At 56.6% G+C, this 57671-nt stretch carries 46 protein-coding genes and 1 CRISPR repeat array (2 of these 47 only partly in view); of the genes, 17 read left to right on the plus strand and 29 right to left on the minus strand.

Annotation, left to right across the window (positions count from 1 at the left end; genetic code table 11):
* The 5 genes in view from cas8c to cas2 are tightly spaced (at most 24 nt apart) and all read left to right on the plus strand, a layout consistent with a single transcriptional unit that may run on beyond the window.
* Positions 1-169 carry the final stretch of a type I-C CRISPR-associated protein Cas8c/Csd1 gene (gene cas8c / locus ACX3M4_RS26680; protein ID WP_459355953.1) on the plus strand. 1601 nt of this gene lie to the left of the window's left edge, so the window shows 169 of its 1770 coding nt (coding positions 1602-1770); its start codon lies off the left edge, out of view; it ends in the stop codon at positions 167-169.
* Complete coding sequence (gene cas7c, locus ACX3M4_RS26685) at positions 166-1119, plus strand: type I-C CRISPR-associated protein Cas7/Csd2 (RefSeq protein WP_459355954.1); 954 nt, start codon at positions 166-168, stop codon at positions 1117-1119. Before cas8c ends, cas7c begins: the two co-directional genes overlap by 4 nt.
* 24 nt (positions 1120-1143) lie before the next feature.
* Positions 1144-1800 carry a CRISPR-associated protein Cas4 gene (gene cas4, locus ACX3M4_RS26690; protein WP_459355955.1) on the plus strand — a complete coding sequence of 219 codons (657 nt, stop codon included), beginning with the start codon at positions 1144-1146 and terminating at the stop codon, positions 1798-1800.
* Positions 1797-2831 (plus strand): type I-C CRISPR-associated endonuclease Cas1c, encoded by a 1035-nt coding sequence (gene cas1c / locus ACX3M4_RS26695; RefSeq protein WP_459355956.1) that lies wholly within the window; start codon positions 1797-1799, stop codon positions 2829-2831. The genes cas4 and cas1c overlap by 4 nt, the downstream gene beginning before the upstream one ends.
* 10 nt (positions 2832-2841) lie before the next feature.
* On the plus strand, positions 2842-3132 hold the full coding sequence (gene cas2 / locus ACX3M4_RS26700) for a CRISPR-associated endonuclease Cas2 (protein WP_459355957.1): 291 nt from the start codon (positions 2842-2844) through the stop codon (positions 3130-3132).
* Between the two features lie 193 nt (positions 3133-3325).
* Positions 3326-4660: direct repeats of the CRISPR family, unit length 31 nt; unit sequence GTCGCCCCCTCGCGGGGGCGTGGATTGAAAC.
* Between the two features lie 1438 nt (positions 4661-6098).
* Here cas2 and ACX3M4_RS26705 read toward each other — a convergent pair.
* The 3 genes from ACX3M4_RS26705 to ACX3M4_RS26715 all read right to left on the minus strand — a co-directional run bounded on the left by ACX3M4_RS26705 (position 6099) and on the right by ACX3M4_RS26715 (position 9807).
* Entirely contained in the window at positions 6099-6896 is a 798-nt protein-coding gene (locus tag ACX3M4_RS26705; protein ID WP_459355958.1) for a hypothetical protein, read from the minus strand.
* A gap of 15 nt (positions 6897-6911) precedes the next feature.
* The gene (locus ACX3M4_RS26710) at positions 6912-7436 is read right to left on the minus strand and encodes a DUF3560 domain-containing protein (RefSeq protein WP_459355959.1); all 525 of its coding nucleotides are present in this window, start codon (positions 7434-7436) and stop codon (positions 6912-6914) included.
* A 481-nt stretch (positions 7437-7917) separates the two neighbouring features.
* Positions 7918-9807: a ParB/RepB/Spo0J family partition protein gene (locus tag ACX3M4_RS26715; protein WP_459355960.1), complete on the minus strand. Its 1890-nt coding sequence runs from the start codon at positions 9805-9807 to the stop codon at positions 7918-7920.
* A 1849-nt stretch (positions 9808-11656) separates the two neighbouring features.
* Here ACX3M4_RS26715 and ACX3M4_RS26720 point away from each other — a divergent pair.
* Positions 11657-12367, plus strand: a complete 711-nt coding sequence (locus ACX3M4_RS26720) for a hypothetical protein (RefSeq protein WP_459355961.1) — start codon at positions 11657-11659, stop codon at positions 12365-12367.
* Positions 12367-19380 carry a putative Ig domain-containing protein gene (locus tag ACX3M4_RS26725; RefSeq protein ID WP_459355962.1) on the plus strand — a complete coding sequence of 2338 codons (7014 nt, stop codon included), beginning with the start codon at positions 12367-12369 and terminating at the stop codon, positions 19378-19380. The genes ACX3M4_RS26720 and ACX3M4_RS26725 overlap by 1 nt, the downstream gene beginning before the upstream one ends.
* A gap of 79 nt (positions 19381-19459) precedes the next feature.
* Here the strand turns inward: ACX3M4_RS26725 and traI are convergent, their stop codons facing one another.
* From traI to ACX3M4_RS26825, 20 genes are all read right to left on the minus strand, one after another.
* On the minus strand, positions 19460-20524 hold the full coding sequence (gene traI, locus ACX3M4_RS26730; RefSeq protein ID WP_459355963.1) for a TraI/MobA(P) family conjugative relaxase: 1065 nt from the start codon (positions 20522-20524) through the stop codon (positions 19460-19462).
* The gene (locus ACX3M4_RS26735) at positions 20521-20766 is read right to left on the minus strand and encodes a hypothetical protein (protein WP_459355964.1); all 246 of its coding nucleotides are present in this window, start codon (positions 20764-20766) and stop codon (positions 20521-20523) included. Before ACX3M4_RS26735 ends, traI begins: the two co-directional genes overlap by 4 nt.
* 83 nt (positions 20767-20849) lie before the next feature.
* Positions 20850-22061: a DUF5710 domain-containing protein gene (locus ACX3M4_RS26740; RefSeq protein WP_459355965.1), complete on the minus strand. Its 1212-nt coding sequence runs from the start codon at positions 22059-22061 to the stop codon at positions 20850-20852.
* Between the two features lie 55 nt (positions 22062-22116).
* On the minus strand, positions 22117-22317 hold the full coding sequence (locus ACX3M4_RS26745) for a hypothetical protein (RefSeq protein ID WP_459355966.1): 201 nt from the start codon (positions 22315-22317) through the stop codon (positions 22117-22119).
* Complete coding sequence (locus tag ACX3M4_RS26750) at positions 22314-24158, minus strand: type IV secretory system conjugative DNA transfer family protein (RefSeq protein WP_459355967.1); 1845 nt, start codon at positions 24156-24158, stop codon at positions 22314-22316. Before ACX3M4_RS26750 ends, ACX3M4_RS26745 begins: the two co-directional genes overlap by 4 nt.
* Before the next feature lie 7 nt (positions 24159-24165).
* Entirely contained in the window at positions 24166-25122 is a 957-nt protein-coding gene (locus ACX3M4_RS26755; RefSeq protein WP_459355968.1) for an ATPase, T2SS/T4P/T4SS family, read from the minus strand.
* A gap of 138 nt (positions 25123-25260) precedes the next feature.
* Positions 25261-28311: a hypothetical protein gene (locus ACX3M4_RS26760; RefSeq protein ID WP_459355969.1), complete on the minus strand. Its 3051-nt coding sequence runs from the start codon at positions 28309-28311 to the stop codon at positions 25261-25263.
* A 55-nt stretch (positions 28312-28366) separates the two neighbouring features.
* Complete coding sequence (locus ACX3M4_RS26765; protein WP_459359506.1) at positions 28367-29467, minus strand: TrbI/VirB10 family protein; 1101 nt, start codon at positions 29465-29467, stop codon at positions 28367-28369.
* A 2-nt stretch (positions 29468-29469) separates the two neighbouring features.
* Positions 29470-30453 carry a TrbG/VirB9 family P-type conjugative transfer protein gene (locus ACX3M4_RS26770; protein ID WP_459355970.1) on the minus strand — a complete coding sequence of 328 codons (984 nt, stop codon included), beginning with the start codon at positions 30451-30453 and terminating at the stop codon, positions 29470-29472.
* A complete protein-coding gene (locus ACX3M4_RS26775; protein WP_459355971.1) occupies positions 30450-31169 on the minus strand; it encodes a VirB8/TrbF family protein in 720 nt (239 codons plus the stop codon). The genes ACX3M4_RS26770 and ACX3M4_RS26775 overlap by 4 nt, the downstream gene beginning before the upstream one ends.
* Complete coding sequence (locus ACX3M4_RS26780; RefSeq protein ID WP_459355972.1) at positions 31169-31336, minus strand: hypothetical protein; 168 nt, start codon at positions 31334-31336, stop codon at positions 31169-31171. Before ACX3M4_RS26780 ends, ACX3M4_RS26775 begins: the two co-directional genes overlap by 1 nt.
* 46 nt (positions 31337-31382) lie before the next feature.
* Positions 31383-32399, minus strand: coding sequence for a type IV secretion system protein (locus tag ACX3M4_RS26785; RefSeq protein WP_459355973.1), 1017 nt, complete (start codon positions 32397-32399; stop codon positions 31383-31385).
* 3 nt (positions 32400-32402) lie between these two features.
* Positions 32403-33224, minus strand: coding sequence for a hypothetical protein (locus ACX3M4_RS26790; protein ID WP_459355974.1), 822 nt, complete (start codon positions 33222-33224; stop codon positions 32403-32405).
* A complete protein-coding gene (locus tag ACX3M4_RS26795; protein ID WP_459355975.1) occupies positions 33179-35557 on the minus strand; it encodes a VirB4 family type IV secretion system protein in 2379 nt (792 codons plus the stop codon). Before ACX3M4_RS26795 ends, ACX3M4_RS26790 begins: the two co-directional genes overlap by 46 nt.
* A complete protein-coding gene (locus tag ACX3M4_RS26800) occupies positions 35557-35838 on the minus strand; it encodes a hypothetical protein (RefSeq protein WP_459355976.1) in 282 nt (93 codons plus the stop codon). Before ACX3M4_RS26800 ends, ACX3M4_RS26795 begins: the two co-directional genes overlap by 1 nt.
* 55 nt (positions 35839-35893) lie before the next feature.
* Complete coding sequence (locus tag ACX3M4_RS26805; protein ID WP_459355977.1) at positions 35894-36232, minus strand: TrbC/VirB2 family protein; 339 nt, start codon at positions 36230-36232, stop codon at positions 35894-35896.
* Between the two features lie 14 nt (positions 36233-36246).
* Complete coding sequence (locus ACX3M4_RS26810) at positions 36247-36708, minus strand: hypothetical protein (RefSeq protein ID WP_459355978.1); 462 nt, start codon at positions 36706-36708, stop codon at positions 36247-36249.
* Entirely contained in the window at positions 36705-37463 is a 759-nt protein-coding gene (locus tag ACX3M4_RS26815) for a nucleotide-binding protein (RefSeq protein ID WP_459355979.1), read from the minus strand. The genes ACX3M4_RS26810 and ACX3M4_RS26815 overlap by 4 nt, the downstream gene beginning before the upstream one ends.
* Positions 37457-37759 carry a hypothetical protein gene (locus ACX3M4_RS26820; protein WP_459355980.1) on the minus strand — a complete coding sequence of 101 codons (303 nt, stop codon included), beginning with the start codon at positions 37757-37759 and terminating at the stop codon, positions 37457-37459. The genes ACX3M4_RS26815 and ACX3M4_RS26820 overlap by 7 nt, the downstream gene beginning before the upstream one ends.
* 1428 nt (positions 37760-39187) lie before the next feature.
* Complete coding sequence (locus tag ACX3M4_RS26825) at positions 39188-40210, minus strand: AraC family transcriptional regulator (RefSeq protein WP_459355981.1); 1023 nt, start codon at positions 40208-40210, stop codon at positions 39188-39190.
* A gap of 88 nt (positions 40211-40298) precedes the next feature.
* On the opposite strand from ACX3M4_RS26825, the gene ACX3M4_RS26830 reads away from it, so the two are divergent.
* The 9 genes from ACX3M4_RS26830 to ACX3M4_RS26870 all read left to right on the plus strand — a co-directional run bounded on the left by ACX3M4_RS26830 (position 40299) and on the right by ACX3M4_RS26870 (position 49094).
* A complete protein-coding gene (locus ACX3M4_RS26830; protein ID WP_459355982.1) occupies positions 40299-40655 on the plus strand; it encodes a helix-turn-helix domain-containing protein in 357 nt (118 codons plus the stop codon).
* Between the two features lie 103 nt (positions 40656-40758).
* Positions 40759-42372, plus strand: a complete 1614-nt coding sequence (locus ACX3M4_RS26835; RefSeq protein WP_459355983.1) for a DUF1254 domain-containing protein — start codon at positions 40759-40761, stop codon at positions 42370-42372.
* Positions 42373-42594: 222 nt separating this feature from the next.
* Positions 42595-44028: a DUF1254 domain-containing protein gene (locus tag ACX3M4_RS26840; protein WP_459355984.1), complete on the plus strand. Its 1434-nt coding sequence runs from the start codon at positions 42595-42597 to the stop codon at positions 44026-44028.
* A gap of 90 nt (positions 44029-44118) precedes the next feature.
* Positions 44119-45636, plus strand: a complete 1518-nt coding sequence (locus tag ACX3M4_RS26845) for a DUF1254 domain-containing protein (protein WP_459355985.1) — start codon at positions 44119-44121, stop codon at positions 45634-45636.
* A 49-nt stretch (positions 45637-45685) separates the two neighbouring features.
* Positions 45686-46477 carry a transporter gene (locus tag ACX3M4_RS26850; RefSeq protein ID WP_459355986.1) on the plus strand — a complete coding sequence of 264 codons (792 nt, stop codon included), beginning with the start codon at positions 45686-45688 and terminating at the stop codon, positions 46475-46477.
* A gap of 441 nt (positions 46478-46918) precedes the next feature.
* On the plus strand, positions 46919-47452 hold the full coding sequence (locus tag ACX3M4_RS26855) for a hypothetical protein (RefSeq protein WP_459355987.1): 534 nt from the start codon (positions 46919-46921) through the stop codon (positions 47450-47452).
* Between the two features lie 195 nt (positions 47453-47647).
* Positions 47648-47917: a hypothetical protein gene (locus ACX3M4_RS26860; protein ID WP_459355988.1), complete on the plus strand. Its 270-nt coding sequence runs from the start codon at positions 47648-47650 to the stop codon at positions 47915-47917.
* Between the two features lie 155 nt (positions 47918-48072).
* Entirely contained in the window at positions 48073-48492 is a 420-nt protein-coding gene (locus ACX3M4_RS26865) for a hypothetical protein (RefSeq protein WP_459355989.1), read from the plus strand.
* A 23-nt stretch (positions 48493-48515) separates the two neighbouring features.
* Positions 48516-49094: an OmpA family protein gene (locus tag ACX3M4_RS26870; protein WP_459355990.1), complete on the plus strand. Its 579-nt coding sequence runs from the start codon at positions 48516-48518 to the stop codon at positions 49092-49094.
* 673 nt (positions 49095-49767) lie between these two features.
* Here ACX3M4_RS26870 and ACX3M4_RS26875 read toward each other — a convergent pair.
* The 5 genes from ACX3M4_RS26875 to ACX3M4_RS26895 all read right to left on the minus strand — a co-directional run bounded on the left by ACX3M4_RS26875 (position 49768) and on the right by ACX3M4_RS26895 (position 55974).
* Complete coding sequence (locus ACX3M4_RS26875) at positions 49768-50781, minus strand: HupE/UreJ family protein (protein WP_459355991.1); 1014 nt, start codon at positions 50779-50781, stop codon at positions 49768-49770.
* Entirely contained in the window at positions 50781-51746 is a 966-nt protein-coding gene (locus tag ACX3M4_RS26880) for a peptidyl-prolyl cis-trans isomerase (protein ID WP_459355992.1), read from the minus strand. The genes ACX3M4_RS26875 and ACX3M4_RS26880 overlap by 1 nt, the downstream gene beginning before the upstream one ends.
* The gene (locus tag ACX3M4_RS26885; protein WP_459355993.1) at positions 51743-52819 is read right to left on the minus strand and encodes a hypothetical protein; all 1077 of its coding nucleotides are present in this window, start codon (positions 52817-52819) and stop codon (positions 51743-51745) included. The genes ACX3M4_RS26880 and ACX3M4_RS26885 overlap by 4 nt, the downstream gene beginning before the upstream one ends.
* Positions 52816-55131 carry a DUF3604 domain-containing protein gene (locus ACX3M4_RS26890; protein WP_459355994.1) on the minus strand — a complete coding sequence of 772 codons (2316 nt, stop codon included), beginning with the start codon at positions 55129-55131 and terminating at the stop codon, positions 52816-52818. The genes ACX3M4_RS26885 and ACX3M4_RS26890 overlap by 4 nt, the downstream gene beginning before the upstream one ends.
* A 102-nt stretch (positions 55132-55233) precedes the next feature.
* Complete coding sequence (locus ACX3M4_RS26895) at positions 55234-55974, minus strand: hypothetical protein (protein WP_459355995.1); 741 nt, start codon at positions 55972-55974, stop codon at positions 55234-55236.
* Between the two features lie 196 nt (positions 55975-56170).
* Here ACX3M4_RS26895 and ACX3M4_RS26900 point away from each other — a divergent pair, with 196 nt between their 5' ends.
* Positions 56171-57247: an AraC family transcriptional regulator gene (locus tag ACX3M4_RS26900; RefSeq protein ID WP_459355996.1), complete on the plus strand. Its 1077-nt coding sequence runs from the start codon at positions 56171-56173 to the stop codon at positions 57245-57247.
* Between the two features lie 63 nt (positions 57248-57310).
* On the opposite strand, the gene ACX3M4_RS26905 is transcribed toward ACX3M4_RS26900, so the two are convergent.
* On the minus strand, positions 57311-57671 hold the 3' portion of the coding sequence (locus tag ACX3M4_RS26905; protein ID WP_459355997.1) for a hypothetical protein. Its footprint extends 284 nt past the window's final position; 361 of the gene's 645 nt are visible here — the last part of the coding sequence; its start codon lies beyond the right edge, outside the window — the gene reads right to left on this strand; its stop codon occupies positions 57311-57313.

Raw genomic sequence — 57671 nt, forward strand, 5'->3', positions numbered from 1 at the left:
AAAGCTAATTGCCTCCATTCTGGACAAGATGCGACCGGACAGCGATCCGTTTCCAGCTTCACTTTCTGCTGAGGAACAGGCCCTTTTTGGGCTTGGCTACTTTCATCAACGCAGCGAATTCTTCAAGAAATCCAATGACAGGACGGATACCGGGGAGGCCAGCCAATGACCGCAATTTCCAACCGTTATGATTTTGCCCTTATCTTCGAGGTGACCAACGGAAACCCCAACGGGGACCCGGACGCGGGAAATCTGCCGCGTCTCGATCCGGAAACCAACAAGGGGCTGGTCACCGATGTGAGCCTGAAACGCAAGATCCGCAACTTCGTAGAACTCGCCAATGAAGGTAAGGACGGCTTTCACATCTATGTGGAGGAAGGTGCGATCCTAAATGAAAAGCATCGCCTGGCCTACAAGGCGCTGCACCCGGAGGACAGCAAGCTGGACAAGGCGGCCAAGCTGAACCCGAAGGACGACGAGGAAGCCGTTAAGCTGCGCGACTTCATGTGCATGAATTTTTTCGACGTGCGCACTTTCGGTGCCGTTATGTCGACCGGCATTAATTGCGGTCAGGTCAAAGGGCCGGTGCAGATGACCTTTGCCAGCTCCGTCGAACCGATCCTGCCGCTGGAAATCTCCATTACCCGTATGGCCGCGACAAACGAAGCGGAAAAGAAGCAAAAGGCGGAAGGCGACGACAGCAACGAGCGAACGGACAACCGGACCATGGGACGCAAGCATATCGTTCCCTATGGTCTCTACGTCGCTCATGGTTTCATCTCTGCCAAATTTGCCGAGCGCACAGGATTCTCCGAAGCGGATCTGGAGCTTTTCTGGCAGGCGCTTGTAAATATGTTCGAGCACGACCGGGCAGCGGCACGCGGGGAAATGGCCACCAGAAAGCTTGTCGTCTTCAAGCACACCAATGCCCTGGGCAACGCGCCTGCTCACAAGCTGTTCGACCTGGTGCGGATCGGGCGCAATATTGAGGGGGAATTCCGTTCCATTGACGACAAGCGGATCGGCAACGAGCCGCCGGCGCGCAAGTTCTCCGACTATATCGTTGAAATCGACCGGGCCAACTGTCCCGAAGGGGTCGAGATCATCGAGAAACTCTGAGCCGTGGCCCCCGGTAGCCAGGAGGTGAGCGATCTGCAGGAGGAAAGAGGGGAGCCCATTCCCCTCTCCGCGCTTCAGCATGCCGTCTACTGCCTGCGCCAAGCGGCGCTGATCCACCTGGAACGACTTTGGGCGGACAACCGTTTCACCGCCGAGGGCGATGTGCTCCATGCCGTGGCCGACAAGGGAGGCGGCCGAAAGGCACGGTGTGTGCGCCGGGTCATGGCCCTGCCGCTCGCCTCGAAACGGCTCAACCTTGCAGGGGTCGCGGACATGGTCGAGTTTCCGGGCGAGCCGGATGACAAAACGCCCTACCCGGTAGAATACAAGCGCGGCAAGCCGAAGCTGCACCGGGCGGACGAGGTGCAGCTTTGCGCACAAGGCCTGTGTCTCGAGGAAATGACCGGTACGCAAGTGCCCGAAGGTGCTCTGTTTTATGCTGAAACCCGTCGTCGGATGAGGGTGCCCTTCGACGCCGATCTCAGGAGACTGACAGAGGAAACGGCGGCGGCGCTCGCCGTTGTCTTCCGGTCCCGTCAGACGCCAGGGCCGACGTTGCACACCTCCCGTTGCCGTGCCTGTTCGCTCAAGGAGCTCTGTCGGCCGGAAACGGTTGCCCGGCCCGTGAGAGCCTGGCGACGACGCGTGCTGAATGGCCTCCTGAAGGAGGATGCGACATGAAGAAGCTGCTAAACACCGTCTACATAACGACGGAGGGTGCGGCCCTGCGCAAGGACGGCGAAAACCTGGTTGCGGAAGTGGACGGGGCGGAGCGGGCACGGGTGCCCTTTCACATGCTGGCCTCCGTTGTCGTTTTTGGAGCTGTTTATGTCTCGCCAGCCTTAATTGGAGCCTGTGCCGGTGGCGGAATCACGCTTGTCTTACTGGAACGCAACGGCCGGTTTCTTGCCAGGGTAGAAGGGCCGGTATCCGGGAATGTGCTTTTGCGTCGGGCACAATACAAGGCATCGGACCGGCCGGAGGAAATTGTCCGTTCGATCGTCACCGGCAAGATCGCCAACCAGAGATCCGTTCTAATGCGTGCGATCCGCGACTACAGGGCGGAATTCGCTGACCCGGTTTTGGCAGATGTGGAGCATGCGGCGAAGCGCATGGCCGTCATTGTCCAGCGAGTTGAAGCCCGGGATGAAACACTCGACCAGATGAGAGGGGCGGAAGGTGAGGCGGCCAATCTCTATTTCTCCGTTTTCGATCATCTGATCCGTTCGCCGGATGTGGAGATTTGCTGGCGGGGGCGCAGCCGCCGACCGCCGCTGGACCCGATGAATGCGTTACTGTCCTTTCTTTATACTTTGTTGACTCACGATTGCCGCTCCGCCTGTGAGGGCGTGGGGCTTGATCCCGCGGTCGGCTTTTTGCACCGGGACCGGCCGGGACGCCCCAGCCTCGCTCTTGATCTGATGGAGGAACTCAGGCCTGTGCTGGCAGATCGGTTGGCTCTGGCCCTGGTGAACAGGCGTCAAATCAGGGCGTCAGACTTCGAGACGCGGGATGGAGGGGCGGTGTTCCTGTCGGACGCGGCGCGCCAGACGGTTCTGACAGCTTGGCAGGAGCGAAAAAGGGAAGAAAGACAACACGCGTTTTTGGGCGAAAAGGCACCGCTTGGGCTCGTACCCTTCCTGCAGGCGCAGATGCTGGCCGGGTATCTGCGCGGTGACATGGACGCTTATCCGCCCTGGTTCTGGAAATAGGAGTAGAGGCATGTTGGTGCTCGTGACGTACGATGTATGCACCTCCGAGGGTGACGGAGCACGACGTTTGCGAGCAGTTGCCAAGGCTTGCCGCGACTATGGACAGCGCGTGCAATATTCCGTCTTCGAGATTGAGGTAGAGCCGGCACAATGGGTGAAACTGAAGGCGCGGCTGGAGCGCGTGATTGATCCGGATCACGATAGTCTACGCTATTATCATCTCGGCTCGAACTGGGCGCGCAAGGTGGAGCATGTGGGGGCCAAGCCCGCGACGGACCTTGGCGGTACCTTGATTATCTGAGCTGCCGCGATTCCAGCGCGAACGCCAATCGTGCCGGAAAACCCAGGCATGTTCGCGCTACGGCATGATCATTGAAATTTAACATCTCTTTCTCGACTTTGACTCGGTGAGGTCAGGAACGCGATATCCTTGCATCAGGTTCGCGCTGCCGCCGGTCTTTTCTCAACTCCTGCAACTGGATAGTGTCTACCCTGTCGCCCCCTCGCGGGGGCGTGGATTGAAACCCCGAACATGACACGTTGAGCCCATACCCGGCGGTCGCCCCCTCGCGGGGGCGTGGATTGAAACCGATTTGCAGCGCTACGGAGCTGCTGACGCCGAGTCGCCCCCTCGCGGGGGCGTGGATTGAAACGGTGTGGTTTCACCGGACGCACGTTTGCAGCGCGTCGCCCCCTCGCGGGGGCGTGGATTGAAACATGAACGACGTCGTCGGTCTCGCCTATAACGCTGGTCGCCCCCTCGCGGGGGCGTGGATTGAAACATGATCTAGAAGCCGCAATGCTCGACGCCGACGCGTCGCCCCCTCGCGGGGGCGTGGATTGAAACCATTGTGCGGCTGCCAGCCTGCCGGCGGGAGCTGGTCGCCCCCTCGCGGGGGCGTGGATTGAAACCATTGTGCGGCTGCCAGCCTGCCGGCGGGAGCTGGTCGCCCCCTCGCGGGGGCGTGGATTGAAACCATTGTGCGGCTGCCAGCCTGCCGGCGGGAGCTGGTCGCCCCCTCGCGGGGGCGTGGATTGAAACATTTCCACCGCCGGTACCTCCCCTGCTTGGGGAAGGTCGCCCCCTCGCGGGGGCGTGGATTGAAACGAACTGGCGCAGGCAGAGGCCGACGCCGCGCAACGTCGCCCCCTCGCGGGGGCGTGGATTGAAACCGTGACCGATTGGAGCACTGAAGAAACGGGCAGGTCGCCCCCTCGCGGGGGCGTGGATTGAAACAATCCACTCACCCTCTTGAGGGGAGGCGGGTCGGCGTCGCCCCCTCGCGGGGGCGTGGATTGAAACCTGGGCCTGCATACGCCAGTCGGCGCGCCGTACAAGTCGCCCCCTCGCGGGGGCGTGGATTGAAACGGTAAGTGTCGGGTTCTGGGTCTCGACCGCCCAGGTCGCCCCCTCGCGGGGGCGTGGATTGAAACAAGAGAACAAGTCTCAGCAACAATCCGCCCCGCTCGTCGCCCCCTCGCGGGGGCGTGGATTGAAACTTGACATCAGGGATATCGGCTCTGGACACTCCGGTCGCCCCCTCGCGAGGGCGTGGATTGAAACACCAAGCAGGAACTGGCGGTCGTCTCAACCACCGATGGTCGCCCCCTCGCGGGGGCGTGGATTGAAACGGGCCGAACCGGGTTGGCGGCGGCATCACCTTCGGGTCGCCCCCTCGCGGGGGCGTGGATTGAAACAAGGACGCAGGATTGCCCCCCCAAGGCGGCGCAGGGTCGCCCCCCGCGGGGGCGTGGATTGAAACGACTGGATGCACGTCCAGGCCGCTCGCCTCTAAAGGTCGCCCCCTCGCGGGGGCGTGGAATGAAACCATTGTGCCGCTGCCAGCCTGCCGGCCGGTGCGGGTCACCCCCTCGCGGGGCGTGGATTGAAACAGCATGTCGAGGAAAAGGGGTGCTGACCAGCGCTTGTCGCTCCCTCTCAGGGGCGCGGATTGAAACTCTTGGTGGTGTCGTGGATAACCTAGTAAGGAGATAGTCGCCCCTCCCGGAGGCGTGGATTGAAACAGTGGTCTATGGCCGCGTGTCGCGGTCGGCGGTGGTCGCCCCCTCGCGGGGACGTGTATTGAAACGACTTCAACACCGGCCGCATCCATGATGCCACCTGTCATCCTCTCGCAGGGGCGTGGATTGAAACGTGACGTAGACCATGAACTTCAGATTGTAGGCGGCGTCGCCCCCTCGCGAGGGCGTGGATTGAAACCTCGGCACGATCCTCTCCACCTGGGCGGCCGTCGGTCGCCCCCTCGCGGGGGCGTGGATTGAAACCGGCGTCCCGGCACAGCGGAACAGGCGGCGCAAAGGTCGCCCCTTCGCGGGGGCGTGGATTGAAACTTGCAGGACTGCGTGGCCCTGGCCAAGCAACTGGGTCGCCCCCTCGCGAGGCGTGGATTGAAACATCGACATGGTACCGATAGCCGCCAGATTCCCTTGTCGCCGCCTCGCGGGGGTGTGGATTGAAACATTGTCAATTGCTGCACGCCTATCAAGATAGACAGCGTCGCCCCCTCGCGAGGACGTGGATCGAAACTTTCAGGCGGGGGGACTGGGATACGGCGGTGCACGGTGGCCCCCTCGGGAGGGCGCGGATTGAAACATCATTAGAGGTAGGCCGTTGACGACGATATCTCGTCGCCCCTTCGCAGGGGTGTCGATTGAAACCGACTATTGCCACACGGGCGCCGAACAGCTCGCGGGTCGCTTCTTCGCGGGGGCGTGGATTGAAACCAGTTTGTTGGGATAACTCTTGGGTGCGCCGATGGTCGCGCGCCCTCGTAGAGGCGTGGATTGAAACACGGACACCGTCGGTGTCATCGCCAACCAGATGACGTCGCCCCCTCGCGGGGACGTGGATTGAAACGACTTCAACACCGGCCGCATCCATGATGCCACCTGTCACCCTCTCGCAGGGGAGTGGATTGAAACACGCATTGCGCGCTTACCTCGAATTCCGCGCCGGGTCCAGGGTACTGAAATCTCCCGGCGGTCCAAGGTATTCAACCATACGGTGGGCAACGATACTGGGTGTTACATGGCACTCGCTTGCTTTGTCGTTGACAAGGGGTTCCCTGATATCCAGAGCCTTGGGAATATCGCGGCTAGGCCGGCGCTGTACGGAGGTTAGGAAGGGTTTGTTCGGACGCGAATAGACGGATCTTTTCATTGCAATCCTGTTGGAATACCTGAGTTTGGTCAAAGCCGAGGGGGAAGGCCTCCTCGGCAATCTTTATGTCAAACGCTATCGGACAGTTACTTGAAGCCATCCGGTGCCGGATGTTCTTTTGAGTCTTTAAGGAACACTGCCACCCATGGGCGCATGTAATAGGCTTCTGTGCTGGTCGGATCCTTACAGATTTTGAACCGGAACAAACCGCACGCGCTGGTACGGGTGCCTCGCAGGTCCTGCCAGACCTTGGAATATTGGTCTTTGGTGAGTTCGATCTGGCGGAAGGCGTCCTTCCGGCCGTAGATATTCCCCGACGTTGCGATGATTTCCCGGTCCCCGGCCTTGAAATTCAGGATAGGCGGAAGTGCCGGTTTCTTGTTCGGAACGAAATAACCGACTGCTTGCATCAGGTTGCGCCAATCGTCCGCGTTAAGGTCGAGCGATTCCGCATTGGCAATATGCAGCGGCAAGGGTGCCGAGCTCGTTAGCCTGAAGCCGGTTTCACTGACCTCGGCATTCGGTTTGTGCGCGCCGTGCTCGCGGGCAAAACCCTGCAGAATGACGAGCGTTATTTCTCCTTCGTATCGCTCAACCGGTCCCAGCAAATCACGTTCGTATGCCAGCCGGTTCAAAATATGATCTATCCAGCGGCGACGAGTCTCGCTGTCCAGAATCTTTTGAGCATTGCGCAACGAGGTTTCCCGCAGTTCCTGAGCAGTTATGGAGCCATCACGGAAGGCGCGTTGATGGTCCCAATAACAGAGGTCACCAGTTTTGAGACGCATGCCGGAGAGCTTGGCGATTGTTTCGTCGCTTGTGGCTTTCTCCCAAACCTTCACGCAAAGGGCGGCGTGATTAAGCGCGCGCTGGTGGTCGCGCAATTCGGCCAGAAGGGTTTAGATGCGGTTGGCACGGACACGAGGATTGTTTTTCATGTTGGCGAAACGTTCAACGCCCGCAGCCTTCCATTGCCAGTACTGAACCGATTTTGCAGCCTTGACCGACTTGTCCATGGCATTGTGCATGCGTTCCTGGGTTTTCCGTGCCTTGCGTTCGGAGTGATGCCCGACAAGAATTGGTTGCCCCATGTAGAATGCCTGGGAAAGATCGTCGGCGGCCCGCATGAAGGCGTTTGATTCACGGTCACGTTTGTCAGCAAGGGCATCGAGGCGTTCGGCCTTTGCCTCGGCCCGCTCCGCAAGCGTGGTCATCTCCGGTTCGATGTCACCAGCCAGTTCTATAAGGAAGTCTTCGCGTGCCGGGGTCCATTTGGGAGCAACAAACAATTCCTGTTTCGGTGCCCACTTGAAGCCCATCTCTTTGACGTGTGCGTATGTCTCGGCATCCAATCTGCGATCTGCGTAAAGACGCAGCTTGTTGTCTTCCGGGCTATAGGTTGCGGTGTAGTTGTCTTGGCTCATGAGGTTGCTCCGTTTCCTTGAACTTGGCCGTTTGGCTCGTTTCATTTTCCGCGTCGCCGGAAACGGGGGCGGAAGGTCAAGCACCGGAAGCGAGGAGGGGCATCACCCGCGCGCACAAGGCGAAGCCGCGGAGCGTGGGGAAACCCAGCGATAGGCCGCGCAGCGGTTCATCCTTGATCTGCCGGGGGCGGAGCCCCTTTTCCAAAGGGTGTGACCGGCGGATCGCCGGACATTATTCGTCAGCGGAGCGGGTCAGGTCCGGGAAAGGAACGCGATTGGGACGGTTTACCGGCTCGATCCTGTTTTTTGGAGGAACTGGACCGCTCTGCGCCGGGGCAACGCCCCTGCATCGAAAGTCAGCCCGACCGTCAGGTCCGGTCTATTCTCCAAAAAAACTACGAACAAAATTCACGGGACTAATTCTTGATAGAAACGACCAGCCCTGTGAGCACAATCAAAGGGCTGGACGCATTGGACAGCGTTACGCCGCCTCGTCGATGACTTCCTCTGACACAGGAGCGCCGTCAGAGAATGTCATCAGGCTCGGCACCCAGCCCGTCCCCGCCACCTTGTCGGAGGCGTAGGCCGCCGCTTCCTTCTTCTTCATCTTGCGAACGGGGGCCGCGGCTTCTTCTCCGCAAGCCTCAGCAAGGCTCTCGTGAATTAGGTCGAGCTTCACGCGGGAGAAGTAGTTTTTGGCCGTCGGTTGAAAATGCTCGGCAATATCCGTGCCAAGGGCCAATCCGATCCGGTCACCGTGGTCAACCCCGGTTTTGTTGTAGCCCTCGCCATATTTGATGGCATTGATCGTCTGTGCGACACAGAAGGCCTGCAACTCCAACAGGGTCTTTTGCGACACTTCCAAGCACCAGTTCCAGAGCTCGGCCGGATCAAGCGGCAGCACAGATTTCCAGCTTTCACGCTGGCGCTCAATCGCGTTCAGGACATCGCACTGTCCGGCGTCCTTGATCTGGCTTTCCAGGCACGCGCTGTCGAGGCTGATTTCAACCGCACCGTTGTCACGCGCCGCGCTGTGGTTATAGAGCATCTTGATCGCCATGGAATGAACTGCAACGGCGAGTGCAACATCAGGGTTCTTTGCCAGATCCATGCGCAGCACGGCGGTCTTGCGGGCAGTCAACTCGGCAATCAATGCCTTGGAATGGGACGCGGCTTCCGAGGCTTTCTCTTCATCGGTGTTACCAGCCGCGTCATCGACCTTTGCATCTGCCGGGTCGATAAGTCCGCGCTCGATGCGCAGGTCACCGTGATAACCAATTGAAATGATGGTGCCGCAAGTCGCTTTCTGGTCACCGGAAAACTCAGCCACGTATTTTGCCTGCAGGTTCTCAATCGCCTCGTCAGCAGCCTCGAAGGCCACCCGGTCTTCCTCGTTGCCTGTTTCGTTGTAGCAAGCGGCCGCATCGTCGCTTTCTGGCTGCAGTCGCTCAAGCTCTGTCTGATCTTCAGCGGAAAACTGCGGCTGTTTCGGATACTCCCGGCCAAATGCCTGTATAGCCGTGTAATCAAGTTCAGCCTGATACCTGACCCATTTCCAGCCCTCTGCGGCGATTTCCTGAATTGCCGTTTCGATTTTTTCAGATACCAGCTTTTCGACCAGGGCAACGTCTTCGACATAGCCGCCGTCACGATCCGAAAAGAGATCGCAGATTACGGTGCCGCCTGCGTTGCGGACGGTGTCCAGACCACCGATGAATTGGATCCTCTTGTCTGATGCCGGGATCTTGCCATCGGTCAAGGCCCGGCGAATGTCATAACCGTTGCGGTAATGCCGCGGCAGGGAGTTCCAGACCCGTTCCTGTGCCTCGTGATCGTCGCTGACGGTGAACGCCTGAAGCTGGGACAGCTCCATTTCACCTTTTTCGAAGAGCTCAAAGAGGACTGGAGAGACACGGGCGAGTTTCAGGCGCTTGGTGACAATCAGTTCGGTGGTACCAAAGCGTTTTGCGATGTCTTCTACCGTCGTGTCCTCATCGGCAAGAGCCTTGAAGGCCCGGAATTGGTCTGCCGGGTCCATGGCTTCGCGCATGACATTCTCTGCAAGGCTAAGTTCGGTTGCCTCTTCCTCGGTTCTGACCTGACAGGAAAGTTCATAGTCAGTCGTCAACAGGCCTTCCTTGATCAGGTGTTCGACGGCGCGGTACCGACGGCCTCCACTGGTCACCAGATAGTGGCCCCGTTTCACATCCGGGCGGACAATCAGGTTCTGCAACACGCCATTGACCGCGATGCTGGCGGCCAGGGATTGGATGCCGTTCTGATCGGTTTTCTTGCGCACGTTCTTTGGGTCGAGCGACAGCTTTTTGAAAGCGACTTTGATTTCGTTGGTGGTGGCTTTGGTCTTGGTCATTGGGTGTGCTCCTGTTTCCCGAAACTTCACCGATGTGGCTCGTTTCATTTTCCGCGTCGCCGGAAACGGGGGAGGACGGTCAGGGACCGGAATAGGGGAGGGGTATCCCCGTGCGCACAAGGCGACGCCGCGGAGCATGGGGAAGCCGCTTTTCCGGCCGCGCAGCGGTTCATCCTTGACCGGACGGGGGCGGAGCCCCGCAAAACAAAATTACAGGACCTCTTGGTCGCTGCTACGAGAAAATTTCGCCCGAGCAAAAGTCATCGAAGGTCGTGTCTGACAGGTGTAACTCAGTTCGCCAGAAGAATCAGTGTAAAATATCTGTAAATATAAAAACAATACATGATTGTCTGAATTTTAAGCCAATTTAATCACAAAAAAATAAACTTTGAAAATCTACAGAATTGGAAACGTGAAACGAAGAAGATGTTTAAATCTCTACGTTGTTTTTCTTTCCACCTCACGGCGAGAACTAATTGGTAGGAACCGCCGAGCGTTTTCAGCTCTAAATTGTTTAATTGGCGTTTGCAAATCGCGTCTATTTGATATCAAGAGTTGCACTAAACAAAAAAATAGCGTCATCTTGCCGCTGATCAGTTGTGATGCAACGCAGTTGCGAATTAACGAAAAAAGCTGCGATTGTTTTTTGGGGGGCAAATGAGAAGTAAACAGTCTGATAATTTTAAAATCTAAACGCTATCGAGCGCTCTACGAAAAGGGAAATACTTGGTGGATAGTGTGTCTATCATGAACCTGTTAAAAAGAATCAGAAATTACCGCATAACTCTCACAGCTACATTTCTTTTATCGTTTGCAGGCGGTGCACTCTCTCAAGAAGACACAAAAAATCATATACGAATAGATAGCTCAATTATCTCGAGAATTTTAAGTAATCCCCAACATCTCAGTGAGGTAATATTCGATGAATATAATAAGAACAAAGCACAATTCTTAAGTTACAAAATAAATAACAGTTTTCTAAATCTGACGAGAGTTTCGTACGATCTCGAGAAAAAATATCCGGGTTTCTGCGGATTCATGGACGGCAATAAGCGCCAAAAATTTCTAGAAGGTCCAAACTATATTCACTTCAGGAGAGGTGGTTTTTTAGACTACGTAGAACGAAATTGTAATGCGCGAATTTTTTACAATTTAAATATCAACAAATTGATTATATTAATAAAATTTCACAACGACACAAGTAATTCCCGCGCCTATCGCAAAGATGAGTTGGTCTTGATAACCGTGAACTCTTTTTCGGACATATACCTTCATCTCGAGAAGCTCATGAATGACACATCAAAATAACACAGGCTAACAAAGTGAACAGAGCTAACTTATAAACGCGGACAATCGGGGGAGCAGGTCAACCGGAACATCTGTTGCCCAAGCTGCCAAAAACCTTAGAATCGGTAGATCAACAGCGTTCTGAATTTTTCGGATGACTTACCTAGATTGATATCTAAGATCTATAATCAAGGTTGTGGGCATACCAATATGCTCTTGTAAAAATTCGTTAGACATGTAATTTGAGGCACTTACAACTCAGTAGCGGCAAGTGCGAATTTCTCGTTGCGTATGGGCTCCATCAGATGCATGCAAAGAATGTGTTCAAGAAGCTGATTTCAAATACTTTTATGCTCTTAGTACTATTTGCTTTTTGCCCAGTGATCTCATAAACCCTTCGAACTCGACTGTACTCTCGCTAACAAACAACCGCTCCAAAAATGTTGCAACCAGGCTCGCTTACCCAGTTCGTTTGGCTTGCTAACCACGTGAGCTAGTAGTGAAAAAATATGGCGAGAAAACTCTCCCGATTACTCCTTGGAGATGTCAGAGGAATCGTCCGGTGAAAATCCCTGTAAAATTTTCTATAACCCTTGTTGTTAGCTTCATTGGGTTATTTGTGGCTTGGAAGCACTATTTCCCACATTCCGTTATTCACTATCGACTAGATGTCACATTCGAAGTTGACGGTGTTCCAATAACTGGTGGCGCCGTACAAAAACTGGTCGTGGAACGCGTTTACGGTTTAGGTCAAGTAAGGGCTGAATGGTGGACGTTCGGTGAGGCCGTCCGGGTAAATCTGCCAGGCTATGGGGCGGTGTATGTCTTGATGACAAGTCCGACTCCAGACGGCACGTATACCTTTGCTACTAAGGGTAGATTCGACTTTCTCGTTTCGTCTGCATGTAAACTGAAAGAACAGCGGGGCGATAGGAACTGGAATGAATATGTTCGAATGATTGGGCAAGTTTCAGGGCAATGTGATGTACCCGAACATTCTTTACCACTAATGGTCCGTTTCAGAGATGAGAATGATCCAACTTCTGTAGAAAGAATCTTCCCAAACCAATTACCGACGCATTACAAGGAACACGTTCGATTTGTTGATGCAAAGATCAATATTACGTCTGAACCAGTAACTTATAATATAAAAGCCCACCTACCTTGGCTATCAACAGACAGAGAAAAGAGATTGTCGCCAAATTTTTTGGGATCAGCGAACCCAAATCTGTCTGAAACACTAAAGTATGGCTATTTTTCAAGGAAAGAATGATGACGAACACAGTTCTTGATTACGCCATTATGGCAATGGATAGTTACTCTCGCGGCGACCGCCCAGACATTAAAGGTTTGCCGATAGTTTATAACAAAGTTGAAGTTCCCGTTCCAACGGAATCCATTGACGTTGGTTTCGACGCGTCTGTTTACGATGTAGGCGGTGAGATAGTTATTTCATTTAGAGGGACGGATTTCGCTGGTGGCGGCCAATTGCTTGACGATATGGTGCATGGCTGGCTATTTGGCGCTGGAGTTTTCAGTGCCTCACAAATCAAATCAGCTATTGATTTCTATAACAGTGTAGTTGATCTTTATCCGCACGCCAATATTACGTTAACAGGTCATTCACTTGGTGGTGGACTTGCTGGCTTTATCGGGGCAATATTTGGTGAAAAGGCAGTAATATTTGACAACGAACCTTTCGAGGCTGCTGCTCAAAGTCTCTACCTACATGCCGACAGCACTCCACCTCTAGGTTCTGAAAATTATGAACAGGTTCAGCAGCTACGAAATTTGGTTTATGGTGGCGAGTCTCCTTTACCAATCGATACCAGTAAGATTTCGGGTGTCGCAATAGAAGGCGAGTTACTCGAAACGATCCGTATCTTTCAAGAAACGCCGGTAGATCAGCTTTCACTGTCAGACAGCGTTGAACTTGGCGCGGTGACACGGCACAGCATGTCGCTACTAGCGATTCGACAATTTGCGGAAAGCGCATCGCAGGTTAGTCATCGTAACTGGGTTGCAGTGGAAAAATACATCTTTGAAAGCTTATTTGACTCGGCAAATTCGTCTGCATTGGAAATAGAAGCAACCGACCAATCAGATCCAAATTCTGTTATGATGTCTAAGTTGGCGTATTCTGCGACGCAACAAGGAGCGACGATATCGGGGAACGCAGCATTAGCGTCCTGGTACGACGATGGAAACGATTTCGGTGAGGCCTTTGCAGCAGAAATCTCGACTTTCGGTTATAACCCACAGCCAGCTACTGGAGACCTCCAAGCTGCGCTACTCCGGCAGCTTGCGAACACAATAACGCAATATTCTGTCGCACTTGCGCTTAATAAAATTGATGATTTATCTTCGTACAATTTGGTTAGCTACGATGAAGAATTAAATCTGCTTGCTTATAATTTTACGACAGATGTGTTGAGCGCAGCTGGCGGAATTCCAAATGTTGAGAATTTTGATGGAGACTCCTTTTTGGCTGTCCTTCAGGATTGGCTGGGAGTGTCTATTGAACCTTATTTGGCAGATTGGTGTGGTGATGAGTTTGGCGGAAACATCGATAAGTTTTTATTTGGAACAGGTTTCGGAGGCTCTTGGGAACTCCAAGAAAGTGACGTCCTAACGGCGTTTTTTGGCACCGCAAACTCGGACTCGATTGTTGGGTCTAAGCAAGACGATTTCATCTTCACAGGAGCCTTTGGAGCAGTCGGGGCTGTGAGTGATGTTGTTCTGGTCGGTGAGGGCGACGATTTAGTGCTCGCTGGCGATGGTGACGATCTCCTGTTTGGAGGAAAGGGCAAAGACATCCTTCTTGGAGGTCAGGGTAATGACACTCTCGATGGCTCCTCCGCAATCAACAACCTTGAAGATTTGGCACTACTCGAACGGGAGGTGTGGGAGGATCGGGCGTTTTTTGACGACAATGTAAGTGACCGCCTCGAGGGTGGTGCTGGCGATGATATCTACCTCATTGGCATCAATGAGAGCGTAGATGCAGCGCTTGAACAAACTGCTCAATATGACAGCTACTCAGGTTCATTCTCTGGGTTCTTTGATGTTGTCATTTTCGAAGACTACCAGAATAGCCAATACTTCACTAAAGGTATCGATATTGGTTCCTATACGGCCATTGATGTCATTTCGGACAGCTCAGGCGATGGTCAGATCTTTGTTGACACGTCTCGCTGGGGATACGTTCCGGACTTAGGCAGCTATGCGATTGTCGATGTCGTCGACGAATTCTCAAACGGAACTTACGAAAGGGCCAGAGGAAGCCAGAGTATTCATCTGCTCAATGGCTCCGGCGGACTGGCAGGCAATTCTGACGGCTTTGTCTATTTCGAAGATGGAAATTTGTATGGGTTCTCGACCTACAATAATTTTGGCGAGAAGTTTCATGCAAGGTATCCTACCGATGAAGGGGCTCTGATTGGATTTCACGCCCGTTTCGTCATCGAAAATTTTGAGAACGGTGATTTTGGTATTTTCCTGGAATTACCGGCTCAAGGTTCCGAGCAGGGCGACAACGAGGATTTCTCGAACTCGGGAACACCTGGTGAGGGTGTGGACTACGCTGGGAACGGTGGAAACGATATTGTCCTAGGTTCTCTGCAAGCCGACTTTTTGTCGGGCGGAACAGGCGACGACGCGATCTCCGGTGAAGGGGGCGACGACACGATTTCCGGCGACAGCGGAAACGATACGCTGAATGGCGATGCAGGCGATGATTTCATTGATGGCGGGTCAGGCACCGATGACATCAACGGTGGTGACGGCAATGATCAATTATTCGGCGGCGCAGGCGACGACACGATTGTCGGAGGTTCGGGAGATGACGTTCTCAACGGCGATGCTCAGATAGGTTCCGCCCTGGCTCAAGCGGGGAATGATCTCCTTATCGGCGGGACCGGCAACGACACCTACCAATTTATGGTTGGCTCTGGACACGACACGATCCGGGAAGAAGGTCCGGCGAATGAAGAAGATGGCCTGGTACTTCTAAACCTGTCGACTAATGATGTTAGTTTTCAGAAGGCGGGAACTGGTGGCGCGGATCTGCTCATCACGATTTTGGCGAGTGGCGAAACAGTACTCATCGAAAACCAATTCTCAACAACCGTTGAAGGCATTGAATATGTGAACTTCACCGGAAACGATGCTACCGGCGGCCGGGACTATTGGGATCGTGCAGAAATAGAAGCAGCGGCTGATGCCTTTGTCTCGACCAATCAATCTCCTGTAGTTGCAAACGCGATTGCAGATCAGGTGGGCATTGAAGATGCGTCCTGGAGCTTCACGGTTCCTTCCGATGCGTTCAGCGACGCGAATGGGGACACACTGACCTTTAGCGCTGTTTTGGCGGACCACTCAGCTCTCCCGTCGTGGCTAAGCTTTGATGCGGGCACCCGCACCTTCTCCGGCACGCCGCCACAGGATTTCAACGGCACCCTTTCCCTGAAAGTCATTGCCTCCGACGGCATTGCTTCGGCAGAAGACATTTTCGACTTGGTCATTGACCCCGTCAACGACGCGCCGATTGTCACGAATGTCGTCGCAGACCAAGAAGCAAGTGAGAACTCTGCTTGGAGCTTTACCGTTCCTGTAGATGCTTTCTCCGATGTTGACGGGGACACGCTCGACTTCAGCACGACGCTCGCCGATGGCTCGTCCCTGCCGGCATGGCTCAGCTTCGATGCGGCGACGCGCACCTTCTCCGGCACACCGCCGCAGGATTTCCACGGCATCTTGTCTCTGAGGGTTGTTGCCTCTGACGGTGAGACTTCGGTGGCCGATGTCTTCGATCTGGTGATCGCACCGGAAAGCGCCGGAACCTGGAATACCATCGAGAAAGTGGCTGGCGGTGACAGTTGGGGAACCGGGCACGCGGCTTCCGTGCAAGGGTTCACAGGTGCCGGTTACATCCAGTCGACGGCCGTCCAGGACAACAAGTCGCTGGATATCGGCCTGTCGGCGGACGGAAGCCAACTCGACGGCACGATCGACTACTACATCTGGCTCAAGGGCGACGGTACCGTAGAAATCCGCGAGAACAACGAATATGTCACGGATGCCGGAACCTATGTCGCTGGTGATGTCTTTGTCGTCGAACGGCTTGAGGATGGGACGGTCCGCTATCTGAAGAATGGTGGACTGCTCTACACCAGTAGCGCCCAAAGCGATCCGAATGTAGCCCTGCATGTGGATGTCTCGCTGTTCGAGGAAGGTACCCGCGTCGGCGAGACGCTGATCTCTTCGGGTGGCAGCACACCTCAACTCGTCAACTGGCAGCTCACCGGCAACATGGCCGAAGTGGCTCCGCCGGTCGCGCCCGGATCGGGCAATACAATAGTGAAGGTTTCGGGCGGCGCAGACTGGTTCAACGGGATTGCAGCCTCTGTGGAAGGATTTACAGGCGCTGGTTTTGTCCAGTCGACCATCGTGGATGCAACCAAGAACGTCGATATTGGTGTCTCGGTCGAGGGCAGTCACCACGACAGCTCGATCGACTATTACATTTGGCTAAGCGGTGGTGACGAGGTTCGGATCCGCGAGAACGGCACATTTGTGGCCACGTTTGGCGCTTATGAAGACGGTGATCGCTTTACGATCGAGCGCTTGTCTGACGGTACGCTGCAATATCTGAAGAACGAAACGGTCTTCTACACGAGCTCCGCCAGCGTCGACCCGGCCATCAAGCTTTTTGCTCACCTGTCCTTGTTCGAAGAAGGCAGCCGTATTGCCAATACGGTTATGTCGTCGAACGGTAGCGATCCAGCGCTCGTATCCTGGCAGCTCAGCGGCACACTCGCTGTGGTGGCCGATGCCGAAAACTCGGCGCCTGTCGTTGCCAGTGAGATTGCGGATCAGGCGGGCACGGAAGGTACGGCCTGGAGCTTCACGGTTCCTGTGGATGCATTCTCCGATATTGACGGCGATGCGCTGAGTTACAGCGCAACGCTCTCCGATGGCTCGACGCTGCCAGCCTGGCTCAGCTTCGACGCAGCAACGCGGACTTTCTCCGGTACACCACCTCAGGGAACGGCCGGAACTCTGTCGCTGAAGGTTGTCGCGTTCGATGGAGTGGCGACTGCGGAAGACATATTCGACCTGACGGTCGGCTCGGGACAGTCCATCCCGGTCGCCACCTGGACCGGCACCGACGACGTGGATCAGCTGTGGCTGAGCGACGCCGACGACGTGATCGATGGGCGCAAAGGCGATGACGACATCAACAGTGCGCGCGGGAGCGATACCTTCCTGTGGCGCACAGGAGACGGCAATGACACCTTTGGTGTCTTGGCGGATGACGGCGATACGGATGAACTCTATCTGGTCGATGTACAGCCGGAGGACGTTGCCATCGGTATCCATCCTGATTGGGACAGCCATATAACCGTCACCGTCTCGTCGACGGGTGAGGTCATCACGCTGACGAACCAACTCGGGCCGGAAAATATCGGCTCGCGCATCGATCAGGTTAGATTTGCCAACGGCACCATCTGGGACTTTGCGACCCTTGAGCAAAAGGCGCATGAAGTTACCGGGACCGGGGGCGACGATACGCTCGCCGGAACGGCCGCCAGCAATACGATCTTCGGTCTCGGAGGTAACGATGTCATTTCCGGCGGCGCTGGCGACGATATTCTTGTCGGCGGCATTGGAGGTGACAGGCTTACCGGCGGTTCGAACTTCGTCAATGGCGACGCGCATGTGTTTGCGGCGGTTCCGGGAGGTTACAGTCTGCCGGCACAGGTGGCTGCATCTGCCAGCGATATTCGCTTCAATACCGTTGAAAAGCGGGACACTGCGGCAGGGGCCTGGAACGGGTACAATGCCGGCGTCTATTCGCAGGAAAGCTTTACTGGTGCCGGATCGCTGTCGACCATCGTCGCCCACACTGACCGCTACGCGGCGATCGGCTTGTCGGCAGACCCGGCGGAAGTGAGTGGCGATAGCATCGATTTTGCCTTCTATCTGGCCGCAGACGGATATCTGCAAATCATCGAGGACGGACAGCATCGGGCGACGCTAGACGAATATTTCGTCGGCGACGTGTTGACACTGGAAAGGTTGTCGGACGGTACCATGCAGTACCTGCGCAATGGGACTGTCGTCTATACCAGTGGCACGACCGTGCCGGTGGAAACGTCCCTGAGCGCGGATGGCTCGTTCTATACCAACGGCAGCCGCTTCGAGAGCACAAGCCTAACGGCCGGTGCCGCCGCTCCTGTCATGGTGACCTGGGAGACGACAGGGCCGGTGGTCAAACTTGCCGAGGCGGGCGGCATCGTCTCGACGCTGGTTGATCTCGACAACGACGGTGTCGATGACATCGTCCATGTGTCGCAGTCCGGAGAGATCTGGACGCAACTCGGTTACGAGGGCGGCGGGTTCTCGAACGCGAACCATGTCGAAAACATTTCCGTCTATGGCAGCGTCTCGACCAACAATGCCATCGAGAAGATCGCTGGCGGTGAGGATTGGACAAACGCAGTTGCCGCTTCGACGACCGGTTTCACCGGCGCCGGTTCCATGGAAACGATGGTCGCCCAGGTCGGGGCGACATTCTCCATCGGCCTTTCCGCCGAAGGCAGCCAGTCGGACGCGAGCATCGACTTCGCCTTCCTCCTTCCGAACGACACGCAACTGCAGATTTGGGAAAACGGCCAGTTCGTTACCCACGTCGGGACCTATGTGACCGGGGACACGCTGTCGGTCGAGCGTCTTGCCGATGGCACAATCCAGTACCTACGCAACGGGGCGGTGGCTTATACCAGCGACACCAGCGTGGACATTGCGACGACGCTCTATGCACTTACGGCGATCCGGGACGAGGGCGGACGTGTTAGCGACACGGTGCTGATATCCGGCGGTAACAGCCCGCAACTGGTCGACTGGACAGAGAGCGGCAACCTCGCAGATGTGATACTCGGCGGCGACCTTTCGTTCGGTTTTGCCGACAGGGACGGGGACGGCAAGACCGACCTGGTGGTGACGGATGCCGACGGTAACATCTGGTCGCGGACCGCGTTGGAAGATAGCGATGTCTTTGTCTTCAACGACGCAAGCGACAGCGCCGGATCGGGAACAGATGTCATCGCCGACTTCGACCTCGGCCACGACAGGATCGACATCTCGGCTCTCGGTCTCAGCTACGACGATCTGAGTATCTATAGCTATGGCGGGGACACCTATATCGAGGTCCTCAACTCGCCCTTCAACATGAAGCTCGAGAATTTTACAGCCAAGCTCGAGCACGGCGATTTTATCTTCTAAAGGCAAAACCCGAGTGGAGAGGGTTCAACTCTCCACTCGGTCACTCGATGTTAATGCCGCCAATCAAGCCCAACCGCTATCAACGTAAGATTGCCTTGGACTTTCGAGGGCGGATCTGGCGGGTGCGGATCTTTTTCGGATCCTGTCCCGAAATAATCCGCAGGTAGGATTTCTGAAGCTCGAGCGCCTCGCGCGCTTCAGCGTCGACACCGGCCTGTTGCTCCAGAAAACGCCTCCAGGACAACTGCCTGCCCGGCTGACCGGTTGTCATTCGCTTCCAGGCAGGATGCCGTTCCAAACGCGGATCGAGTGGCCGGCGCCGGTACCTGTCCTTGGTCTGGCGCGTGTCCGATTTATTGTTCGGCTCGAACGGGCCGAATTTGTCTTCCAGCTTTTTTCGCGAGAGGTCGCGGTCAACCATGCTGGCCTTTTCCATCGTGCCGGTCGCGATGTCCCGAAAGACAAAGCCGTTCCCGCGTTTCCGAAGCTCTACCCCGTAGAGCGCGAAGCCATCATGTAATTCATCCCAGGAGCCGGCACGACGATGGATCTGCAGAAGGGCGTCCTTGTGCTCTTTGAGGTATCCCGAGAAGGACTGCTCCCAGGAACTGGCTTCCTTGTCCCGGGCTTTCTGGTTCAGGCGCTCGTTGTCCTGGCCGCGGCCCTGAACCACCTGCAGGCCGTGCTTCTTTTCCAGCATTGCGGCAGTGGACTGAAGGATCTGGAAGTCACGGAAAGGCGCATGCATCCGGAACGTTTCCGGGTGGACCAGGTTGAACTGGATGTGCATGTGGAAGTTCTCTGTGTTGATGTGGGTGCCCACAACACGCTGATGAGCTTCCAGGCCGAGGGCTTTCGCGAATTCCAGCTCGATATCTTTCAAAACATCGAGGTCCGGCTTTTCTCCCTCTGCGAACGAAACAACCAGGTGATAGTTCGGATCGGCCTTGCTGCGCTGGTTGAGCGCTTGCGTTGCGCGGATCTCCGCGATTGCAGTGTCCAGGTCCTCCAAACCTTCGCCGGCGTTGCAGTTGGAAAGCCAGAACTGATCCAGCTTTTCTCCCTTTTCCTTCGCACTGGCGATGTATTTCGCGAGGGCGGTCGCGCCGCGCGCCCGCTTGATAGACGTCTTCTTCGCAATCACGGCTTCAGATCCGTAATGCGGGCCTTGATCTCGACTTGCGTTTGCCGGACCTCTCTCAACAGCGATTGCATTTGCCGGACCAGATGACCGTCGGCAGCTTCGTTCATGCCTTTCAAGAGCAAATTGCCGAGACGGGCCTGGTCGGCATTCACCTGCAATAGCCTCAGAATTGACTGTTCCAGAGATCGATCCGGATATTTGCCGGACTGGAGAATGCGTTCCGCCACCTTTGAAACGGACATGTTTGTTCTTTTCGCATGGGACACGATCCGTTGGTGAATGTCCGGATCCAGGTATGTGATCAACTGGACACGCTTCGGCCGTTTCAACGGGACATCTCCAACTGCCGCTCCAAGCCCTTGTCCTTACCCACGCTGCGGACATGCTCGCGCTGCATCTGCGCGAAGGATTCCCGCAGTGCTGTCAGAAGACCCTTCTCCCCCCGGTGTTGTTTCAGATCGTTCCAGTCGGTCGCCCCGCGATCCTTTTCTGCAGGCGTGAAGCTTGGAGCCAGAACCTTGCCGCCAACAGCCTCGGCCGCAGCCCAGGCACACTTCAAACCCTTGTTCGGAAGGGGCGGTGTTCTTTGGGGCAGATGATGATCGTCATCGGCGGCGATCAGGATGTTGGAAGTGGGATATCGCTCGCGAACCGCCTTTGCGGTCGCAACCAGGTTGTCGCCGTCAAAGGCAACGAAGGTCGGCAAGTTCGTGGCGTTATGGACATCGGCACCGGTGGCATAGCCTTCACCGACGATGACCGTCAGTCTGTCGCCTTTCTCGGGGGTGCTCTCCAGATCCTTGTTCGGATCGATGGTGTGATAGAGCCCGTCCTTGCGGCCATGTTTCAGATAGGTTTTTTCATCACCGACAAACTGCAGGGACCAGATCCGGCCGGTATCGTCGCGAAGTGGAATGACCATGCGGCCATCCTCAGAAAGCTTCACGCCGTAGCCGCGGACATTTTTCCTGGCGAGATAAGGACAGTTTGCCGGGGTCGCCCAGGTCTTCAGATTCGTCCAGATGCCGAAGGCACGTTTGGCAGCGATCTCCTGATCCTTTGCCCGCTCGCGCTCCCGGATTTCGCGGTTCTGCGCCGCCTCGGCCAACAACCGTTGCTTCTCTTCCAAAGAGAGGGCGTCGCCTCTGCCGGTCCACTGCAAAGGTTCCTCACCTCCCTTGAAGTTCTTGAACTGGCCGTTCGGGACACCGTCCAGAAAGCCCCGGTAGCTGGCGTTGGTTACCTTGCCGTCGCCGGCAAGTGCAACACGGTGCCACTTGCCATCCATTTCCGGTGAGACCTGCAGGTCGGCGCCATTGTCGCGCAGGAATTGCCCAAACGCGGTTCTTGGATCCTCGAGAGGGCGCTCCGGCGGGTTCGACGGCAGAAAATCCTTCAATCCGTCCGGAACATCCGCTCCCTTGGCGAACCAGGCTTTCTGTTTTTTGTCCCAGAGTGCTCCGGCCGCCTTGGCTGTTTCGCGCTGGTCGTAGGGAACGGAGAGATAGATCTTTTCGATGGGTTTGGTGTCGGCCATGTCGGCGAAACTCCGATTGAAGGAAAGCAGGGATTGGACGGAAAAAGGCGGACAATCAGTCGAGGTAGACGCCATCGACGTCGAACCGGCCGGTCAAATGGAGTGGCGCCTTTGGCCAGATTTCGCGCCCGGATGCGTCCGTGACGGAGATCCTCTGCAGCGGCACTTCGCTGGAGAGTGTTCCGCCCGTTATCTCCAGGTCGCCGAACTCCTCGTGGATCTTCATGAGGGTTGCGATGACTTCACTGATCTTCATGGCGCTGCCTTTCCATTGATAGGGGGGAGAGAGGGAATAGACGTAGGGCAAGCGATCGGGATCCTGGCCCGGGACTGCATTTCCTCGTTCTGGAAATAGAGAACCTGGCGGCCATAGATGGCGGGGCGCCCGGCGACAAAGATCAGCATGTCGCCGGCCCGGGTGACCTTGCCGCCGGTGCCTGTCTGGATCCCCGGCAGCGACATGCACTCGTCCGGCGTCAGCAGCGGGCGCGCGACTTCGCTCAAGGTTTCAGAATAGTTGGTGCCTACCCGGCCAGTCGTGCGGCTGGCGGAAGTCTTCCTCTGAACCAGCGTGGTCTTGCCCGCCATGTCGGACAGAACCCTGGCCGTCTCCATGGTGTTCGGCGCATAGGCGATCCGAACGTGGCAATTGGAGACAATCGACTGTTCCCGGCCATAGGCCTTCTGCAGCTGCGTCAGGTCTTGGACGATGACAAAGGCCTTCAGCCCGTAGCCCGCCATGAAGGCGATCGCCTTCTCAAAGATCTCCAGTTTGCCAACGGAGGTGAACTCGTCGAGCATCAAGAGCATGCGGTGTTTGTAATGCTTCACCGACCGGCCGCCCTCGAACGCCATGTGAGAGGTAAGGCGGGTCAGAAACTGGTTGAGCAGGATCCGCACCAGTGGCCGCAATCGGGCGATGTCGGATGGAGGGATGACGATATAGAGGGTTGCCGGCTTCTCGCCATTCATCAGTTCAGTGATGCGGAAATCGGATTCCGATATGTTGCGCGCCACAATCGGATCGCTGTAGAGCGCAAGCTGCGACGTGCCGGTCGAGTGAACGCCGGAGCGCTCGTTGGAAGATCGCTTGCGCATGCGGGCCGCACCAAGACGTACCTCGTCGTTGACGACGTCCCGCCCGTGCTCATAGCGCTCCATGTCCTGCAACAGCCGGTCGAAGCTGTCGTCTTCCTTGTCTTCGAAGGCAGATTTCGCGGCGGCGGCGAGGGCCTTTTCTCCCGCAGATTTCGAATCCTCGTCGTCGCCGATCGACATGAAGGCACGCACATCGGCGAGCGTCGCGGTGCGGTTTTCTGACTTTTTGATCAGGTAGAGAACATGCAGGATCGCGGTGCAGAGCCAGCCATAACCTTCCTGCATCCAGAAGTCTTTCAGGCCAGTGCCGTCCGGATCAATGATCATGATTGCAATGTTCTGACAGTCGGCGATCTCGTGATCGGTACCGACCCGCACTTCCGCGAGTGGATTGTATTTGACTGAGCCGCGATCCGCGGCCGGATCGAAGCGGTAGATCCTATGGCTATGCGAGGCCCGCCAGCCGGCGGTGAGCGCAAAGTTTTCGCCCTTGATGTCGAGCACAAGCGCCGACTCTTCCCAGGAGAGCAAGGTGGGCAGCACCAGGCCGACCCCCTTGCCGGAACGGGTCGGGGCAAAAGCCAGGACATGCTCTGGACCATCGTGGCGCAGCATCTTTGTACCGGTGCGGGTCGGCCAGCCGCCGACGACAACGCCTTTCTCGGAAAGAAGGCCGCTGTCCTTGACGTCCCGGATATCGGCCCAACGGGCGGTGCCATGGATGTCCTTCTGTTTCCGGCCACCAAAGATCGTCTCGGACCTGGCGCCAGAAGAGACAGCAGCGCCGACAAACATGAGCGCGACAAAGGCAGACAAGCCGCCATAGGCCGGATGCAAGATTTCCGGCGGGAAGCTGCCGGTCTCAAGCCAGAAGGCCTTCAGCCAGTTCCACCAGTCGGCCTGCAGGGGATTGAAATCGAGATAATAATGCCAGCCGATCAGCGTCACGCCCGCAAGAGCAGAACTGGCCAGAACCGCAAAGAAGCGCATCAGATGCATGTCATCCTCACGCGGCTTGGTCGCAGACCGGTTGCCGGTCACGCAGCACGTATCGGCCGGTCTTCATCTCATAGATATCCGAGATGAAGCGTTGCCCACGTGGATCCCGCTTGATGTGGATCACCAGATCCACCAGCCGGCGCATGAAGCCTTCCGCGTCGCTCAGGGTCTGTCCGGCCGCATTGATGTTCTCCTGGAACCTTGATGGAACCAGTTCGGCACTTTCGGCATGCACGGTGCACATCCAGCCGCGCGCTCCGGTGTTCAGGACGTTGAGGGCGGCAAAGGCGTTTTGTGTCGAGATTTCCCCGAAGAGGATATTGTCCGGCGAGATACGCATCTTGTGGTCATAGAGCTGCTGCCAGGTCCTGAGGCCTGCGCCCTGCGTCGTATCGCGGGCCGCCAGCAGCGAGACGCCATTATAGAAGCGGCTGACCTCGAGCTCTGGCGTATCTTCGGCGCTGACGACCCGCCGGCTGTCGGGCAGATAGGAAAGCAGGTTGTTGAGGAGCGTGGTCTTGCCGGTATTGGTGGATCCGGAGATTGCAATGTTGCGCTGCTCGGCAAGGGCAATTTTTAGATAGTCGATCATGACGGCCGACAATCCCATTTCTTCCAGCGTGATATTGTGGGGGTGTTTGCAGCGGATCGCCAGCGACAGGCCTGAGACGACCGAGTTGCCGACAAGGCATTCGAAGCGGTGGCCGCCAGGCAGGGTCGTGGAAAGCTGCGGCTTGTAGCTCGCGTCGAATTCCAGGCCCTTCATGTTCGCCAATGCCCGGCAGATGGTCTTGACCCTGTGCAGGGTCAAATCCGGTTCATCAACTTCCACAATACGGTTTTGCAGATCTCGGCGTTCCACGATCAGCTTGCCGGGAGCCTTGGTCCGGACCTCGACGACATCGGACGCGGCGTAGTGCCGGGACAGTGGTTCAAGGATTTTTTGCAAAAGAACCTGGGACATGGTCGCGGAACCTCGTTGAACACGTAGGGAGAAGGGAGAAGGGAGAAGGGAGAAGGGAGAAGGGAGAAGGGAGAAGGTAGAAGGGAGGGTGGAGCGGTAATCTCCACCCTCGGTTTTCAGTTCCTCAATTGCGGAACATCAAGACAGCGGGAGACCAATCGGCTGCGTTACTCCGCACCCGCGTTGCGTTCCGTCTTGGACTTCTTTCACGCCAGACCATGTCGTGTAAGAAATCCGGTTCGTTCCCGGCTCTGTGATCTTCAACCGCTCTTCCTCGCGGTTGATGTAGTAGAAGTGGCAGACAATACCGGCGTTGCTGTTCGCAATAGAGGTTATGCGCGCATTCCCACCCTTAATCGTTACCCAATAAGCGTTCTGGTGCTTACCCCTCGAATGGGACTGACTGTCCGTATCTGACTGGAAGGAAACACGTCCGGCTGCGAGCCACGCTTTGATGCCCCACCCCGGATTGATCCGTGTTTCCCGAACGCGCTGGCAGAAGTCACCACCATCAGCGACGGGACCGTTGCCCTTCGCCACACTCACCGTCGATCCGTCCGGACGCCGGTAGATCGCGGTCCGGTTGGTTGGGATCTTCTGATTGCAGCCCTCATAATGGACCTTGGTCATGTCGGGCTGATCTTCGTTGCGCACAAAGGAATAGGCGATTTCGGACGTTCCCGGCTGCAGCCAGGAAGTGGCGATCTTGTAGACTGATCCGTTCACGTTGATCGCCACATCAACGAGCTGTTGCGCGCGCAAACGACCGTCGTCATTCTTCCAGCCGTTCGGGCTGACAGAATGGGTAAAGGTCTGTTCTCCGCGCTTGCAGCCGGTGACATAGGCACGGCCCTGTCCTGGAACGTTATAGAAGAACCGTTCCCGGCCATAAGACACGCCCGCCGCCAGATCGTGATCGAATGAAGCAGCATCTTCACAGCCGTCCGTCGTTGCCTCGATGCCCAGCATCGCACTTTCATCGGGCTGGCAACCCGCAATCACTTCACTGCGGCCGGCGACAGTAATTTCCGTGCGAAACTGGCGTGCAGCCTGACCCTTGGCCAGATCCACGATCGGTGTGCAGACATCGATGCCGTTTTTCTCGAACACCCTGGAATGGGTATAGGTCGTCTCTGTGGTGATGCATGGCGAGGCCTGGAAGAGCTGCCCCTCATCCTCATATGTCCACATGGCCATTTCCGTGGAAACGCCAGACCCGAAATCATGACGCAAGGAACAGTTCGACGTGTCCGCCGTCATCTGGATCGGGTCGATCGTTTCTGACGGAGCACATTCACGGACACTGACTTCAACGTTCTCGTCCGTCTTGTAGACATAGGACGTGTTGACGGTGGCCTTGCCGGTCAGAAAATCGAAGTCGAGCGTGCAGTTCCGCTTTTCTTCGACCTGATAGGACTTTTCCGCATCCGGAGCGCATTTGGAGACGAGATGTTCCTTGAGCGCCGCGTCCAGGTAGGACCAGCGGAACTGCGGCCTTGCGACCGCATTCACCAAATCGACTGTAATGTCACACCCGTCATAGCTCTTGTTGAGCGGATAGGAGGTAGTTTCATCGGGTGTACATTCACTCACGATCTCCTTCTTTCCGGCCGCATTCGTGTAGGAGAGGGTGAACTGCGGATGAGCTTGAGCGTTCGCAAAGTCGACAAGGTCGTCGCAGCCGCTATCAAGTTCCGTGATCTGGAATTTCGTTTGTTCAGATGGCTGGCACTCCCGCACAACGACCTGAACGCCGTCGCCATCTTCGAAGACGAGGCGGCTTTGGGGCACCGCAAATCCGGATGTCAGGTCCACGACATCGGTGCAGGATGACGCATTCTCCTCTATCGGGAAGCGCTTTTGATCATCTGCCTGACATTGGGTGACAACCTTCTTCGTTCCATTGGGGTCGAGATAGAAGAGGGAATATTGCGGCTGAGCATATCCGGCCGCCAGATCGACCTTTACACTGCAGTCGTCATAGGCACGCTGGAACTCAAAGCCGTCGCTTTCGGCCGGAGCACACTGGCGAACCGTGTGGACGGATCCGCGATCATCGGCATAAACCAGCTTGAATTGCCGGTAGGCAACACCCTTGTTGACATCGACCAGGTCCTCGCACTCGCCAAATGAACGCTCCATCTCGATGGTGTCGCCGTTCCCTTCGCAGGACTGAACCACCACCTCGGACCCTGACCGGTTTCGATAGGCCAGCATCGAGGTGAGCTCGACGACTTCGCGATCGAAGTCGAGGGTTGGCGCGCACGTTTGCGAACCTTCGGAGATTGCAAAAGAAAGGGAGGTATCCGGCTGGCACCCTGCCAGGTCATAGCGGGCGCCCTTCTCGTCGCTGTAGTAGCTGACATATTGGGGACGGGCCACCATGTTGGACCGGTCGATCAGATCCTCGCAAACCGAATAGTTTCGTTGGATGTTCCAGACAATGCCGTTCGGCGAACAGGCCTCCGTTTCGGTGACGACGCCGTCTTCAAGCGTTTCCGATTTTGCCATTTGGCGAACGATGCCATTGGCCAAATCAACCTGCGGTTCGCAGCCATCGGTCGAGACGTTGAAGGTGATGTTGGGCTCACGCTCTTCCTCGTCGTCTTCTTTAGGGGCAAGCCGTTCAGGCGTTTCGTAACCGCCGGCGACAGGGTTTTCGCCGCCACCAGGGCCGGCTTCGTCAACACTGGACACTTCCGCCGCGGTGTCCTGCTTGTCTTCCAGATCCTTTTCCGGTTCTGTCTGTTCGTCCGTTACGGATAACCTGGTGACGGCCTGAACGAATTCGGCCTCGTCCCCATTGACGGAGATGGCCGTGGTCGGCAGGAGCCGGTTGCTGTCAACACCGAACTGGCTGGTGAAATCGTTGGCCTCCAGATCGACAAAATCTGTGTCTTTCTTCAGCCTGGTAACGACGACCTGTGCGATTTCCTCGCCATTGACACTCACCTTGCGGGTGAAGCCCTCGGCGGTGATCCCTTCAACGTTGACTGCTTCCGCCGTATTTGGCCGGGAATTGAACTGAAGCTGGACCGGTACCGCAGTATCGGAGGATAGCTCGGTTTCCAGAACCGGAGAGACCGTGAAGAGGTTTTCCTTGATCAGGACCTTTCCATCTTCGGCAGCCGTAACAGGCTGGTGGCCTGGCGCTGTCTGCGCGTGGGTGAGTGCGGTCGATGACGCCATGAAGAGCGCCAACAGGCCGCAAGACACTGTCCTAGTGTATCGCATTCCAGTCTTCCTAATTTTGGGTAGGATCGGCGAGGTACCAGTCGAACTTCGGGCGCACTTGAACGCGTGTGCCCTGGGCTATCCGGATGACTGGTTTGAGGTCCACGGTGTCCTCGAGGAGCGCCGCGGTGATGGTTCCAATATTCTCGCTGGCCCCGGACAAGCCATCTGCGACAATGTTGGAATTCGAAGAGTCGATTTGTTGTGAGCCGGAGACGGCCGCCTCGACGGCGGTCCCAATGCCTGTGGTCAGGATGGCGGAGCCATACTTTTCCCAGAAACGGCTGTTCACTTCACCGGAAAGGCCCGCATAGCCTTGTGCGTCGCCAATGTGGGCCTTGAGCTGGTAGATCTCGGCGCGGCTTTCGCCCAGGAGAATTCGGCTGCATGAGAAGCCGACGCGGGTCTGGCCAACCTTGTCAACGGAGGCGTATTCGCAGATCATCCGCGAACCCTTTGGCACCAGCTTTGTGCGACCGTGGTAGCCGTAGACATCCCGGCTGACCTGGACGACAACGGAGCCATTGTCGGCGAGCTGGCTGTTGATGCCGCTTTCCAGAATGCCTGTGATGTAGCGGTCGGCAGTCAGGATGCGGGTGTTGTCCACCGCACCGGTTGAATAGCGCGGCGGGGCGGAATAGCGGTCGTTCTGAGGGTCGATGCCTTCGGGCGGAGGGAACCCCGGAAGGTTGGCGGTCTGAACCGGGGGCCGATTGCCCGCGTCGGAAAAGTCGCCGGTGATGTCTGCTCCGCTCAGCCGAGACTGCATGACGGCCCGCTCACGCAACGCCGTTTGCAGCATCAACTCGTACTCGGTCGGTTGACGCGGTACGGCCTTGGGCGGTTCGAGGTATTTGGTGACATACTCGGTTCGAACGACCTCCTTGGGTGGCGGCGGAGGCGCTTCGACTTGCCTGATTACTTCTTTTTCGATGATCACCGGCGGCATCGTGATTACCGTCGGTTCCTGCACGGGCCTCGAAGGTTCGGGCTTTTCGTAGGTGAACACAGCTGGGTCGCTGGCGGGGAGACCACGTGGTTGCGCCGGCTCCGGCTGACAGGCGCCGCCGAAAGTCAGGCCGAGCGCCAGAAGGATCTCGCAGACGGCCATGATCACTTGGCCCCCTTGTACTGGATGCACATGAAGGACTGGCCGGACTTGAGGGTGATCAGGCGGTGCGTGCTTTCGACAATGAAAGTGGTTCCCTGGACTCGGGTATTGACCAACTCGTCTATGCCATCGACCACGACATAGGCGGTCGGCAATTCCAGGTCGTTCCACTTCTCTCCAAACTGGATGTAGGTAAAGTGATCGTCCCGAAAGACCTGCTCGGGCCGCAGCTTCCTGTCGCCCCAGAGCTTGTACTGGTCCCAGCCGCGCAGCGCGCCCGGATCGAATTTCGCGGTCTGCAGGAAGTCGTTGGATCCGTGGGTGGCAAGTGCCGCATCACCGTTCGGCAGAGGATTGCCCTGCGGGTCAAACTCCACAAAGGACATGCCGGCACTTGGTGGGCCGACAATCCGGAAGGAAACATCCGGGACGATCTTCGAGTTGATGCCTTCCGCGCGCAGATAGAAGGAATAGACATCGCCATCGTCGGTGTAGACCAGCATCGAGCTGTCGACACCGGACCCGGTCGGCTTGACGGCCAGCGTGTTGTCGGAACGTTTCTTGACTTCGAAGCGGGAAGCGTCACCGAGATCGGCCGACTTGATCTTTATACCCTTTGGCAGCTGGATTGCGCTGACCATGTATTGCCGCAGCCGCACCTTGTAGACGCAATCGCCGCAATAATTCTGGACATGGATGCCCTGTTTCTTGCCGGGCTTCGACCAGGCTTCCTGGATCTGACCTCCGATGCTGTCGGGGCGGGCGAGGGGGCCGAAGTTTCCGGCGGCCTGGGCCTGGGCTTGCGGGACCGAGCCAACAGGCAGCGTGGACGCGACCGCCGAATTTGCAGCGGCAATCCGCTGGGTCGGCGTCGTCGTCAAAACCGGAGCACTGGGCGTTGCCGGGCCTTGTGCGAGCGGTGTTTGCGCAAGAGCGCTGCCGGCAATGGTGGCACCTACCAATACAGCAGTAAAGCGGGAGATCATTTGGAAGCTTGCTCCTTGATGGAGAGCCCAAGGACGCGGATACCGAGCGGGTTCTCGAAGCGCTCGGCAGCAGTCACGTCATGAGGGCGGGGTGTCATTTCGAGGAAAGCGCGCAAGTGGCGGCGCTTCGGCTGTTCGCGGCCGATCCTGTCTGTCTGGAGAAACTCGACGACATAGAGATAGACGCCGTCATAGGCATCGACCTGGTAGGCACCCTTGATGGTGATCGAGCGGTTGAGACCGTCTTCGATCGCCTCCTCGATGATCGTCTTGTTGGTCTTTACATACGTGTTGAAGAAGGCTGGATCCGAATAGGTCCGGACTTCCTTGAAGCGGGTGTTCTGGGTCGTATCGTCGATGGTGAGCAACTGATGCACGTAACGGCGGGCGAGCTTTTCAAGCATCAGCTCGAAACCGTCGACCTCAACGGAGATCGGCTCGACCCGGTAAATCCGGTCGTCGCTCGGATCGGCGCGCAGCAGTGCGATTTCCGTTTCCTTGAGCGGTACCAGTGAAACAAGCGCCTGAATGGAGGCAACGACGCAGATTGCGAGCGCAACGTTCATGCCAACCGACAGCCGCAAGAGCCAGGCCATGCGCCGGTGGGCAGTCTTATAGGCGAAGGGATCGGCCGCCAGGACATTGGCGTGCTTAGGTTCCGGACTGATCTCCGGATCCAAAGCCGGGTCCGACCGGGAAAGGGTGAGGATCGCCATCAGGCTGCCTCCACCCATTCGAAGGAACCTGGCTGAAATTGAATCTCTGTGCAGGCGCAAGGAGACTTACGCATCTTGTCGATGCCGTCGGGCTTGATCGGCATTTCCACCTTGGCGCAGCCGGCAGCGAGGAAACCCAGGCACAGGACGAGTCTGAGGTGTTTCATTGAAGAAGACCTTGGGAACGAAGAATGGAAGGGATGAGAGCGATGCTTACGAACCGCCGGTGCTGGTGATTCCGCCCGGACGCGGTCGCGGAGAGGCCCAGTTCTTTTCATGCATGTAGCTTCCCGCTCTCCCGGTCGCCTCGGCTGTTGACCTTCCAGCAGAAACGCCTATCGATGCGCCGCGCATGGCACCGGCCGACATGATCCCGGCGGAAACAGTTCCTAGAACCGAACTGGATACGTGTCCTGCAATGTTGACCGCTTCGGAAATCAGTGCCGCTCCCAGCCATCCCATGATTAGGGCGAGCAAAAATTGGCCGGACGTGAGATCGATGTAGTCCTCAGCGATGACGTTTGCGTCTCCGGTGACGCCAAGCCCTTCGACGCTCGCGATGACCAGCGAGAATACGATGGAGACACACAGCATTGTGGCGATGGATCCGACAATGGTCCGGACGCCGGCTGCGATCAGATTACGGCCGAAGGGAAAAGCGGCAAGACCCACCAGAAACGGTGAGATGCCGAGGATGACTGTCAGGCGGAAGAGGGAAACGGCCGTGTGTGCCAGAAAGAGCACCAACAGGATGACGTAGGGCAGGAGAAGCGCGACGCCGTAGAGAATGTATTTTGGGGCATCCGTCCAACCGCCCGAACCCATGATGGCTGTCGCAATGTTGAAGACGCCGCCAATGCCGGTTTCCACACCGCGAAGCAAAGCATCCAATCCGGAAAGACCAGCACCGCCCTGACCCATGATCTGACTGGCAAGGCCGCCCATCACGTTGACGGATACGTTGAAAGTTTCGCTGATCAGGCCGCCCTGTAGGCCGATATAGACCCCAAAGCCGAGCACCATGAAAAGGACCTGTTTCAGAGCGCCCGCCAAATCGAGCGTGCCTACGAAGACCTGAATGCCGATCCAGAGTGCCCAAATGCCGACAATGCCCATCAGAATGGTTTGCAGCGGGCCATGTATCGCCGAAACAAGCGTGTCGAGTGTCGATTCAGCGTGGCTCTGGTAGGCAGTGAAAATCGCGCAGATGTTGCAGCCGGTTGTCGCCATGGCCTATTCCTCGCTTTCGCCGTTGTACTTGCGGGTCTCGGCGACTTCGCTGGCGATCGGAACCCCGTTGTTGAGGGCATCCGACGCCTGGATCTTCAGCATTTGTGCGAGGATCTGATTGGTCTGGGCCGTGGCGACGAGCTGCGCGACCTCCAGTTCGATGAGGACTTGGAGCCGATCCTGAACCGTCTCGGCGGTCTGACCGGCGCTCTTGTACTCCTGGGCGGTCTCGAGTGTTTTGACAGCCGTCTCATGGGCTTCGTCGGACTGCGCCAACCCTTTGACGGTGGCGTCCGTGATCGTCGCAATGCGATTTTGATGAACCGACTTCTGCACGTTGGACTTTTGCTCCCAGGTCCCCTCGGTCAGGGACTCCGGTGTCGCGACCAGTCCGGACTTGTAGGCGTTGCCGCGTTCACAGATCGAACCGAAGTCGACGTCCTCCAGCTTGATGGATGGCATGAGCTTCTTGTAGTCAGGGATCAGGCAAGCCATGTCCCCGGAGACGCTGGAAGCAAGCGATTGGAAATTGAGGGACGGTATAGAGAGATTGCCGATGCTGCCGATGGACGACAGGGTCTCGTCGGCAATGCCCTTGGCTTCCTGGACGACCTTCAACTGATCGGTCACCACCGAAAGACTTTCCTTGGCGGTCTTCAGCTGATCTTTCAGGGAGTCCAACTGGTCCTTCATAGTCATCAGTTGCTTCTGCGCCTCGGCGATGTTTTTCACATCAATGACGGCCATGGTGGCTGCCGCCGGCGTGACAAAAGCCGCTGTCACCAGCAGGCATGCCAGCGTGGTCTTCGGAGATTTGCGAGCCATTGGTTACCCCATTGCTGTTTGGTTCGTTCTAGTTCCTTCACCGCGGAAGGCCCTGACCGGTAGAAGCGCAAGGCATCGCCGAGGCCCGACAGGTCGACGTCCAAGATCGTGCTTTCGTTGAAATTCGCGGCCTCGAAGCGCTTCACTACGAGCACCTGCCGCCCGCCCTTCATGTCGCCTTCACCCTTGATGAACGCGATCTGCTCGTGAGACAAATTGAAGGGTTCGAGATTTTCGATCTTGGCCTGGGAGTTCGGCAGGAAAAACAGCGTCTGCGCGTTCTCGATCATGGCCGTTGCGCCATCGAATTCCAGCAGTGCACCCGGCTCCTGAAAGGCGAGACCGACCAGGCCATTCAGCTTGCGGTATTCCTGGTACATCTCCCGGACAACGGATCGAAACCCGTTGTTGCGCAGCAAATTCGCCGCTTCGTCGATGAAGATGGAAAAGCCGCCTTCGCCTTGTTTCGCGGCCGCGGAAATCGCTGCGGAGATATGTGCGACGACAGGCGGTCCCAGGACAGGATCCATCAGCGCCTCGTTCATGTTGATGCCGACAAGGAAGGATTTCTGGAGAAACCCGGTGATTTGATCGCGCGGGGCGTTGAAGACGTGGGAGAACTGACCCTCGGCGCCGTCGTCGCCCTTTATCCACTTTGCAAACGCGCGCCGGATTTCTGATTGCGCCGGAAAGGCCGCACCATAGATGTTGTCGAGGGTTCTGAGGCCCGGTTCGAGCTCGGCGGCCATGTCGAGCGCGGTGTGAAGATGGTCGTCCATGTTTTCGTCGAAGGCTTCGCCCAGCATCGCCTGCAGAATTAGACGAACCCTGTGACGGGCGGACTTGTCGGCAAGATCGATGTCGAGCGGGTTGAGCGCGAGGTCCTGGTAGCCCTGATAGGTTCCGCCAAACGCTTCGATCATGAAGCGTGCACCATCCTTGGAATCGAATACGTAGTTGCGCACGCCACTGAACTTCGCGAGTCCGCCGAGCAAATGCAGGATCAGCGTGGACTTGCCGCCGCCGGTCGGAGCGAACATCAGATAGTTGCCAGGTGACTGCGGTTTGTCCGAGACATGGAACTGGAAGGCATAGTTCTGACCAGTGGGCGTCTTGAAGAGCCTCACCGGCCGGTCGCCGAACGGGCTGGAACACAGACCGATCGGGGAGAACTGGAACGGCCACAGCGCCGCGACATTGCTTTCCGTGATTTTCAGGGGGCGCAGCAGCTTGTCCCGGCCGGGCATGCGGTTGAACCAGGCGGTTGCCGCTCCAGCCGTCTCGATGTTGTAGCGGACCCTCGCATTGTCGAGGATCGATGTCGCCTGATCGATCAGGGCAATCAACCCGGCCTCACTATCGGACCGCAGCGTGATCTGAAACTGCGTTTCCTGCAGCTGATGGGTGTTGTTGAGGAGGTCTTCGTTCACGGTCTCAAGTTCGGCCAGAACCGCGCCCGTCCCGAAAAAGTTATGCCTCTGCTCGGTAATCTGGCGGGTGAAGAGGGCAATCTGTTTGGTGTTGTCGAGCGGCTTGATGACCTGGCACACCTCGATCTCGCCACTGAGCGCGAGCAGGCGGGACACCAGCATTCCGGACACCGTTTCCGGCCAGCCGCGCACGGCAATGACCCTGTTGAAGGTCTTGTGTGGGGTGTAGGTATCTATAGCGCCGTCCGTCGAAACATGAATGTCGGACGCCGGCAGGTTGGCGCTGATCCCGGCGCTGAGGCGAGCGATCTCCGGTTTCAGCTCACCGCAAACAAGGTAGTTGAGAACGCGGGTGAGTTCGCAAGGATGATTGAGTTCCTGAGCAGCGCTGACCGGACGGATGTTGTAGTCCGTGAACCCACTCATCATTCCGCGCGTGGTTTTTTCGAGTTCGGTCGACGTTTTGGTTGTCAGGGCCAGATACCAGACCAGCGAATAGGCGTTTTGATAGAGCCGCTGCTCGGCATCCCCAACTTGCTTTAAGGTGATGGACGGCCAGTCGGCCTGGAAGCTCACATCCCGCCGCCGTTTGATGCCGAAGAGACGCAGGGAAGATCCAGCCGACAGAAACTGGTTGAAGGTGCTGGCCCGGCCGCGGGCAAGGGCTTCCTGTTCCGGAACGCTTCGGGTTTCATAGGAGAGGCCGGCGAGCGAAAACACACGGACAAAGGAACCGTCTTTCAGCGAAACGGTCTGGCCATCAGCAAGCAACTGATCGAATTCCAGCTCGTTCGCCAGCCAGTCCTGTTCCACGTCGCCGAGCAGATATTTGCGGCCTCTGGAACTGGCGAGCGTGGCAGCTCCAACGGCGGCTGCGCCTGTCAAAAATATGCCAAGCAGCATTATTGAGTTGCTTTCTTGTTTGAAGTTTTGAGCGGGAAACCAGCGATCAGGAGGCGGACTTTCTTCGCCTGGAAGAAGGTTGCCGGATGCAGAAGGAGAGCTTCACAATGCGGCTCCTTCCGCCGCAGCAGGATGATCCAGGCGACCGCTGGTGGGGTGGTGAGCACGACAAGCGCAAAGCCCACCACATTTCCGGCCAGAAACCCGCCAGTGGTCGCGAGCAGGAGTTCACCGATCATCACCAGGGCTGCGTGGAGCGGTGGCATGCCGAGGATCTTCATCGGCTCCTGGATGTGGAGTGCGATTGGACTTTGCGCTTTCATGCCTCGCCCCTTCTCAAGCTGCCGAGAGAAGGGCGCGAAGCGCGGTCGGGCCGAAGATCACGAGCGCCCCGGCACCGACAAGCTGCGCCAGCCGCATGATGTCGATGCGACCGGTGACCATCGCCCAAATGCCGTAGATGATGACGCCAACGCCGATCACAGGGGCGGCGATGCTGACCAACCCGCCTTCGAGAGATTCCAGCATGCTCGTCGCCGGTGCGGACCAGTCCTGTGCCATCGCGCGAGCCGGGAACAACGCAGCGGCAGCTACAATCAGTTTGAGAGTAGATCTCTCAAATTCTACCTTTGAGGGAAGTGTTGGGCAGAGTCCGAGTCTCTTGAGAAACCTCATTTCGAAAATCCTTGTTATTTCAGGATGAGATAAAAGGCGGCGACAGCCAGCCAGTTGGTGATCGCGAGGGTGCTAAAGCCGACAAAGGCCTTGCGGATGGCCCGGACAATCCGGTCGGATTCTACCGCATGCTGTGCGACAGCCGAGACGACGGTTTGGATGTTGTCGTTGCCGAGGTTCCGGGCAACTTTCTGGATGGTGCTCGCAATGTCATCGACCTTGTGATCGATGGCCTCATTCACCCCGGAAACGTCGTTCTGGAACTGATGGGAAACCCGGTTCCGTTCGTCTTCCAGGAGTCCCTTGAGGCGATCCCCGAAGGCATTCAGGATCGAGACCACTGCCAGGATCGGATCATCCTTCTGATAGGATATTCCTGTTTCCCGATGGGCAACCTCGATTGCCTCCTCGAGCGTCATCTGCTTCCACTGCTCGGTGACGGCAGGATCGATTTTCTGCACAGCTGCAGCGCTCATTGAGCTGCCTCCTGCTCGATGGCATTTAGGAAGGCGGCACTGTCCAGACGCTCGATCGCTCTGGTCCAGTAGATCTTGAGACGCTGGCGCGCCATCACGTTGAAGTCGTTCGAGCTGATGGCTTCATCGAAGGTGAGCTTGGCCTTCATCATCGCCCGAATGTCTTCTCCGAACGTCCCGGCCTGAACACGCGGGTGGCACATCACGGCTGCAATCCGGTCTCGATTGTCCTGATAGATCTTACTGTCTTCAAAGCTGCGCCCTTCATTCGCAACCGGGCCAAAGAACTCGTTGAGCCAGACGACAACCGGCACATCCGGAAAATGACCAAGAATGGCAAGCAGGCTGTTAAAGGTGTCGTCGAGCGCAGCGCCGCCGCAGATAGGGCAGTGAATGAACGCTCGGACATCGAAGCTCTGCAAGAGATCAAAAGCGTTGTTCTCGGCAAGGTAAGAACAGGTCGCGATGAAGGAGGAGGTGCCTGTATCGATGACCGTATGAGTCTCTTCCGGAGCCTCGAAAACCCGTGTCATCAAGTGATCGAAGAGGCGCGGATTGATATCGTCGCCGTCCATGATCTGGATCGGCAAAGCTTTCAGACCCTTGATTGCGGAAAGGGTAGGCGTGGTCGGGTCGAGGTCAATCGCCTGCACCCTGTGATCGGCGTAATGGAGATACTGAACGAGCATGGAGGACGTGAGGCTCTTGCCGGCACCGCCCTTGCCCTGCATGACAAGATGGACGGTTTTCACCATTGGTCTCGCACCCCGTCAGAACCGGTTGGCACTGTAAACTTGTTGATTTCCGGGAGCGGTTTTCTGACCTTTGGCGGTGTGGCCGAAGGCGTCTGATCGCAAACCTGTTGCTTAGCAGCCGGGCTCTGAGCGGCTTTGTCAGCTTTCTTTGCCTGCATCTTCTTCCAGGATTTGGCGAAAGCGTCATACTTGACGGTGACCAACCCTTCCGCCTGCAACCGGTTGAAGGCTGATCTGAGTGATGGAGAGCTGTCGACGATGGTCTTGATTTGAGCATAATTGGTCACAAGCTCCATGGGAGCCTGACCCCAAGGAGCCCGTCCAACACCGGAAGATGTAGACGTCATGGGTCGTTAACGTTCTGAAGCAGAACGCCCTCAATGTTGTTGATGAATATTGAAAGATGGTTGTACTGGCCGCAAAGTCGGCGCGATTCAGCTAAAAACGCATCAGCCTGCCGAAAGCTGATACGGCCAATACAGACCAAACGGAGTTTGTAGGGGTCTCCTTACGCGGACATCAAAGGACGATTTTGGTGTTCGCTAGGCTCGGGCGGTCCTGACTTCCACATAAGGACCGCCTGAGCTGCTAACGGGATCTGTTCTACGATCCGACGACTTGGTTGTACATCTTTTATTCTGTCAATCTAGGCGAGTTTTCCACAGCGATAAATTGATGCTTAAGGCTGGGTTAAACCTCCCGCAGCGGCGGTTTCTGCGTTGAGACGAAGGCGAATAAGTTAGCAAAATGAATGAGTTCAAGAGGTCATGCATCCAGAAAGTGCCTCACTTTCTCTATCTTGCCGTCTTACCCAATTCCGAAAAAGTACGCAAAAACCCTCAGTTGTCCTAAAGCATATCCAAAGTTGTCGCCGAACATCAAATCTCATCGGTCGTTGTACAGGGTTGTAACCACTCAGCAAAACAAGTCATTGAATTGTATATGTTTTGATAAGATGGTTTGGAAATTTCCTGAGTTTCCCGCGGCTTTACGACAATCCGTGAGAACAGCGTAAGACAGCGATAAAAGTAGAAGACAAACATATAACTCAAAATTGACCCGAATTTACGCAAGTCCAACTCGCCAGCCTTTTTCTAGCTGACGGCGGCGAAAGGGAGGATTTTCAGGTCATTCGTTGGCTACCGCGGATGAATTGCTAACCGCGTGTGATCTAGCACCAAGGTGTCCGGCTTGAAGCCTGGAGGGGATTGGCAAGTTCCGGTTGCTGAACCAGCGAAGCGGACATTTGTGAGAGCTGCTCGCACGGTTGCATTCGGCCCGGAGTGATCATTCAACACCTAATGTTTCAATGACAGCAAAGCGCCCTCATCATGGTCTTTCGTGATCTTAAATTCAAAGCCCCTAAGCAGCCATTCGCCGCGCTTTGCAATGAGGTCCTGACTGGGCGGGAAGCGGTCATTCGCTGCGACTTGCGCAAGCGGCGGCTATGCGCTGGAAGCGGTTGTACGGGCGCGACATCAAGCTCGCTTGCCATTTCGATAGCAATGCCATGTGGCGCCCAACTAACACTCGCAATATGATGCCAGCCACTTAGGCGACCGACGCCCTAAAGCTGGCGAGGCACGGCTTCTGGCTGATCAGATCTACCCTAGGTGTGGAATCCAAAATGGTTGTTCATTCCATCAACCCCGAAACTAACTGTGTTTGATCACCAACCAGTTTCGGAACTTCAATGCGAGTGAACAACCGTTTGGATTCCACACTTATCCCATTTCGGCGATTGACCTGCGGAAACCAGTCGGGGAGACGCCTGCGATCCGCCGGAATGCCCGAGCAAAATGCTGTTGGTTCTCGTAGCCCACAGCCAGCGCAACGTCGATAATCCTCGTCGAAGGATCAACGAGCAGTGCACGCGCAAGATCGAAACGTGCCTCCTGCACGATGTCTGAATAGGATCGACCGCTGTGCTGCAGCCGCCGCTGGAGCGTTCGTTCGCTCATCTGCAACGCTTCTGCCATTTCGCGTAGGGCGGGATACCCGCCAGGCAGATAGGGCCGAACGACTTCCCGTAGAGCCATTGCAAAATTCCATTCCGCAATGTCTTCGTCCGGAATTGCTCTGGTTTGGAGATTCGCGTCGTCCGCCGCAACACCAAAGTCACGCGTGCATGGTCGAGCAAGCAAATCCTTGCTGACCAGGATCGACGTGCAAGGTTTGCCCACCAGAATATGCGTGTTCGGAAATGCTTCCTGTACAATGGGTGTCGGACGCTGACGCGAAACGAAAGTCATCTCCTGCGGACACCAGAGAGGTCCCGCAACGCTTCGGACGATCGAGATCATCGCCTGGAGGTCTACCCATTCGGCTAGACCAATGAAAGGATTGTTCTGGAACCCTTCCATTGTGCTGATCACCCGGACCTGGTCACCCTCGGGCTGCATTCGGATTGACAGAACGTTGTCCTCAAGGGACGCGCAGCGGAGGAATGCCTTGAAACGCGCGAACCCGGTTGGCGCGTCGAGGATCGCACGCAAGAATGCCGGACTCAGCGACCCCAGAGTTGCGCGTCTGGCTGACAGGTAACCAAAATCCATCAGCTCGAAGTCGCGGCTGCAACTGGCGAGCCATTCGAGACAAAGTGCAAAACTGACATAAGCATCAGGATCGTCGAGGGTCCAGTGCGGCAGGCGCGAACGCGCTAGCTCGCTTTCGACAGGTACACCGATCTCCTTGAGTTCCTCGAGATAAAGGTGCAAATGCGCCGCCCTGACGATCGCAATTTCCATCAACTTGTTACTCGCGTTGGCGTTAAATGGGCAGAGTGAACCGTCGCAATGTGTCACCTTCTGGATGCGTTCACAGGTTTTAACATGCATGCCCTTACGTGAGAAAGAATCTTTCGCTGATCCCCTTCGGGTAAGAACCGTCGCGGCGACACTTGCTCTATCGGGTCCCGTCTCGGTCAGTCAGATTGCTGCCCAACTCGGTGCCAGTTCCAGGACGCTTCAACGCCAGTTGGCAGACCAGGGCGTAAGCTTGCGCGCGATCGTTGAAGAATGCCGGCTTGAAATTGCCCGTGTCCTACTTTGCAAGACCGATCTGGACGTGCAGGAGATTGCGGCAAGGAGCGGCTACAGCACGCCCAGCGGCTTTTCACGCGCCTTTGCCCGATGGGCTGGCTGCTCACCCCGGATCTTTCGGAGAAAATTTGGGTGGCCATCCAAGAATTGAAACCAGGTGGCGCGAAATGGGCGGACAGACTGTTCCTGAAAACTTACGCTTCCTGCCGGCCGACTTAGGCGTCGCACCCTTTATTTTGTAAAGGAATTTGAGAATGTTTCGTTTTCCACTCATCAGCTGCCTGGCGCTCAGCGCCTCCTTCAGCCCGACATGGGCTGATGTGAGCCAGAAGACTCTCGAAAAGCTGTCCGCCCCGGCAAGCGTTGAGACCAGCATCGGCACTCTCAACTTCAAAGATGGCGTACCGAGCGCCGAGACCGCCAAAAAGGTTTTCGACACACTCGATTTCACCAACGCGCTTACCGTCTATAACAACAGTTTCCGCGGCGCCTCGGCGCTGGGGCTGGTCAAGGGTTTCAAAGAGCTGGGCGCCGGTAGCGGCGACGTGATCATCTTTGAGGAGCTGCTAGACGCAAGCTCGCTATTTCTGACCGGGAATGCCGACACCGTCTACTATCTCAGTTACGTGGACCTGTCGGACGGACCGGTGGTGATCGAACAGCCGACCGACGGCCTCGGCACAATCAACGACATGTGGTTTTCCTGGGTGATCGACGTAGGTAAGCCGGGTCCTGACCGCGGACTAGGCGGCAAGTACCTGATCGTCGGACCCGACTACGACGGCCCGCTGCCGGAAGGCGGATTTTTCGTCGCTCATTCCAAAACAACAACGATCCTCTACGCCATGCGGGCCTTCCTCGCCGACGGAGATGACCCCAAGCCTGCCGTCGCCAACATTAAGCAGAACCTGAAAATCTACCCCTACGCTCCCGGCAGCTACGGGACTTCTATCGCCGAGGCGTTGAAGGGTGAGGTCAAGCTGGCCGGCGAGCCGACCAAACCCGATATGAAGTTCATCAACGGCAGCGGGAAGTCGTTCAATACGATCCCTCCCAGCGACTACGGCTTCTTCGAGATGATCAACGAGAACGTTCAGAACGAGCCGGCGACGAGCTATGACATCGAACTCTCCGGTCAGCTTGCCGCTATTGGCATTGCCCACGGCAAGGAATTTGCCCCGGATGACCGGATGAAGAAGATCCTCACCGATGCCGCCACCGTGGGCCAGGGGGTCGGTCGCGCGTTGCAATGGCGAGGTCTTGAGGAAAACCCGGACTGGGTCCGCTATCCGGGCTCGCAGTGGTACCTGCCACTTTGGCAGGGTGGCGCGTTCTTCGAAACGCCGCCGCCCGCCTTCGAGGACGGCATGTTCAAGCCGCTGCCGCCGACCGGCGCCCGGACGCTCGATGCACGGACCTGGTTCTACTACGCCTATACACTCGATTCCCCGGGGATGATCATGCAGATCCCGGGTGTTGGGTCGCAGTATCTTCTCGCCTTCAGCGACGCCAAGGGTGATCCGTTCGATGGTTCGAAGACTTACAAGGTGACATTGCCCAAGGATATCCCGGCGGGGGCCTTCTGGTCGTTCACGCTCTACGACAATCAAACACGCTCGATGCTGGCGACGCCTCAAAAGTATCCGCGCGCTGGCAGCCAGAGCTATCCCTCGCCCGCGGCTGAAGCAGCCCAAGACGGCACGACGACGGTCTGGTTCGCCCCGGACCAGCCTGAAGGCGTCGCCCGTGGTAACTGGATCCAGACCGATCCGAAGAAGGGATGGTTCAATATCCTGCGCCTCTACAGCCCCCTACCCTCGTTCTTCGACAAGTCCTGGCAGCCCGGCGAAGTCGAATTGGTGCAGTGACGGATATCGCTGCCAGTAATACAGAATAATATCGGCCCCGATCGGCGGCGCGCCAAATTCCGACCGCGCCGCTGATCAATGAAAATTCTGTCATGACTTCAACACCTTGCAGTTAGCCGGCTCGTACCCATCGGCAAGCTGGTGCCATTGCTCACGCGTACCCAACCAAAGTTGTCGGGCGCTGGGGGCCGGCCATTGGAGCGACAACTGTGGAGAATTCTTATGCGGTTTGATTATTGGTTGAAGCAGGCGAGCGGCTGTCTGACCCTCGCGACATTGGTAGCGGTGACCGCACCCGCAATGGCTGACGATTGGCCAGGGGTACAGGAGACCAAATCAATCGCCGAGGAGGGTTATGTCTACGGCCTGCCGATCGTCATGGATTATGCGATCATGTACGATTATGCGATCGATCAGGATTCGGGGCAGTTTAAAGCACCCTTCAATCAGATTAAGAATGAAGCTCGTGTCTACACCTACAAGGATACGACGGTCATAAGCCCGAACAGCGACACGCCGTACTCGGTCGCGTCGCTAGATCTGCGGGCTGAGCCGGTTGTCCTGTCGGTACCTGCGGTCGAGAGCAATCGCTACTACTCAGTCCAACTGATCGACGGCAACACCTACAACTACGGCTACATAGGCAGCCGCGCGACGGGCAATGACGCCGGCGACTACATGGTTGTCGGCCCCGACTGGAAGGGTGAGACGCCTGACGGCATCAAGAAGGTCTTTCAGTCGTCGACGCAATTCTCTCTCGCGGTCTATCGCACCCAGCTTTTCGGCTCCGATGACATGCCAAATGTCGAAAAGGTTCAGGCGGGCTACAAGGTAAGCACGCTGTCGACATACCTGGGCAAGCCTTCCCCTGCACAGGCTCCGGCCGTCGACTTTCCAAAGGTGGACAAGGATCTCGTCAAGACCAATTTCTTCGAGTATCTGGACTTTGCCCTGCAATTCGCCCCCGCCACTCCCGCCGAGGCAGAAATTCGCGCAAAGCTCGCCAGGATCGGTGTCGGACCAGGCAAATCGTTCCAGTTCAAGGATTTGCCGCTTGGGCACAGAATCGAAATCGCGCTTGGCATGCGCGATGGCGAGGCCAAGGTGAAGGAATACCTCGGGCAGAAGCTTTTCAAAGCGAATGGATGGTCAGTCAGCGATCTTTGGGGAGATGCCCCCTTTATCGACGGTGATTGGGTCAAGCGGGCAGCCGGCGCCTCGGCGGGCATATACGGGAACGATGCGGCTGAAGCGGTCTATATCCTCGGCAGGAACACCGCCAATGGCGACGAGCTCGACGGCAGCAAGCAGGACTACACGCTGACATTTGCCGCCGGATCCTTGCCGCCCGTCAACGCATTCTGGTCGTTGACAATGTATGATGGAAAGACGCAGCTCCTGATCAAGAATCCGATCAACCGCTACCTCATCAACTCCTCGATGTTGTCTGACCTGAAGAAGAATGCCGACGGTTCGTTGACACTCCATATTCAGAAGGATTCTCCCGGAAAAGAAAGGGAGACGAACTGGCTGCCGGCTCCGGATGGGCCGATCTATCTGGCGTTGCGGATGTACTGGCCGAAGACCGAGGCGCCGTCCATTCTGCCGGTCGGCAAGGGCTCCTGGCAGCCACCGGCGCTCGAAGTGGCGCAATAGCCGCTGCGAATATGTCGAACCGTGGCGCCGTATTAGGCGCCACGAGTACAATGATGAATTCGCACACTGAGCGGCGAGGAGAATGGAACTATGAAAAACATGTCGGGACTGCTTTGCGTCACCACTGTGGCGTTGCTGGTTGGATTGGGCGGTGCCGCCGCAGAAGCGCCCCACATGAAAATGACAACTCCGATCCCACAGTCGATTGTAACGCCGGAAAGCGTCGACACCCGACTTGGCAAGCTAAATTTCTTCGACGGATTTCCGGACGACGAAACTTCAGAGAAGCTTTACGACAATCTCGACTTCATGCGCGGCGTTGAAGCTTTTCTCAATGCCATGCCTGGTGCATCCATGGAAGCTTTCCGCAATGGCCTTGCCAGCCAAGGTGTCGACAACAACCAGTCCATCCTGATCTTTGAAGACCTGATGGACTCACATTCATTGTTCCTCACCGGCAACACGGAAAGCATCTATAATCTGATGTGGCTTGACACCAAGGCTGGACCTCTTGTGATCGAGACGCCGCCGAACATTCTCGGCTTCATCGACAACCACTGGTTCGAATATGTCGGCGACGTCGGCAATGCCGGGCCGGACAAGGGCAAGGGTGGAAAGTATCTACTGTTGCCTCCGGGCTACGATGAAGAAGTGCCGGGCGGCTATTTCGTGCTGCGGTCGGCGACCTATGGCAACCTGCTCTTTTTCCGGGGCTTCCTTGAGAACGGAAGCACGGTACCCGCAGTCGGGAACACCAAGAAACTGTTCAAGGTCTATCGACTTTCGGACGCGGATAGCCCTCCACCCATGAACTTCGTCAACGGTTCCGGCAAGGAATTCAACACCATCCATGCAAATGACTTTCATTTCTACCAGGAAGTGAACGACATCGTTCAGTATGAGCCCAATGAAGCCTACCACCCGGAAGTGCTTGGGCAACTCGCCTCCATCGGCATCGAAAAAGGGAAACCATTCGCGCCTGACGAGCGAATGAAGAAGATCCTTACGGAAGCCGTGGCTGTCGGGAACGGGACTGCGCGCACGCTCACGTTCAAGTCGCGGCTGAAAGACGCTTATTATTACCCCGGCAGCGCGTGGTTTACGGGCTTTGTCGGCGGCAGCTACGAGTTTCTCCTACAGCCCGGCGTACGTTTTCTCGATGCTCGGGTATTGTTTCACTATTACGCTACCGGAATCACGCCGGCTATGGCGATCAAGCGCGTCGGCATCGGGTCACAATACGCTGCGGCGACGGTGGATGCCCAAAAGCAACCTCTCGACGGCAGCAAGACCTACAAGGTACATCTGCCGCCAGATATTCCTGCGAAGGATTTCTGGTCGTTCGTCGTATATGACAATCAGACCCGCTCAATGCTGCAGACGGACCAGCAATTCCCCAGCATAGGCAGTGACAAGAAGAACATCGTGATCAACCCCGATTCTTCAGTCGATGTCTGGTTCGGTCCAACGGCGCCCGAAGGCCATGAGAACAATTGGGTCCAGACGGTGCCCGGCAAAGGCTGGAACGTCGTCCTGCGCCTCTACGGGCCGTTGGAATCTTGGTTCGACAAGTCATGGAAGCCAGGCGAGATCGAACTCACAGAGTAAGACAACGTTTTCTCGTTTCGACCACTGAAGCAATAGATCTGGTGAAGACATGTTGACACGCGTTTTGATTGCGACCGCAATTCTTGTTGGCTCATCAGCTTCGGGCTCCGCCGAAGATGCTGATTTGGCCAAGAAGCTTTCCAACCCGGTTGCTGCGCTGATCAGCGTGCCGTTGCAATGGAATTACGATCAGGGGATTGGTCCATCGGATGGCAACAAGATAACCTTGAACATCCAGCCGGTTATCCCGATAACCCTGAACGAGCATTGGAACCTGATTTCCCGAACCATCGTCCCGGTAGCCTGGCAGCATGATATAGCGGGTAACTCGGGTACCCAGTTCGGACTGGGCGATACGACGCAGAGCCTGTTTGTTTCTCCTCAGGCTCCGGGACCAGGTGGCCTGATCTGGGGCCTTGGGCCGGTTCTCCTGGTTCCGACCGGCACCGACGACTTGCTGAGTTCCAGGAAATGGGGTGCAGGTCCCACGGGCGTCGTACTTCACCAGAGTGGTCCTTGGACAGTTGGTGCTCTCGCCAATCACGTCTGGTCGTTTGCAGGTGATGAAAACCGGAGCGATGTGAATTCGACCTTCATCCAGCCCTTTGTTTCCTACACGACCAGGGATGCCTGGACATTCACCTTGAATTCGGAGTCCACCTACGACTGGGTTTCCGATGAATGGTCGATCCCCATAAACGCAATGGTTTCAAAACTCGTCACGATCGACAAGCAGCCGATCAGCTTTCAGGCGGGTGTTCGCTACTACGCGGCAAGTACAAGCAACGGCCCCGAGGGTTTCGGAGCTCGAGCGGCGGTAACCTTCCTCTTCCCGAAATAGCCGTGTTTTGGAGCGGGAGCAGTATGTTGTCATTCGGAGTGCCACTTGCGTCGTCGAGGCAAGATCAAAATAGTATGACTTTTACGGATCCTGCTATTGAAGCATGGAAAACGCTGAGTGTTATTGGCGCTGAAAGATGCTCTCCCACCGATGTACGCAGTTTCGCCGTCGGAGGCTCTTCCGACTTAATCGATTTAACCTGAGATACAGGAAAACCAATGAATGCGGATTGATCGGCACAGGGAACAGTCGGCCGCGATCACAATCTGCTTCATAACGCTTAAGGCAGGAACGGCAGGTCTTACCGAAAACGGCATATCGGCGACCATCCATAAGCCTCGGTATGAATATTCCGCCGTCCTGATGTCGCACGTTTCAAGTTCGCCGGGGATGGGAAGCGCACAGCTTTTTTCGCCAGCTTAACACTAGGAGAAATGACGCATGAGTATCGGAAAAATGAACAGACGAGATGCAATTCTGGCAACGGGTCTCATAGCTGCAGGCGCAACAGTCGCCCCGGCTATCGCCGCCGAGGAAGAAGCCGAACTGCTATTCGTACAGAACAGCGGCGGCGCCAAATTGTCTGGCGGAAAGCTGACCCTTACGGGTGCAAGTGCAAGCACCTTGTATTTTTCCGACCGGCCGGAACGCATCGTTGGCCGTGTGACGACAAAGGAATTTGTCGATCACTGGGCTACCGGCGACGACAGCTTCAAGCAAGACCCGCCCAATGCTGTGTTGACCGCAGACAATGGCGGTGAGGCGGTCGAGGTCACACTGGTGCTCAAAAACCCGACACTGGAGGGTAGCGACCTCGTTTACGAGGTGGAAGTGCTCGATGGGCCGTCGGAGGTTTCCGGCACCTGGGCTTCGCTCTTCATTGACCTGATTGGAGCGCCACTTACGCCGTTGTCTTATGCGGGAGTTGCACGCAGGGCTGGGCGTAGAACCGCAAGACGGGTCATGTGGCGCTAGCGGCTGGTCCGATTTGTGAAGTGATCACAAGATTTGCGTCTGGCCGTAAGCATGGCTTGCGCGACTAGGCGCAAACTAGATGTGCAGGGTAATTGGACAGCAAGATTTGTGTCTCTCATCAATCTAAAAAGAAATCAGTTCGTTTCTTAACGTTCCCAGTCACAAGGGAAAGTAAATAGAGCGGGAGATTAGTAAATGGACAAGCTTATACACTCTGGAATTGGAGCAATAGTTTTCGTGGTCGTTGCGATTACATCGCCCCTTGTCGCGCTGGCTGATTGTTCGGCCGATATAGACAAGGTGGAAAATGCGATCGTCAACGCCCAGGAACAGGGAATCGCGGAAACCACGGCGGAACAGATGCGTGAGCTTCTCGAAAACGCAAATGCCGAAAGGAAAAAGGGCGACGAAGCAAAATGCCAGGAAATAATCAATCAGGCCAAGTACATCGGAAATGTCGACTAGGCCAGAGGTCGTCCGACTGAAATCAGTCGATCGGCCAGAGGCCGATCGATCTTGAAATGTCAGGGTATCTTGTGCGTTCTCCCGAACGCACAAGATACACGCAGCTCATTTACATGATTGCAAATCGAAGCTTCTATCAATTATAGGTAATTATCATGAAATTCAGAAGGTTAGCCATCGCAGCAAGTATCCTGTTGCTGTCGGCATCTGCGGCTGCTTCTCAGACCGTCGGGTTTGCTGAAGCGATCAAGCTCCTGGCTGCAAGCTGCGGCAAGGACATTCAGGCCCATTGCCAATCGGCTTCGCTGGCAAACAACGGCATTACGGCCTGCCTGGAGAAAAACCAGTCCAAGATATCGCAGAAGTGCAATGCCGACCGCGTGGTCGTCATCGGATTGATCCAGGCCCGGCTGGCAGCCCAGGCCGAGGTCGCGCAAATCTGCAATCGCGACATGGCCCAGTATTGCAAGGGGGTCAAACCCGGCGCGGGCCATATGCTGCGTTGCCTCTTGAAGGCACAGCCATCAGTGAGCAGCAAATGTAACAGTGCGATCGACCTCGCCGGTTACCGTTAAGCCAGGATCAAGAGGCAATTTCCATGAACAAATATCTTCTGGCCGGCACTGTCGCCGCGCTTATCGCTTCAACGGCGGCGGCCTTTTCGCAGACCAGTCTCAGCCGTAACGAAATCATCAATTCGCTGCAAGGGGCCCAGCAGGAAGTCGACATCAGCGCCGACGCACTGCAGAAAGCGGCCATCGAAAACATCCAGAAATATCCGGGCGCCAACTCGCCCAATACTCTGCCCCTGGCGGACAAGCTGGCAACGCTGCGCCAGTTCAACGTCGAGATCACTTTCCATTTCGACTCCGCAAACATCGCTCCGGAATCCTATGAAACCGTGGGTTTGATCGCGGACGCACTGCACACGCCCTATCTGGCAGGCCAGACATTCTTCATTGTCGGTCATACCGACGCCAAGGGAGCGCGTGAATACAACCTGGAGCTCTCCATCAAGCGGGCCCAGGCCGTCCGTGAGGCGCTGGTCACCACGTTCCGGGTGCCCGGCGAATATCTCTTTGCCGTCGGTCTTGGCGAGGAGCAGCTGCGCGATCCCTCAAATCCGGACGCAGCCGTCAACAGGCGCGTTCAGCTGATCAACCTCGGCTACAAGTAAGCCGAGAGTTCCTGACGCCCGAAAGTGCCCCGACCAGGGACAATTTCGGGCGCAGCAGGACGCAAGTGTGATACTCCGGACAATCAGGTGCATATCGCCTGCCCGCAGAAAGTATCAATCAAGCAAGTGGAAAGCATCATGTCGCCTATTCGCATCTGCAGCGCGCTGCTCCTAGTCCTGGCAACGTTGAGTGCCTGCCAGTCAAACACCGGCTCGGATACCGGGCTCGGCGAGCCGGGCGTTGACATTGTTGCTGGTGCTGAGGGGCCTGATAGTCCCCCAGGAGAATGCCTGGACGATGGTTCGGAAGGCACGTCCGACACGTTGGGATGCCCTTGAGCTCAGCCTGACTGTTGATGATAGATGCCGGATGTCAAAGCTGTGCTGGTTGAAGTGGGTTTTGTCGTTTAAGATATGCCCACTTTCTGGTGGCGTGATTGCAACTGCGGTCGGAGACAAGAGGCATCAGTCAGACCGTGGGCCAAGCAGGGCATCGAATTCGCATTGCTTGGAGACCTTATCGATAACGAGAAGGTCTGCTAGCAGAAATCTAATTCAAATCGAGAACGTCTGATTTGAGCGCGAAATATGGACTGGCTGCTTATGCCAAGACCTACAATCAGCTACAGGAGGGCAAGCGGACTGTCTGGTAGAAGTAGCTATGCGATGCCGGTCAGGCGAAAGTCCCGTACAAGCGCTCAATAGTCCAGAAAGACGCGATAATACCGATTGCATATGCAGCGGTGGAAATAGACCGTCGCGGAAGTCTCACGACTTTTTTCAACGCGGCGAGAACAAGCAGAATTGCCCCCACGAACAACAGTTGTCCGATTTCTACACCGGCGTTGAAAAAGAAGAGTGCCAACGGAATGTCACCCTGAGGCAGGCCGATCTCCTGGAGTGCTCCGGCAAATCCAAACCCGTGCAACAAACCAAATGCAAAAGCCACGATCCACGGCGAGCTTATGGTGAGGCTGGATCTACCGCGCTCCATGGCAAGGATTTCGGCTGCCACCAGCAAAATACTGAAAGCAATCATGATCTCGACCGGGCCGGAAGGGAGGGCAATCCAGCCCAGTGTCGCACAGGTGAGCGTGATCGAGTGAGCGATGGTAAATGCGGTAATCGTCTTCACCAGGACAAGCCAGTTTCGAACAATGAGCATCAGGGCTGCGACAAAGAGGAGATGATCGAAACCAAAAAGGATGTGTTCGATTCCCTGTATTAAAAACGTGCCTGCCACCTGGAGAGTGTTTTGCTTCTTCTGGATGTCAATCCAGGGCCTGGACGGCCGAACTAGCGTGGTCGAGACGGAACCGTCTTCCTGTTTGATGCGCACCAGGACATCGGTAATCGTACCTTCTAGGCCGATAAACCCGATACGTTCTCCGTCGATTCCACCCGGGATCTCCACTGCCAGACGCTCCACCGTGGTCCCCGGCATGTTCTGGCGTCTTGCTTCGGACAAGGCAATGGCTTGTGGTGGCAGATCAAGGGCTACAGGCAAAGGCGCTCCGGACAGGACCGGTGTTCGCCAGATGAGAGTGTAGCGATCGGCCGCGAGGGGTTCGATCTGCAAATAGGCCGGGCGAACGTCATGCGCTCGTGCGGTTTGCGTTACCAGCGGTTGAACAAATGACGCAAGAAGCGCCAGCAGTGGAAGGATCCTGATTAGATTGGTGAACATTATTGGTCTGCCACCATATCCGAGGGCGCGCGGCTTGCGGTCGTCGCGGACGTATAGTCCACGCTTGCAGGATCGGGGATCACGATCTCATAGCGTGACAGCATTTCCTCGTAGGCGCGATCACGGATTTCACTGTATCGCTCCTGCAGCCAGGCTGCTCGCACGTCTTCTTCCACGGTCTCGAACAAGGCTGTGCCACCGGGTTCGATTGTATCGACCCAAACCAGGTGCCAGCCATATCCGGAGCGAACCGGACCATGCCAGTATCCTGGCTCGAGCTCGAATAGGGCCTCCACAAATCCGGGTCCGAATTCGCGTGCGATTTCGTCGGGTGTCCGGCCTCCGTAGTAGTCGCGAAACATGAACCGGTCAGCTTTTGCCTTGATACCCGGATCGTCGGGTTTGACACCCTCAAGTGTCGGCAGCAGACTGGCTGCAGCCGCCTTGGCATTGTCCAGGCCTCTTTCGTCCTGCGAGAAATAAAGGTGACGAAAACTCGCTCGCGGAGGAAGTGCAAAAAGATCCTTGTGAGCCGCGTACCAGGTCTTCAGCCCTTCCGTATCGGGTTCGGTCAGCGTTGCAAGATCGGTCAGCAGGAAATCCATCTTTTGCGCCAGGCGCCGCTCAATGATCTCGTCGTGCTGGTCCAGGCCGAGTGAAATCGCTTCCTGTACGAGTATTCGCTGAATGGCTTCCTGTTTTGCCAATTCACGCATCTGCTCGGCATTGGGGAGTTGACGCCCCTGCGAAAGCATCACGATGCCGATTTGCCGCATGTCTCCTTCGGTAATTTCAATCCGCATCTCGTCTGCGATCTCGTTTGTGGGGTGGTCCGCAAATGAAAACCAGACGCCGAACAGGATCGTGCCGCCCAGGACGAAATGGACAAGAGGTTCACGCGCTGCCTTTGCGAGCAAGAACCTGAGTGAGTTATCCTGAAACTCATTTTTCGGAGTATCGTTCACTTTTGCGTTGCCTTTCCGGTCAATGCGTCCCGGCCAGTCTCGATATAAAGGGTTGCCGCGAATTCGGTGGCCGGATTTGTGATTGCGCCACTCTCAAGGAGACCGGTGTAGTCGCCGATCAGGCTCCAATCGTTCCAGTCCATCAGCTTTGTTGCCACGTAATCGGCCATTGGGGGTTTTGCCTGAATGAAGCGCTTGTGGATCTCGACGATATCTGACCGAGGAATGCTCTGGTCTTCGTCGCCATGCACGGCCAACGCCAACAAAGCGGCCTCAATCATTGCAGGCGGCGTACCGGGTTTGAGAAGGATGTTCCCAGCAATCCACTCAAGGTGCGACGGTCCCAGCAGTTCGAGTTCTGCAGCAAGCAATGCGGCCAGATCCGTACTGTCGTCGTTTTTCAAGGCTGAACCGGTATGTTCCTTCAGCCAGGTTACCACCTCCTCCTCGCCGGAATGTCCGAGAAGCAGGAGGTAGGAAGCGCGGCGGGACTGGTTGGTTTCGTTGTCGATGCGCTTTCGCAATTCGGCAGTGGAGAAAACGCCGCGAAGCATTCTGAATGCGGGATAGGGCGCTCGTGCCAGTTCCCCATGCGCCAGGTCTTCAACACCTGGATCGCCGCATTCCAACTGAGGAGCAACAAGCTCCAGCCGTGTCAGCCATTCGTCAACTGTTGTTGGTTCCGGCAACGCTGCAAGCGACGTCAACCAGCCCGCATAGTTCAGGTCAAACGTGCCAAGGCTTGTCCAGCGGTAACCCAGGCTGTCGCGCACGAGAAGATTGGCCTGGTTGTTGGCAATGTCCCCTGAAATATCCACGCTTTCGCCTATGCCGTTCTGAGAATGAAGGTCCACCGGGTCTCCATTCGCAGGCTTTAGCCGGGTCAGGACTTGCCAGCCGCCGGCGGGCGACGGCCAGGCCAGAACGGCAATATCGGCATTGCCCAGTTTCTGTCCCGGTGCGACATTCATCGCAACCATACAGATTGCACAGGCGACAGACTGCGCTGTCGTGAGCAAGATTGCGGCCCCGGCGAGTGTCAGGGCCGCAATCGTCTTTCGCTGCGGTGTCATTTTCCGGGAACGGTTTTCGCGGGAACGACCGCGTCGGTGATTTCAGTGCCGAGGAAGGTCGGCGGTGCGACAACCTCATAGTTGGCGTAACCAAACTCGTTGCTGCGCGCGAAGTAGTAGACCGGTTCAGACTTGCCGCTCGCCCCCGAATCCGCTGTCTCCTGCTTGTAGACCGTATAGCTGTAGTCCCGGTTGCCGAAATTTGTGACGATCTTGCCGTCCGAAATCGAATAGGCGCTATTGGCTTCACCCAGATAGGAATGCGCGGCCAAATTGCCGAACTCGGAAGGCTGGGGAATGCGCGGATCAACGTTCATGAACATCAACAGGCCGTCTTCGGTCCAGCGGGACTTCATCAGCCCGCTGGTATTGAGGTTCTTCAGCCACAGATACTTGCCGGTGACCAGTGTTTTCAGCTCGTCGTCGGTCAGAGCAACGGCACCGTCTTTCGTCAGATCATCGGTTGTCTTGCCGGCAACTGCCTTTGAGCGGGCATCGGTTGTCGGGGTGTACCAGATCGGCGTCGACCAGGCGCGCTCCTGAACGGTGGCGGCCACCGTTTGCGGCGGTGCGATGCCGAGTGAGGCAGCCTGGATGGTGGTCCAGCGCGGGGTGGGAACCGCCAGCGCACGGGCATAGTAGAACGCATCCAGCGAGGGATCGAAATCCGGGTCGCTCCAGGTGCCGATCAATTCGGTCTTGCCGGTACTGTCGTCATAGGTGGCGCTGGCGATGTCCACCGTCGATCCGATCGGGGGTACCTTGCCTGTCACCAGATCCGGCGTGCGGTCATCCGACCAGGCGACGTCATAGACCTTCTCGAAAGACTGGCCGTTCTTCGACCAGCCTTTTACGATCTGGATACGATCCAGATTGGCCGCTGATGGGTCCTTCAGCGCCCAGACCACGAAATGTGGAATTGTGGTTCCAGAACGCGTCACACCATCCGGGGCTGGAAGGTCGCCGCCCATGGGCACACCTTGAGCATAGGATGCCTTGATCCAGTCTTCACGGTTCGCAATCTCGCGGGAAAGGTTCCAGCCGCCGAAGAAGCGGATCTGCATACGAGGGCCGCTGGTCGCAAAGGTTTCCTTGCGCTGCATCGCCTCGAACAGCGACGCCCGGGTATTTTCCTCCGCCCAAACGCCTGTCAGGCCAGCAGGGTTTTCAGAGCGCACATCTAGGCCCGTGAAATTGTGACCTCCCATGCGTTCCTTGGTCGTACCGTCGAGCCGGGCGTGCCCGCCGAAGAAGTTTTCCTGCCGGTAAGGAACGCCTGTGTTGTGCGAGTCCGAACCGCCGACAACGCCCATCTTGTAAGGGTTGTATCCCTCAGACTGCTGCATGGCGATGCCGTCCTTGAGGGCCTGGCGAACATAACTTCCGCCAAGGGTAACAAAGGCGTCCTCGGGGTTGCCAAGCAGGAAATTCAGGATTTCAAAGTTGGCAAACTCGTCATTCGGCGACAGCAGCGGATGCGCTTCTGAAGCGCCCTTGATCTGCTTCATCTCTGTCAGCAACTCATTGCGGGACCGTGCCTCAGCCCAGGCCTGATCAATGGGGCGTCCGGTCATATCGACTTCGGTCGGATACATCAGTCCGCCGGAGACGTTGGCATTGTGCGAGATTGCAAACAATTCGTTGCCAGCCTCACGCTGCTTGTCCATCCATGCCCACAAGTCGGACGGAACTTCACTGTCAAGCGCGCTGTAAGGGGCTGCCGGTACCTTTGCACAGTCCTTGAAGAAAATATTGCGGTGCATGTTGCGAAACTTCGGCGTCGATGTCCATTCGTAGGAACAGAATGCCGTGAATTTGCCGGGCTCGTTGGCGGCATCCGCAGCTTTATTATTCTCCTGCCAAACGGTGTTGGCGATTTCCGGCTTAACCAGGTCGGCGATCGGGTGCCCGTTGATCATGCTCTCACCAAGCCAAAGATAGATCCTCGTGATATCGGCCGCGTCGTGTACCTTCAGTTTCTCGGCGATTGGCAGCTTGCTGATCGTAGAATCAGGGTCGTTTGCGAGCCGTACCACTCCGGCATATTCCGAGTGGTCGGTTACCCCCATCCAATCGAGTGGCGTGGTGATCTGGATGTTGTAGCCGAGCGGGTGCTTGATCGGCTGACCCTTGGCATAATTATAGGCATCGGCCGGTCCGGTGAGATGGTTGCCAAAGATATAAGCGTCGAAGGACCAACTGGTGTGGACGTGGGTTTCGCCGAAATAGGCATTGCGTTCCTGCGCGCTAGCTGCCCCGCAGAGCGCAATGCCTGCGACTGTGGCCAATAGAACCGTTTTGTGAATAGTCATTACTCAACCCTCCTCGGACGGGGTGACGCCACCTACGAAACCGTAAAATGCCGATTGTCCCGCTTCGTTTTCCAATCTGTCCTTGACCAATATGTGCCCAGCCTAGAACCGAACTCCCAGGCTCATGTACGGCCCGTGCAAGGTTCCCTCGTAGTCAAACCGGTTTGCCCCTGAGCCGGATTCGTAATTCGTATAAAGCGCCCGGTAGCCGAGAGCCGTTGAAAAATGGTCCGTCCAATTGTAGCTGGCGGACAGGAAGCCTTGCGTGGTGAACTGAGAGCCGACGCCGAAACCGCCGATGTCTGCAAGCCCCTTGACTGCCCAACGGTCGTTGATGTCGTATTGCATCGCCAGACCGACGATGGGATCGACCCAGGCATGGGTACTGTCGTGATTGACGCTGATTGGGAATGTCCCGGACTGAAGTGTCGTTTCCGAAGAAAGCTGCTGATAGCGCACACCCGCGGTGACATTGAGATCGAGTTTGTTGACGTTCAACGGCAACTCGTACCCGCCGATGGCGGACAGGATCAGCAGCTGCTGGTCGTATTTCAGGGTCGGTGAATTGCCGACTTTCAACGTCGTCTTGTCGGAGAGATTTGCCCAGACAATATCGCCGAGGAACATCCAGCTTCCCTTCTTGACGAAGAGATCCGCCATGACCGCTCCGTCGAGGTTGTCCAGGATCTCGGAAAAGGGAACGTTCAGGCCGGCCTCTGGAAGGTTGCCGCTGCCCAGAGAGCCGTCAAGCGCCGTTGCCCAAAGATAGAGCGTTGTCTGGACTTCCCAGTCCGGAACCGCCAATTCAACCGGGACAGAGGAAGTCTCGGGTGCCGCCGCCATGTCGGCGCCTGCTGCCCCGTTCGGCAACGATAGGGCGGCCACCAAAGGGACGACAGCTAGACCGGAACGCGCAGTTATCATCGATTGCCCTTTCGAAAATTTTAATCGATTTATCTGTTGGGCTTCACGGCGTGGCAAGGAAGCGTTATCTGTAAATTTGACGAGAACGTTACGTCACGTAGGTCTACACTGTTTCATGCCGAAATTTAACAACCATTTTGCGCCAAAGCCCGCTAAGTTGAGCCTGCGTGGACGAAATTCTCCCACGTTGGTTTGTGTCACTGCGCTCACAGGTGTGCCAGACTGGGTTCGGGAAACATTTGGTGAGCGTGTTCTGGAGGCTGCCAACAGCGCGGCTCTGATTGATATCGGACGTATCGAAGACCTCGACTGTTTCATTCCTCATTTCGCCTTGTCGGCGTTCGCTGAAACTGTTGCGCGTCGGGCGGGCATCTCAAATCTGGGGCTGCTGCTGGCGCCTGAATTGTCGTTCGAAAGCTACGGCAAGTGGAGCAGCTATGTTCTCGGCGCGGCAACTCTTGGTAGTGCAATCAGGCGGGCGGAGGCAACGATCGGGTATCATAGCCAGGGCGACCGGCTGTCACTCTCGATCATCGGGGAAAAGGCCCGTTTCACATATTCCAGCGCTGCGCGAGGTCTCGCCGGATATCATCATGATGCCGTGGGCACCATTGGCGTCATGATGAGTATCTGCCGTTATTACATTTCGGAAACCTGGCAACCGGTCAGGATCGAACTGGATATCATGAAACCTGCCTCCGGTTCGGCGGACTTTAACGATTGCTTCCAGTGTCCGGTTCTGTTCGGGTGTGCCGAATTGGCGGTCGTGTTTGACAAGCAGGCACTTGAGAGCAAAGGATCCGGGCACGGGCCCGTTCCCCCGACCACGATTGAGGATCTCGCTCGTGCCCGGCTTGAACCCGCGACGCGTGAAGACCTGATTGGTGCGATCTGCACGCAAATTCGCACGCAAGTCCTGGCCGGATCGGTGTCCCTGACACAAACGGCACAGGCTCTCGATATCAGCAACCGAACTTTGCAGCGCGAACTTAACCGTGCTGGATTGGGATATCGTGATCTGGCTGGCAAACTGCGGATTGAGAGAGCTGCCGAATTGCTCAAGGATGACCGGTTAAGCGTGGCGCAGATAGCGTCTACACTCGGCTATTCGAATTCCGCACATCTTTCTCGGGCGTTTCGGCGGGCTAGCGGAATGCAGCCGAGCGAGTTTCGAACGGTGTACCAAGACTAGGCCCTGCTGCCTTGAGCGGGCGTGGAGACGCACCGGAAATCTGGTCGGAACCGGTTCCTGCTATTATTTGCCACCCCACGATTTCAGTTTTGTGCGCGCGGTGCCGTTGTTACCGAGATGGTAGATGCCGACGCCTTCCGGGTGAAAGCCGAACCCGTCGAAGGGCTGGCTTTCAATCCGGTCGAGGTAGTCGAGCGGAGCGAGGCCGATGGTGATATGGGCGAGGTAGTTGGCACCGCTGTGGTCCGGGACGTAGCGCTCGACATAGGACAGAGTGTCGGCGTTGATATCTGGTTCCTCGGCATCGGTCGCGAAGGCCGCTGCCGTACCGCCGCTGCCGGTGAAGGGCTTGATGGCCGCGATCAGGTCGGACTGGAGTTTCAGCACTTCTGCTCCCGGTTTGGCGAGGATGGCGGCGAGGCCA

The organism is Roseibium sp. M-1 (genome assembly GCF_054515675.1).

Bases quoted from the DNA above. Each gene is read 5' to 3' on its own strand.
- ACX3M4_RS26840 (WP_459355984.1), top strand. From the start codon at position 42,595: ATGCGGTTTGATTATTGGTTGAAGCAGGCGAGCGGCTGTCTGACCCTC.
- ACX3M4_RS26835 (WP_459355983.1), top strand. From the start codon at position 40,759: ATGTTTCGTTTTCCACTCATCAGCTGCCTGGCGCTCAGCGCCTCCTTC.
- ACX3M4_RS26820 (WP_459355980.1), bottom strand. From the start codon at position 37,759: ATGGAGCTTGTGACCAATTATGCTCAAATCAAGACCATCGTCGACAGC.
- ACX3M4_RS26760 (WP_459355969.1), bottom strand. From the start codon at position 28,311: ATGGCGTCATCGACCGCACTCACCCACGCGCAGACAGCGCCAGGCCAC.
- ACX3M4_RS26780 (WP_459355972.1), bottom strand. From the start codon at position 31,336: ATGAAACACCTCAGACTCGTCCTGTGCCTGGGTTTCCTCGCTGCCGGC.
- ACX3M4_RS26890 (WP_459355994.1), bottom strand. From the start codon at position 55,131: ATGACTATTCACAAAACGGTTCTATTGGCCACAGTCGCAGGCATTGCG.
- ACX3M4_RS26845 (WP_459355985.1), top strand. From the start codon at position 44,119: ATGAAAAACATGTCGGGACTGCTTTGCGTCACCACTGTGGCGTTGCTG.
- ACX3M4_RS26790 (WP_459355974.1), bottom strand. From the start codon at position 33,224: ATGGCTCGCAAATCTCCGAAGACCACGCTGGCATGCCTGCTGGTGACA.
- ACX3M4_RS26865 (WP_459355989.1), top strand. From the start codon at position 48,073: ATGAAATTCAGAAGGTTAGCCATCGCAGCAAGTATCCTGTTGCTGTCG.
- ACX3M4_RS26855 (WP_459355987.1), top strand. From the start codon at position 46,919: ATGAGTATCGGAAAAATGAACAGACGAGATGCAATTCTGGCAACGGGT.
- ACX3M4_RS26765 (WP_459359506.1), bottom strand. From the start codon at position 29,467: ATGGCCGTCTGCGAGATCCTTCTGGCGCTCGGCCTGACTTTCGGCGGC.
- ACX3M4_RS26755 (WP_459355968.1), bottom strand. From the start codon at position 25,122: ATGTCCCAGGTTCTTTTGCAAAAAATCCTTGAACCACTGTCCCGGCAC.
- cas7c (WP_459355954.1), top strand. From the start codon at position 166: ATGACCGCAATTTCCAACCGTTATGATTTTGCCCTTATCTTCGAGGTG.
- ACX3M4_RS26785 (WP_459355973.1), bottom strand. From the start codon at position 32,399: ATGGCGACAACCGGCTGCAACATCTGCGCGATTTTCACTGCCTACCAG.
- ACX3M4_RS26895 (WP_459355995.1), bottom strand. From the start codon at position 55,974: ATGGCGGCGGCACCCGAGACTTCCTCTGTCCCGGTTGAATTGGCGGTT.
- ACX3M4_RS26775 (WP_459355971.1), bottom strand. From the start codon at position 31,169: ATGGCGATCCTCACCCTTTCCCGGTCGGACCCGGCTTTGGATCCGGAG.
- ACX3M4_RS26725 (WP_459355962.1), top strand. From the start codon at position 12,367: ATGACGAACACAGTTCTTGATTACGCCATTATGGCAATGGATAGTTAC.
- ACX3M4_RS26830 (WP_459355982.1), top strand. From the start codon at position 40,299: ATGCCCTTACGTGAGAAAGAATCTTTCGCTGATCCCCTTCGGGTAAGA.
- ACX3M4_RS26735 (WP_459355964.1), bottom strand. From the start codon at position 20,766: ATGTCCGTTTCAAAGGTGGCGGAACGCATTCTCCAGTCCGGCAAATAT.
- ACX3M4_RS26815 (WP_459355979.1), bottom strand. From the start codon at position 37,463: ATGGTGAAAACCGTCCATCTTGTCATGCAGGGCAAGGGCGGTGCCGGC.
- ACX3M4_RS26870 (WP_459355990.1), top strand. From the start codon at position 48,516: ATGAACAAATATCTTCTGGCCGGCACTGTCGCCGCGCTTATCGCTTCA.
- ACX3M4_RS26770 (WP_459355970.1), bottom strand. From the start codon at position 30,453: ATGATCTCCCGCTTTACTGCTGTATTGGTAGGTGCCACCATTGCCGGC.
- ACX3M4_RS26745 (WP_459355966.1), bottom strand. From the start codon at position 22,317: ATGAAGATCAGTGAAGTCATCGCAACCCTCATGAAGATCCACGAGGAG.
- ACX3M4_RS26795 (WP_459355975.1), bottom strand. From the start codon at position 35,557: ATGCTGCTTGGCATATTTTTGACAGGCGCAGCCGCCGTTGGAGCTGCC.
- ACX3M4_RS26750 (WP_459355967.1), bottom strand. From the start codon at position 24,158: ATGCATCTGATGCGCTTCTTTGCGGTTCTGGCCAGTTCTGCTCTTGCG.
- ACX3M4_RS26740 (WP_459355965.1), bottom strand. From the start codon at position 22,061: ATGGCCGACACCAAACCCATCGAAAAGATCTATCTCTCCGTTCCCTAC.
- ACX3M4_RS26825 (WP_459355981.1), bottom strand. From the start codon at position 40,210: ATGGAAATTGCGATCGTCAGGGCGGCGCATTTGCACCTTTATCTCGAG.
- ACX3M4_RS26850 (WP_459355986.1), top strand. From the start codon at position 45,686: ATGTTGACACGCGTTTTGATTGCGACCGCAATTCTTGTTGGCTCATCA.
- ACX3M4_RS26900 (WP_459355996.1), top strand. From the start codon at position 56,171: ATGCCGAAATTTAACAACCATTTTGCGCCAAAGCCCGCTAAGTTGAGC.
- ACX3M4_RS26885 (WP_459355993.1), bottom strand. From the start codon at position 52,819: ATGACACCGCAGCGAAAGACGATTGCGGCCCTGACACTCGCCGGGGCC.
- ACX3M4_RS26810 (WP_459355978.1), bottom strand. From the start codon at position 36,708: ATGAGCGCTGCAGCTGTGCAGAAAATCGATCCTGCCGTCACCGAGCAG.
- ACX3M4_RS26860 (WP_459355988.1), top strand. From the start codon at position 47,648: ATGGACAAGCTTATACACTCTGGAATTGGAGCAATAGTTTTCGTGGTC.
- ACX3M4_RS26710 (WP_459355959.1), bottom strand. From the start codon at position 7,436: ATGAGCCAAGACAACTACACCGCAACCTATAGCCCGGAAGACAACAAG.
- cas1c (WP_459355956.1), top strand. From the start codon at position 1,797: ATGAAGAAGCTGCTAAACACCGTCTACATAACGACGGAGGGTGCGGCC.
- ACX3M4_RS26805 (WP_459355977.1), bottom strand. From the start codon at position 36,232: ATGAGGTTTCTCAAGAGACTCGGACTCTGCCCAACACTTCCCTCAAAG.
- ACX3M4_RS26715 (WP_459355960.1), bottom strand. From the start codon at position 9,807: ATGACCAAGACCAAAGCCACCACCAACGAAATCAAAGTCGCTTTCAAA.
- ACX3M4_RS26875 (WP_459355991.1), bottom strand. From the start codon at position 50,781: ATGTTCACCAATCTAATCAGGATCCTTCCACTGCTGGCGCTTCTTGCG.
- cas2 (WP_459355957.1), top strand. From the start codon at position 2,842: ATGTTGGTGCTCGTGACGTACGATGTATGCACCTCCGAGGGTGACGGA.
- ACX3M4_RS26800 (WP_459355976.1), bottom strand. From the start codon at position 35,838: ATGAAGATCCTCGGCATGCCACCGCTCCACGCAGCCCTGGTGATGATC.